This is a genomic window from Coprococcus intestinalis, assembly GCF_023656595.1.
Classification (GTDB): domain Bacteria; phylum Bacillota; class Clostridia; order Lachnospirales; family Lachnospiraceae; genus Coprococcus_A; species Coprococcus_A intestinihominis.
Genome location: NZ_JAMOKJ010000012.1, coordinates 1 through 57671, shown reverse-complemented (window position 1 = coordinate 57671; position 57671 = coordinate 1). Strand labels below are relative to the sequence as shown.

At 44.1% G+C, this 57671-nt stretch carries 50 protein-coding genes and 1 riboswitch; of the genes, 10 read left to right on the top strand and 40 right to left on the bottom strand.

The window, feature by feature from the left end; all coding sequences use genetic code 11:
• Positions 1-322: 322 nt before the first annotated feature.
• The 14 genes from NBH03_RS09980 to NBH03_RS09915 form a co-directional block, all read right to left on the bottom strand.
• On the bottom strand, positions 323-952 hold the full coding sequence (locus tag NBH03_RS09980; protein WP_250799491.1) for an MBL fold metallo-hydrolase: 630 nt from the start codon (positions 950-952) through the stop codon (positions 323-325).
• A 55-nt stretch (positions 953-1007) separates the two neighbouring features.
• The gene (gene sufU / locus NBH03_RS09975) at positions 1008-1451 is read right to left on the bottom strand and encodes a Fe-S cluster assembly sulfur transfer protein SufU (protein WP_117527514.1); all 444 of its coding nucleotides are present in this window, start codon (positions 1449-1451) and stop codon (positions 1008-1010) included.
• Positions 1441-2658: an aminotransferase class V-fold PLP-dependent enzyme gene (locus tag NBH03_RS09970; RefSeq protein ID WP_250799490.1), complete on the bottom strand. Its 1218-nt coding sequence runs from the start codon at positions 2656-2658 to the stop codon at positions 1441-1443. Before NBH03_RS09970 ends, sufU begins: the two co-directional genes overlap by 11 nt.
• Positions 2645-3712 (bottom strand): SufB/SufD family protein, encoded by a 1068-nt coding sequence (locus NBH03_RS09965; RefSeq protein WP_015515442.1) that lies wholly within the window; start codon positions 3710-3712, stop codon positions 2645-2647. The genes NBH03_RS09970 and NBH03_RS09965 overlap by 14 nt, the downstream gene beginning before the upstream one ends.
• Positions 3713-3731: 19 nt before the next feature.
• A complete protein-coding gene (sufB, locus tag NBH03_RS09960) occupies positions 3732-5138 on the bottom strand; it encodes a Fe-S cluster assembly protein SufB (RefSeq protein WP_250799489.1) in 1407 nt (468 codons plus the stop codon).
• 28 nt (positions 5139-5166) lie between these two features.
• Positions 5167-5922 carry a Fe-S cluster assembly ATPase SufC gene (gene sufC / locus NBH03_RS09955; protein WP_117527518.1) on the bottom strand — a complete coding sequence of 252 codons (756 nt, stop codon included), beginning with the start codon at positions 5920-5922 and terminating at the stop codon, positions 5167-5169.
• A gap of 78 nt (positions 5923-6000) precedes the next feature.
• Positions 6001-6417 (bottom strand): RrF2 family transcriptional regulator, encoded by a 417-nt coding sequence (locus tag NBH03_RS09950; protein ID WP_503587136.1) that lies wholly within the window; start codon positions 6415-6417, stop codon positions 6001-6003.
• Positions 6418-6721: 304 nt separating this feature from the next.
• Complete coding sequence (locus NBH03_RS09945) at positions 6722-7225, bottom strand: LURP-one-related/scramblase family protein (RefSeq protein ID WP_250799487.1); 504 nt, start codon at positions 7223-7225, stop codon at positions 6722-6724.
• Positions 7176-7718 carry a phosphodiesterase gene (gene yfcE, locus NBH03_RS09940; protein ID WP_117527570.1) on the bottom strand — a complete coding sequence of 181 codons (543 nt, stop codon included), beginning with the start codon at positions 7716-7718 and terminating at the stop codon, positions 7176-7178. Before yfcE ends, NBH03_RS09945 begins: the two co-directional genes overlap by 50 nt.
• A gap of 345 nt (positions 7719-8063) precedes the next feature.
• A complete protein-coding gene (locus tag NBH03_RS09935; protein ID WP_117527522.1) occupies positions 8064-9074 on the bottom strand; it encodes a GGGtGRT protein in 1011 nt (336 codons plus the stop codon).
• 6 nt (positions 9075-9080) lie between these two features.
• Positions 9081-9773: an iron-sulfur cluster assembly scaffold protein gene (locus NBH03_RS09930; protein ID WP_015515437.1), complete on the bottom strand. Its 693-nt coding sequence runs from the start codon at positions 9771-9773 to the stop codon at positions 9081-9083.
• Between the two features lie 201 nt (positions 9774-9974).
• Positions 9975-10892: a CPBP family intramembrane glutamic endopeptidase gene (locus tag NBH03_RS09925; protein WP_250799486.1), complete on the bottom strand. Its 918-nt coding sequence runs from the start codon at positions 10890-10892 to the stop codon at positions 9975-9977.
• A gap of 1 nt (position 10893) precedes the next feature.
• Positions 10894-11565: an acyltransferase gene (locus NBH03_RS09920; protein WP_015515435.1), complete on the bottom strand. Its 672-nt coding sequence runs from the start codon at positions 11563-11565 to the stop codon at positions 10894-10896.
• Positions 11566-11596: 31 nt separating this feature from the next.
• Positions 11597-13687: a DNA topoisomerase gene (locus NBH03_RS09915; protein ID WP_250799485.1), complete on the bottom strand. Its 2091-nt coding sequence runs from the start codon at positions 13685-13687 to the stop codon at positions 11597-11599.
• A 183-nt stretch (positions 13688-13870) separates the two neighbouring features.
• On the opposite strand from NBH03_RS09915, the gene NBH03_RS09910 reads away from it, so the two are divergent.
• The gene (locus NBH03_RS09910; RefSeq protein WP_117538572.1) at positions 13871-14506 is read left to right on the top strand and encodes a lactate utilization protein; all 636 of its coding nucleotides are present in this window, start codon (positions 13871-13873) and stop codon (positions 14504-14506) included.
• Complete coding sequence (locus NBH03_RS09905) at positions 14496-15299, top strand: HAD family hydrolase (protein WP_147322531.1); 804 nt, start codon at positions 14496-14498, stop codon at positions 15297-15299. Before NBH03_RS09910 ends, NBH03_RS09905 begins: the two co-directional genes overlap by 11 nt.
• Before the next feature lie 85 nt (positions 15300-15384).
• Here NBH03_RS09905 and glyA read toward each other — a convergent pair whose 3' ends face one another.
• From glyA to addB, 9 genes are all read right to left on the bottom strand, one after another.
• Positions 15385-16623: a serine hydroxymethyltransferase gene (gene glyA / locus NBH03_RS09900; RefSeq protein ID WP_015515432.1), complete on the bottom strand. Its 1239-nt coding sequence runs from the start codon at positions 16621-16623 to the stop codon at positions 15385-15387.
• Positions 16624-16710: 87 nt separating this feature from the next.
• Positions 16711-18510 carry an aspartate--tRNA ligase gene (aspS, locus tag NBH03_RS09895; protein ID WP_015515431.1) on the bottom strand — a complete coding sequence of 600 codons (1800 nt, stop codon included), beginning with the start codon at positions 18508-18510 and terminating at the stop codon, positions 16711-16713.
• A 35-nt stretch (positions 18511-18545) separates the two neighbouring features.
• On the bottom strand, positions 18546-19811 hold the full coding sequence (hisS, locus tag NBH03_RS09890) for a histidine--tRNA ligase (RefSeq protein WP_015515430.1): 1266 nt from the start codon (positions 19809-19811) through the stop codon (positions 18546-18548).
• A gap of 145 nt (positions 19812-19956) precedes the next feature.
• Positions 19957-20898, bottom strand: a complete 942-nt coding sequence (locus NBH03_RS09885; protein WP_250799484.1) for a DUF5688 family protein — start codon at positions 20896-20898, stop codon at positions 19957-19959.
• Positions 20899-21110: 212 nt separating this feature from the next.
• Entirely contained in the window at positions 21111-21995 is an 885-nt protein-coding gene (gene hslO, locus NBH03_RS09880) for an Hsp33 family molecular chaperone HslO (protein ID WP_117527536.1), read from the bottom strand.
• 20 nt (positions 21996-22015) lie between these two features.
• Positions 22016-22768 carry a class I SAM-dependent DNA methyltransferase gene (locus NBH03_RS09875; RefSeq protein WP_250799483.1) on the bottom strand — a complete coding sequence of 251 codons (753 nt, stop codon included), beginning with the start codon at positions 22766-22768 and terminating at the stop codon, positions 22016-22018.
• Between the two features lie 3 nt (positions 22769-22771).
• Positions 22772-22996, bottom strand: coding sequence for an alpha/beta-type small acid-soluble spore protein (locus NBH03_RS09870; RefSeq protein WP_242993792.1), 225 nt, complete (start codon positions 22994-22996; stop codon positions 22772-22774).
• A gap of 118 nt (positions 22997-23114) precedes the next feature.
• Positions 23115-26801 carry a helicase-exonuclease AddAB subunit AddA gene (gene addA, locus NBH03_RS09865; RefSeq protein WP_250799482.1) on the bottom strand — a complete coding sequence of 1229 codons (3687 nt, stop codon included), beginning with the start codon at positions 26799-26801 and terminating at the stop codon, positions 23115-23117.
• Positions 26798-30268 (bottom strand): helicase-exonuclease AddAB subunit AddB, encoded by a 3471-nt coding sequence (gene addB / locus NBH03_RS09860; RefSeq protein WP_250799481.1) that lies wholly within the window; start codon positions 30266-30268, stop codon positions 26798-26800. Before addB ends, addA begins: the two co-directional genes overlap by 4 nt.
• A gap of 70 nt (positions 30269-30338) precedes the next feature.
• Between addB and NBH03_RS09855 the strand changes: the two genes are divergently transcribed.
• Positions 30339-30767, top strand: coding sequence for a hypothetical protein (locus NBH03_RS09855; protein WP_250799480.1), 429 nt, complete (start codon positions 30339-30341; stop codon positions 30765-30767).
• Between the two features lie 11 nt (positions 30768-30778).
• On the opposite strand, the gene NBH03_RS09850 is transcribed toward NBH03_RS09855, so the two are convergent.
• The 6 genes from NBH03_RS09850 to NBH03_RS09825 all read right to left on the bottom strand — a co-directional run bounded on the left by NBH03_RS09850 (position 30779) and on the right by NBH03_RS09825 (position 38382).
• Positions 30779-32695, bottom strand: a complete 1917-nt coding sequence (locus tag NBH03_RS09850; protein WP_250799479.1) for an NAD(+) synthase — start codon at positions 32693-32695, stop codon at positions 30779-30781.
• A 31-nt stretch (positions 32696-32726) separates the two neighbouring features.
• The gene (locus NBH03_RS09845; protein WP_215691052.1) at positions 32727-34694 is read right to left on the bottom strand and encodes a fructose-1,6-bisphosphatase; all 1968 of its coding nucleotides are present in this window, start codon (positions 34692-34694) and stop codon (positions 32727-32729) included.
• 37 nt (positions 34695-34731) lie between these two features.
• Positions 34732-35487, bottom strand: a complete 756-nt coding sequence (gene dapB / locus NBH03_RS09840; protein ID WP_250799478.1) for a 4-hydroxy-tetrahydrodipicolinate reductase — start codon at positions 35485-35487, stop codon at positions 34732-34734.
• A 287-nt stretch (positions 35488-35774) separates the two neighbouring features.
• Positions 35775-36668, bottom strand: a complete 894-nt coding sequence (gene dapA / locus NBH03_RS09835; protein WP_015515420.1) for a 4-hydroxy-tetrahydrodipicolinate synthase — start codon at positions 36666-36668, stop codon at positions 35775-35777.
• 153 nt (positions 36669-36821) lie between these two features.
• Positions 36822-36996, bottom strand: a riboswitch (Lysine riboswitch).
• Positions 36997-37040: 44 nt separating this feature from the next.
• Positions 37041-37556, bottom strand: coding sequence for a cob(I)yrinic acid a,c-diamide adenosyltransferase (locus NBH03_RS09830; protein WP_117538578.1), 516 nt, complete (start codon positions 37554-37556; stop codon positions 37041-37043).
• A gap of 199 nt (positions 37557-37755) precedes the next feature.
• Positions 37756-38382: a single-stranded DNA-binding protein gene (locus NBH03_RS09825; RefSeq protein ID WP_015515418.1), complete on the bottom strand. Its 627-nt coding sequence runs from the start codon at positions 38380-38382 to the stop codon at positions 37756-37758.
• A gap of 377 nt (positions 38383-38759) precedes the next feature.
• On the opposite strand from NBH03_RS09825, the gene typA reads away from it, so the two are divergent.
• Complete coding sequence (gene typA, locus NBH03_RS09820) at positions 38760-40586, top strand: translational GTPase TypA (protein ID WP_117527554.1); 1827 nt, start codon at positions 38760-38762, stop codon at positions 40584-40586.
• Between the two features lie 246 nt (positions 40587-40832).
• Here the strand turns inward: typA and NBH03_RS09815 are convergent, their stop codons facing one another.
• A complete protein-coding gene (locus NBH03_RS09815; protein WP_250799477.1) occupies positions 40833-41369 on the bottom strand; it encodes a hypothetical protein in 537 nt (178 codons plus the stop codon).
• Between the two features lie 344 nt (positions 41370-41713).
• Between NBH03_RS09815 and NBH03_RS09810 the strand changes: the two genes are divergently transcribed.
• Positions 41714-41974, top strand: coding sequence for a hypothetical protein (locus NBH03_RS09810; RefSeq protein WP_250799476.1), 261 nt, complete (start codon positions 41714-41716; stop codon positions 41972-41974).
• Positions 41975-42060: 86 nt separating this feature from the next.
• Here NBH03_RS09810 and NBH03_RS09805 read toward each other — a convergent pair whose 3' ends face one another.
• Both NBH03_RS09805 and NBH03_RS09800 read right to left on the bottom strand, forming a co-directional pair.
• Complete coding sequence (locus tag NBH03_RS09805) at positions 42061-42771, bottom strand: metallophosphoesterase (RefSeq protein WP_227082162.1); 711 nt, start codon at positions 42769-42771, stop codon at positions 42061-42063.
• Positions 42772-42928: 157 nt separating this feature from the next.
• A complete protein-coding gene (locus NBH03_RS09800) occupies positions 42929-43975 on the bottom strand; it encodes a lactonase family protein (protein ID WP_250799475.1) in 1047 nt (348 codons plus the stop codon).
• A gap of 456 nt (positions 43976-44431) precedes the next feature.
• On the opposite strand from NBH03_RS09800, the gene NBH03_RS09795 reads away from it, so the two are divergent.
• Positions 44432-44911, top strand: coding sequence for an S-ribosylhomocysteine lyase (locus NBH03_RS09795; RefSeq protein ID WP_250799474.1), 480 nt, complete (start codon positions 44432-44434; stop codon positions 44909-44911).
• Between the two features lie 67 nt (positions 44912-44978).
• Positions 44979-45176 carry a hypothetical protein gene (locus NBH03_RS09790; protein ID WP_015515405.1) on the top strand — a complete coding sequence of 66 codons (198 nt, stop codon included), beginning with the start codon at positions 44979-44981 and terminating at the stop codon, positions 45174-45176.
• Here NBH03_RS09790 and NBH03_RS09785 read toward each other — a convergent pair.
• Both NBH03_RS09785 and NBH03_RS09780 read right to left on the bottom strand, forming a co-directional pair.
• Positions 45153-45851 (bottom strand): TraX family protein, encoded by a 699-nt coding sequence (locus tag NBH03_RS09785; RefSeq protein WP_250799473.1) that lies wholly within the window; start codon positions 45849-45851, stop codon positions 45153-45155. The two genes, NBH03_RS09790 and NBH03_RS09785, sit on opposite strands and share 24 nt — an antisense overlap.
• A complete protein-coding gene (locus NBH03_RS09780) occupies positions 45852-47663 on the bottom strand; it encodes an ABC-F family ATP-binding cassette domain-containing protein (RefSeq protein ID WP_250799472.1) in 1812 nt (603 codons plus the stop codon).
• Positions 47664-47849: 186 nt separating this feature from the next.
• Here NBH03_RS09780 and NBH03_RS09775 point away from each other — a divergent pair, with 186 nt between their 5' ends.
• A complete protein-coding gene (locus NBH03_RS09775) occupies positions 47850-49481 on the top strand; it encodes an ABC-F family ATP-binding cassette domain-containing protein (RefSeq protein ID WP_015515402.1) in 1632 nt (543 codons plus the stop codon).
• 176 nt (positions 49482-49657) lie between these two features.
• Complete coding sequence (locus tag NBH03_RS09770) at positions 49658-51091, top strand: polysaccharide deacetylase family protein (protein WP_250799471.1); 1434 nt, start codon at positions 49658-49660, stop codon at positions 51089-51091.
• A 97-nt stretch (positions 51092-51188) separates the two neighbouring features.
• Here the strand turns inward: NBH03_RS09770 and NBH03_RS09765 are convergent, their stop codons facing one another.
• A complete protein-coding gene (locus NBH03_RS09765; RefSeq protein WP_215691027.1) occupies positions 51189-51770 on the bottom strand; it encodes a zinc dependent phospholipase C family protein in 582 nt (193 codons plus the stop codon).
• 218 nt (positions 51771-51988) lie between these two features.
• On the opposite strand from NBH03_RS09765, the gene NBH03_RS09760 reads away from it, so the two are divergent.
• A complete protein-coding gene (locus NBH03_RS09760) occupies positions 51989-53296 on the top strand; it encodes an HlyC/CorC family transporter (protein ID WP_250799470.1) in 1308 nt (435 codons plus the stop codon).
• A gap of 445 nt (positions 53297-53741) precedes the next feature.
• On the opposite strand, the gene NBH03_RS09750 is transcribed toward NBH03_RS09760, so the two are convergent.
• The 5 genes from NBH03_RS09750 to mobB all read right to left on the bottom strand — a co-directional run bounded on the left by NBH03_RS09750 (position 53742) and on the right by mobB (position 57528).
• Positions 53742-54392, bottom strand: coding sequence for a 3-oxoacid CoA-transferase subunit B (locus NBH03_RS09750; protein ID WP_215691030.1), 651 nt, complete (start codon positions 54390-54392; stop codon positions 53742-53744).
• Positions 54392-55090, bottom strand: coding sequence for a CoA transferase subunit A (locus NBH03_RS09745; protein ID WP_117529083.1), 699 nt, complete (start codon positions 55088-55090; stop codon positions 54392-54394). Before NBH03_RS09745 ends, NBH03_RS09750 begins: the two co-directional genes overlap by 1 nt.
• Before the next feature lie 377 nt (positions 55091-55467).
• Positions 55468-55869 (bottom strand): NifB/NifX family molybdenum-iron cluster-binding protein, encoded by a 402-nt coding sequence (locus NBH03_RS09740; RefSeq protein ID WP_250799469.1) that lies wholly within the window; start codon positions 55867-55869, stop codon positions 55468-55470.
• A gap of 1 nt (position 55870) precedes the next feature.
• Positions 55871-56248, bottom strand: a complete 378-nt coding sequence (locus NBH03_RS09735) for a DUF134 domain-containing protein (protein WP_250799468.1) — start codon at positions 56246-56248, stop codon at positions 55871-55873.
• Between the two features lie 143 nt (positions 56249-56391).
• Positions 56392-57528, bottom strand: coding sequence for a molybdopterin-guanine dinucleotide biosynthesis protein B (gene mobB, locus NBH03_RS09730; RefSeq protein WP_250799467.1), 1137 nt, complete (start codon positions 57526-57528; stop codon positions 56392-56394).
• Positions 57529-57671 lie beyond the last annotated feature (143 nt).

Below are 57671 nucleotides of genomic sequence, written 5' to 3'. Positions count from 1 at the left end.
CTATCCTCTTGGTCTAATACTGGAATAAACTTCCTTTGTTTCTGTTAGGCATCTCCTCTTTGTTGTCTTTATAGTAACACAGTTATTTTAAAACGTCAATAGTTTTCTTTATATTAATCTTCCAATTATAAATATTCAGAATTTTCGTACTTTTTAAGTGTACTCACCTACTATATACGGCTTTCCCCCCTCTTCTCTCTTCCTGCAGAAACATTTCTATCTTCTTTCTGACTAATAAAAAAGCGAAACTGTCTGTACACAAATAAATATGCCTTCCAGTTTCGCTTTAAATCTACAAGGATTTGCAAATCTCTTATATCTATTACATTTTTAAGATGACATTGATTTTGTCTTTTAGCATATCTGCAAATATCTGACCATCTTCAGCTTTGCCTGCTACCGAACCATAATGTGTCGGTACTGCTGCTTTCGGATGAATTATTTCTGCCAGCTCAGCTGCCTCTTCTGCTGTCATTGTATACGTTCCGCCGACAGGAATCATAGCCACATCACACTGGATTTTCTTCACATCCTCATTGATATCCGTATCTCCAGCAATATAATAAGTCACCTCATTCATTGTCACAAGATAACCTACCCATTGATTCTGCTGCGGATGAAACTGTTTGCCAATATTGTAGGCAGGCACTGCCTGAATCCTGACACCATTGATCTCCAGTTCATCTCCCGGAGCTACCAATTCTGTAAACTCCTCAGAAATACCGCTGTTGCTCAATGAATCCTTCATTGACTTCGGACAGACAAGAATCGTTGCTGCATTTTTTACCTTCGCCAGATCTTCCGGTGAATAGTGATCAAAATGTTCATGGGTCACGCAAATAATATCAGCATCATGGGTTTCTTCCTCCACATGAAATGGATCAAAATAAATGATCTGATTTCCTGCTATACGAATACTGCTGTGAGTTAAAACCTGAACTTCTTCATACATTATCTGTTACCTCCTTGCTTTTTCTCTATTCTACCATATCCGGCACTCTCTGTCCTTATGAAGCTGAATTTTCTTTGGCTTTCTTGAAAGCCTCATCCAATGTATGCCAACCCAGGACTGCACACTTTACTCTGGCAGGCATATGGGCAATATCTTTCAATGCAGAAGCTTCTTCCAACTGATCGATTTCCTCATCCGTCGCTTCTCCCTGAATCATACGCAGGAACATGTCACCAAGCTTCAATGCCTCTTCCTTTGTTTTTCCAAGGATCATCCCCAGCATAATGTCTGCGGATGCCTGGGAAATGGCACATCCATCTCCTACAAAGGCACCATCTTCAATGACATCGTTTTCAACTTTCAATTTCAGAAAAATATCATCTCCGCAGTTTGGATTGACTCCTTCCAGAACAATATTGGCATCCGGAAGATCATGTTTATACTCCGGCCGCAGATTATGTTCTGTCAATATTTCATTATAAAAACTTCTACTCTCCATATCCCATTCTCCTTCTTATGCTGGCAACGCTCTTTACAAAAGCATCCACTTCATCCAATGTATTGTAAAACATAAAACTTGCTCTTGTCGAAGAATGAACGCCAAGATAGGTCAGAAGCGGCTGAGCACAGTGATGACCGGCACGAACATCAATGCCGTCTGAAGCAAGGATTTCACTGACATCGTGCGGATGAACACCCTCTATTGTAAAAGATACGATACCTGTATGGTTTGCCGGATCTTCAGAGCCCATCACATGTACATGCGGCACCTTAGCCAATCCTTCCATCGCACGCTGTGTTAAGGCCAGTTCCTGCTCCTGGATAAAATCAAAGCTTACCTGATTCAGGTAATCAATGGCAGCCGCCAACCCTGCTGCACCGGCAGCATTCACTGTTCCGGCCTCAAATTTATGCGGTAATTCCGCAAATACTGCCCCTTCTCGTGTCACGGAATCTATCATTTCACCGCCAGTGAGAAATGGCGGCATTTCTTCGAGCAATACTTTCCTGCCATATAATACACCGATTCCCATCGGCCCCATGAGTTTATGCCCTGAAAATGCCATAAAATCCACATCCAGTTTCTGCACATCCACAGGCATATGCGGTACACTCTGCGCACCATCCATTACAACCACTGCGCCTACTTCGTGTGCGCGGGCCACGATTTTCTCTATCGGATTGACACATCCGAGAACATTGGATACCTGAGCCACTGCCACCAGTTTTGTCTTCTCATTGATTACCGTCTGAATCGTTTCATCTGTCAATGTGCCGTCAGTTTCACACTCCATAAACTTTAATTCAGCACCGGTCTGACGTGCCACCATCTGCCATGGCAAAAGATTGCTGTGATGCTCCATAATAGTGACCGCAATCTCATCTCCAGCCTTCAGATGGCTGAGGCCATAGCTGTAGGCCACCAGATTCAGCCCTTCTGTTGTATTTCTTGTAAAAATAATCTCTTTCTTGGAAGTTGCATGAATAAAATCACGTACTGTCGCTCTGGCGTTCTCACAACTCTCGGTAGCCTTCAGACTGAGAGGATAAAAGCCTCTCAGCGGGTTCGCATTTTCTGTCTCATAAAAAACCTTGACTGCATCCAGTACAGCCTGCGGGCGCTGGGCTGTTGCTGCATTATCTATATAAATCGTATCCTCATTCTGTAAAAGAGGGAAATCTTTTCTGTAATCACTGGCTGTCATTGCTCATCACCTTTGTAAGCTGGTCTGCTACAATCCTTTCTGTTTCTTCATCCTGTATATGCTGGTAGAGGACTTCAAGTTTTGCTTTTGTCATAATATCCTCGGCTGTCTCCTGATCGATGCCTCTGGCCGCAAAATAGAATAATGTTTCTTCATCCAATTCACCAATGGTTGCGCCGTGGCTGCCATCTACATCCTCTTCTGCGCAAAGAATCAATGGAATCGTCTTATTCTCCACATCATCCCCAAGCAACAGTACATTCTCAGTTTCTGCACCTTTGGATCCCGATGAACCGCGTTTAAAATCAATGGAACCTCTGAAAACTTTCTTTGCCGCATCTTTTAGTGTACCATCTACCTGAATGTCACAATTTGTCTTCTTTCCCCAGTGGTTGATAACCAGATTCATATCCAATGTCTGCTGCTTCTGGCCAATATAGCCAATCTCCGTGTGTAGTTCAGACTGGTTGCCTTCCAGTTCTGTCTGAATGCCGTTATATACATCACCTCTGCCGACAAACATCTGAAGAACATCAAGCTTTGCTGTCTCGTCGCAGACAGAACCTACTGCGTTCAGTAATCTCTGTCCTTCATCCAGCATATTGATCTGTATCAGACGAATCGTGCTGTTTTTCCCAGCATAAAGTTTTGTTCTGAATGCCAGATCGCTCTGAGCCTTTTTGCCAGATGTAAACTTCTCAATCACTGTCACACGGGCATTTTCTTCCGCTGCAATATAAACAGTTCCCGCTGCATTCTCCTTATCTTCACTGCTGATATCCAGTCTGATGACTCTGTCACCGGCTTCAGCCTTTGCTGTAAACTGTAAAATCGGAAGATTCTCATCCTCAAATATCGCATCCGCCTCAGCGCCGACGCCTGTTGTCATTTCCTTTATATTCAAACCGGCTTCAGATACCTGTTCCGGCTCTTCTGCCATCACCATGCAAGGCTGCACATCCCCATTCCATTTCACTGTTGTATCATTTAAATGGAGCCAGTACCATGTTTTGGATGGCAGCGGATTAATCTTTAATGTCTCATTCTCTTTCATCTTCAAATCCTCCTTTACCCTATCCAATACTGCCTTTCATTTCAAGTCGAATCAGATTGTTCATCTCAAGTGCATACTCAAGAGGCAGCTCCTTTGATACGTTGTCCGCAAATCCACTGACGATGCACGCTCTTGCATCTTCCTCGCTCATGCCTCTGGACATCAGATAGAAAACAGCCTCGTCACTGATACTGCCGATCTGTGCTTCATGACCTACATTAGCATTCTTGGTACGGATATCCATAGCAGGGATCGTATCTGATCTGGATTCCGAATCCAGCATCAAAGACTGGCAGGAAACCGCAGATTTTGCATTTTCTGCACCTTTATTCACAACAACAGATGAACGGAATGTACTGATACCGCCATCCTTTGAAATAGATTTAGTATTAATATAAGAACTTGTATTTTCTCCAATATGAACAACTTTGGCACCTGTATCCAGATTCTGGCCTTTGCCGGCAAATGTAATGCCTGTAAATTCCATCTTGGAGTCACGGCCTTTGAGAATGCTCATCGGATACAGATAGGAAACATGTGAACCAAAGGAACCGGATACCCATTCAATGGTACCTCCTTCTTCTACCAATGCTCTCTTTGTGTTCAGATTGTACATATTCTTGGACCAGTTTTCAATCGTCGAATAACGAAGTCTTGCATTCTTGCCCACAAAAAGCTCCACACATCCGGCATGCAGATTGGCGACATTATATTTCGGTGCTGAACAGCCCTCGATGAAATGCAGATCGGCCCCCTCATCCACAATGATCAGTGTATGCTCAAACTGTCCTGCACCAGGCGCATTTAATCTGAAATAAGACTGAAGCGGAATTTCAACAGAAACCCCCTTCGGTACATACACAAATGAACCGCCGGACCAGACAGCCCCGTGAAGTGCGGCAAACTTATGATCTGTCGGTTTCACCAGCTTCATAAAATGCTTCTTCACCATATCTGCATATTCACCGGTCAATGCACTCTCCATATCGGTATAGACAACACCCTGTGCAGCGACTTCCTCACGAACATTATGATAAACCAGCTCGGAATCATACTGGGCACCGACACCGGCCAATGACTTTCTCTCTGCTTCAGGAATACCCAGACGCTCAAATGTATTCTTAATATCTTCCGGCACATCGGACCATTTGGCTTTCATCTTCGTATTCGGCCTGACATAAGTAACAATCTGATCCATATTCAAGCCTTCTATAGATGGCCCCCAATCCGGCACTGCCATCTCATTGTAAATTTGAAGAGAATGCAGACGAAAAAGTTCCATCCATGCAGGATCATGTTTCTCTTTGGACAATTTCTGCACAATTTCAGGCGTCAGTCCTGCTTTAATCCTGTATGCGTCTTTTTCATCATCTTTAAAATCATATATGCTTCTATCTATATCTTCAACTTGACTCTTTTCTTTCACCGTCAGTCACTCCTTTCCCACGCCGCTTTTACTGCTCCTGAGTTTCATAACTTCCGAATCCGTTTTCATTGATCTCTTCAACAAGGGATGCATCTCCAGTCTTGATAATCCTGCCTTCAACCATGACATGGGTATAATCCACATGCAGTGCTTCCAGAATTTTTGTACTATGTGTAATAACAATTAAACTGCCTTTGCATGTCTTCTGGTATTCTTCAATACCTGCTGAAACTGTACGTACTGCATCCACATCCAGGCCAGAGTCTGTCTCATCAAGGATGGCCAGTGAAGGTTTAAGCATCAGAAGCTGAAGGATCTCTGCCTTCTTCTTCTCACCGCCGGAAAAGCCCACATTCAGATCACGTTCCGCATAAGACGGATCCATCTGCAAAATAGCCATTGTCTTCTCAAGATCTTTCTTGAAATCCCACAGTTTGATTCTCTTGCCGGTTTTCTGTTCCAGTGCATTTCTAATAAAGGAACTCAGTGTCACGCCTGGAATCTCAAGCGGATTCTGGAAAGAAAGAAAAATACCGTCTTTGGCACGCTCATTGACTGGTTCCGCCGTAATATTCTTGCCTTTAAACCATATTTCGCCGGACTTCACAGTATAACGTGGATTGCCCATCAGTGCATAACCGAGGGTAGACTTACCTGTACCGTTCGGTCCCATCAAAACATGCGTCTCCCCTTCACCAATGGACAGATCCACGCCATGAAGGATTTCTTTATCTTCAACATCAACATATAAATCTTTTACATTCAATAACTGCTTGTTCAACATTTTTATGCCTCCTACTTGTTTCTTCTCTATTATAATTATGCTGTATTATTATGCTGTATTTTCCTGTGTTATCTGTATCTATTCATCGAAACGGCCCTTCCCAGCCACATCAGCCAGTGTCATATTATCCAGATAATCTGTAATAACATTCGACAACCCCTGCCATACCGGAAGCGTACAGCAAAGCTCTGCTCTCCCGCAAGGTTCTGCATCATCCTTGAGACAGGATACAGGTGCCAGTGTTCCTTCGGTCAATCGAAGAATGTCACCGACTTTATATGCCTCCGGCTTTCTGGTCAGATGATAACCGCCGCCTCGTCCGCTAGTTCCTTCAATATAGTGTTCCTTTGACAACATTCTGGCAATACTCTCAAGATACTTCAGAGAAATACTCTCCGCTTCCGCTATCTCTTTCAGCGGTACAAACTCCCGGTCTGCATTGACCGCCAGATACGTCATAACCCGCAGTGCATAACGCCCCTTTGAAGAAATCATTATCATCCTACATTCATTCCTTTCCTGTTTCTATGTGTATGATATACCCATTTACCTACTATGTCAATAGGCAATTAAAATAGTGCATCATCTAAACTAAAAAACACCCGCCGGATTTATTCCAGCAGATGATTTTCATTCTGTATGCCGTATTTAATTTGTAACTGTTCAGAGCCAAGCAAAATTTCAAAAAACAGGTATAAAATGCTTGCATTTTTAAGACTGTTTTTTGAAATTTTATTTAGCGGATACGCCACACCGATGAAATGCTTAGCATTTTGGAGGTTAGCTCTGAACAGTTAATTTAATTTCTTGAACACTTCTCTGCATCTATCGCCAGAACAAACATCAGCACATATAATGCATCTTCCGGATTCACGATATCCATCACGTAAGTGTCCGTCATATGAAAAAGCTCCTTCGAAATTGCAGCAATCCTCTGTCCGCCCGATCCAACAATCGTATAGTCCCATTCCATATAACCGCCCTCGATATGCCAGCCGTTAAAATCAATATCGTATTTCGGTTTCAAAAATGTCAATTCTTTCTGGATGCAGCCAATATATCTTTCTTTTTCATAGACTTCAAACTTCGGAAGCAATGTCAACACCTTCTCTTTGACTGTCCCGACTTCTTCACCGTAAACACTGAAAATCTTCAGACAATGTCCCCAATCCAACTGCCCTTTAACAACATAAACTGTCTGTTCCGTTTCATCATATATATCATAACTGTCAAACCATGAAAACAAACGCTGCTTAAACAATAACTTCGTTTCGAACACCTCCTTCAAGATCTTTCCAGACAAAATCCGATCCTTCCCAAGTCATATACCCATGATAACTGTTTTCTTTCGGGATGGATACCGAACCCGGATTCATATAAATATAGTTCTCATGCGCCACACACTTCGGAACATGAGTATGACCGTGCAAAAGAATATCACCTTTATGCAGCGGCGGCAAATTTTTCTCATTGAAAACATGCCCATGGGTTGCAAAAATCATCCGCGTACCAGCTGTCAAAATTGCATATTCTGCCATCACCGGAAATTCCAGCACCATCTGATCCACTTCCGCCTCGCAGTTTCCCCGGACACAGAGAATATCGTCTTTCATTCCATTCAAAAGCTCAATAACTCTTTTGGGCTGATATCCCTCCGGCAAATCATTGCGGGGCCCATGATATAAAAGATCACCTAACAACAGCATCCGATCTGCCTTTTCCTGTTTGTAAGCCTCAAGCAACTTTTCCAGATAAGCGGCCGAGCCGTGTATATCTGATGCAATCATCCATTTCATCTCTTCTTCTCCTTCCGACAATTCAACGCTCATTCCTTTATCTATTATTGTCAGAATAGAATGATTCGTCAAGTACTCTCTTACACATTCATGGATAAACGAAACTTTTATGGACGAAAATTCTTCAATGCATCCATCGTCTGCTGAATCAGTTCTTCCAGACTCCATTCAAGCATATCTGCCCCTCGCTGGATAACTTCTTTGGAAAATTCTATTTCTTCCATAATTTATTCTTGTAAACATAAAAAGCACGTGAGATTCTTACCTCACGTGCTTATCTTATATGTGTACAAATGCCATTTTCACAAAAAGCAACTGTATTATACTATCTTTTTAACAAAGGCCTTAGAACTTGCCAGCTCTTGCTGCTTCCTCAACGCTAACTGCAACAGCAACTGTAGCGCCGACCATTGGGTTATTGCCCATACCGATCAGACCCATCATTTCAACATGAGCCGGAACAGATGAAGAACCTGCGAACTGAGCATCAGAATGCATACGTCCCATTGTATCTGTCATACCGTAGGAAGCAGGACCTGCTGCCATGTTGTCCGGATGAAGTGTACGGCCTGTACCACCGCCGGAAGCAACTGAGAAATATTTCTTACCCTGTTCGATACATTCTTTCTTGTATGTACCTGCTACAGGATGCTGGAATCTTGTAGGGTTTGTAGAGTTACCTGTGATGGAAACACCTACGTTCTCGTGATGCATGATTGCAACACCTTCCTGAACATCATCTGCACCGTAACATTTAACAGATGCACGAAGACCTGTTGAATATGGTTTCTCATATACAACGTTCAGCTTGTTGGCTTTGTAATCAAACTGTGTCTCAACAAATGTGAAACCGTTGATACGTGAAATAATCTGAGCAGCATCTTTGCCAAGACCGTTTAAGATAACACGAAGTGGTTTCTGACGAACTTTGTTGGCTTTTTCAGCGATACCGATAGCACCTTCTGCAGCTGCAAAAGATTCATGACCTGCAAGGAAACAGAAGCATTCTGTTTCTTCTTCAAGCAGCATCTTGCCAAGATTACCATGGCCAAGACCAACCTTACGATGGTCTGCAACAGAACCCGGGATACAGAAAGCCTGAAGACCTTCACCGATTGCTGCAGCTGCATCGGAAGCCTTACGGCAACCCTTCTTGATAGCAATTGCAGCACCGACTGTATATGCCCAACATGCATTCTCGAAACAGATTGGCTGAATCTTCTTAACCTGTTCGTATACATCAAGACCTGCGTCCTTTGTGATCTTCTCTGCTTCTTCGATAGAAGCGATACCGTAGCTATTTAAAACAGAATTGATCTGATCAATTCTTCTTTCATATGATTCAAATAAAGCCATTTTAGATTACTCCTTTCTCGGGTCGATAATTTTAACTGCATCTGCTACACGGCCATACTGACCTTTTGCCTTTTCCCATGCAGTATTAGGATCATCGCCATTCTTGATAAAGTCAGTCATCTTTCCAAGGCTTACAAACTGGTAACCGATAACTTCATCATTCTCATCAAGGGCAAGGCCTGTAACATAACCTTCTGCCATCTCAAGATAACGAACACCTTTTGCCTTTGTACCATACATTGTACCAACCTGAGAACGAAGGCCCTTGCCAAGATCCTCAAGACCTGCACCAACTGCAAGACCGTCATCAGAGAACGCACTCTGTGTTCTGCCGTATACAATCTGAAGGAACAGCTCTCTCATTGCTGTGTTAATTGCATCACAAACAAGGTCTGTATTCAGAGCTTCCAGAATGGTTTTGCCCTGTAAAATTTCAGCTGCCATAGCGGCTGAATGTGTCATACCTGAACATCCGATTGTCTCGATTAAAGCTTCCTCTATAATACCTTCCTTAACATTCAGTGTCAGCTTGCAGGCACCCTGCTGTGGTGCGCACCAGCCAATACCATGTGTAAAGCCGGAAATATCTTTAATTTCTTTGGAATGAACCCATTTGCCTTCTTCAGGGATTGGAGCAGGCTCATGTTTTGCGCCTTTTGCAACAGGGCACATTAATTCTACTTCATGTGAATAAATCATTTTGTGACTCCTTTCAAATATGTATCATGCAAAATTTACATCATATCTGTTTACTATTTTCCCATCAATTCTCAATGAAGTCCAGTGTTTTTTGCTCATTTTTTTATTTTTGGCATCTTTGATAATTTTATGACAAAAACAGGATTGTTCTTGCATCAATACATCTAATATTTGTTTTCGGAATAGCAATATGTAGAAAAATCATAGAAAATCTGTATTCATATACGTTAAAATCACAGTGATTATCACAAAAATGACAATCCACCCATCGATCACTCGTCCTTTTTCACCGTCATTTTGCAGACTTCGACCATTCATCCGAAAGGTACTGTAGATCAAAATGCCATTTAAAAAGATGAAAATGGCCAGCACAACAGCCATTGTCACCAATTGCTGAATAGGCACATCGGATAATGTCTGTGATACAGATTCCGTCACTTGCTGCTGATTCACCGCCGCATCCGCTATTAGTCTCTGATTGGCCATGAAGTTCATTGTCACATTGAAACCATTCAACAGGAAATGCATCAGCATGGATGTATAAATTGAACCGGTTGCCTCAACCATCAGTGCCAAAACTATCCCCAGATAAACCGCATACAGCATTTGATTGAAATTCAGATGAAACAGCCCGAAAGCCAATGCACTAAGCCATATTCCCGTCGTCTTAGCCCGCTGTCGGTATGCGCCGTACAAGATTCCTCTGCATAAAAATTCCTCATTAAACGCTGGCATCACTGCCATTACAAACAGCATTGGAAAATACCCCATTCTCATCATATAAGGCATGACTTCCATCACCTGGTTTTTCACAAAAAACATAGAAAAACGATTCAAAATCACCACAACCGGGTACGCAGAAATAATCACGGCCACCGCCATCTTGATGTTGGCATTGGATATCGGTGTAAAAAGCATTCTTTCTGACAATTGCGGTCTGTTCTTCCGATATCGTATCAGCATCCACAATGCTCCTGGGAAAATCAGCATCACCTGTCCCATGATGACATGAAACATAACATCATGGAGAGGTATCCACTGCATCAGCCACTGATAGCCCATATACATGGCAAAAGTTATAATCAACAGCAAATGGGCCTCTGTGATCTTTCTGCGCATACTATGCCTCTTTCTTTACAATCTGATCCTGCGTTTTAAAAATATGGGCTGCTGGTACATAACCGCGAACAGAGGATGTCGGATAAACATTCACATTCGGTCCAAGCACTGTACCCGGATTCAGAACACTGTTGCATCCTACCTCTACACAGTCTCCCAGCATTGCACCGAATTTCTTGAGACCAGTCTCAATATTGCCTTCACCGGTATGAACAACCACCAGCTTCTTATCTGACTTAACATTGGAAGTAATAGAACCGGCTCCCATATGTGCCTTAAATCCAAGAATGGAATCTCCCACATAATTATAATGCGGTACCTGAACTTTGTTGAAAAGTATGACATTTTTAAGCTCAGTTGAATTACCGACAACTGCACCTTCACCCACAATCGCATTACCACGGATAAATGCACAGTGTCTGACTTCTGCACCCTTGCCGATGATCGCTGGTCCATGAATATACGCAGATGGGAATACAGTCGCATCCTTTGCAACCCACACATCTTCACCTCTGTATTCATAGTCTTCTTCAGGCAATGTTGGTCCAAGTTTCTTGATAAAATCACCAATCTTCGGAAGTGCTTCCCATGGGTAGGTGACGGATGACAATAACTCTGCTGCAATTGTTTCCGACAATGTGTACATGTTTGCAATTTTTAATCCTTCATACATTTTGAATACCTCCATTTATTCTATATAAAAGTTACTCTGTTGAAACCTTACCTGTCTGCTTCTTCGCATTGGATGAAACTTTTTTGATCGTCTTTCCTTTTGCTGACGGGCGCTGTTCTTTCTTGTAAAAAGCTGCACACCGGTCATAGTTGCCCCGCAACTGATACTGGTTATGTAAAACCATAACCCTGCCTGTACGATCAGATATAAATCGTTCCAGTTTCTCCATATAAACATCCGATGTAATACTGCCTTCTGCCACATACGTTAGTCCTTTTTCCCAACTGGCTGTTAATTCTGGATTCAGCAGTGATCGAATGGAGTTATCTACAACTTCATAGACCATCTCTCCCAGCTGTGTCGGTGTCACAATCTGTGTCTTTTTATTCAGCGCCAGATAACGGATTGTAACAAGCTTTTTGAGAATCTCTGCCCTTGTCGCACTTGTTCCGATTCCGGAACCTTTGATCTGAGCTCGCAGTTCCTCATCTTCGATCAGCTGTCCTGCATTTTCCATTGCCAGAATCAGTGAACCGGAATTGTAACGCTTCGGAGGCGACGTCTCGCCTTCTTTGATCATCAACCGTTTCACCGGCAGATGGGAACCCTTTTTCAAATCCTTCAGCATATCCAGAAAGGCTGTATCACACCCTACATCTTCTGTTTCATCGTCCTTTTGTCCCTGTGTATTCTGAGCTTTCTTCGGAATACCGGCAACTTTCAGATAACCTTCATCCGTCAAAACCTTGAAACTGGCATAAAAACTCTCTGTCCGCACCTTCAATGTCATGGATAACTTTCTGTACTGTGCCGGCGGATAAAAAATACTCAGGAAACGTCTGCAGATAGCTTCATAAACGCTTTCTGATTGTGGATGAAGACTTCTCAGAGCCCCCAGCCCCTGACCGGTTGGAATAATTGCATAATGATCTGTAATCTGTTTGTCATTGGTATATCGCGTAGATGCAATTTTCTTATAGCTCCCCATAGCCAGTACTTTATCTGCAAAAGCAGCAAAAGCCGGTACCTGTTTCAAGCCGCTGATATTTCTGTCGATTTCCTTCGCTACAGCCGTCGAAAGGACTCTGGCATCGGTTCTCGGATAAGTCACCAGTTTCTTCTCATATAACTCCTGGACTATTTTCAGTGTTTCATCCGGACTGATTTTAAACATACGCGAGCAATCATTCTGAAGTTCCGCCAAATTATATAAAAGCGGCGGATTCTTCTTCTCTGTTTTTCTCTCAATGGCTGTGACTTCCGCTTCCATCGGCTGCACACGCCCAATATATGTTATCAGCTTCTGTGCATCCTCTTTCGTCTTAAATCCATTCTCTTTATATAAAACCGGTTTCTGCCATGCCACCGATTCTTCTGTCACACGCCATTCAGCCTCCACTTCCCGTCCCAGGATATCCGCAGCAGCAAGTACCCGATAAAACGGTGTCTTGACAAAATACCGAATTTCACGTTCTCGCCGCACCACCATGCCAAGCACACATGTCATTACGCGCCCCACAGAAATAACGGTATACTTCGTACCAAGATAATTAGACATCGACTGCCCGTATTTCAGGGTCAGCAGTCGTGAAAAATTAATTCCCATCAGATAATCTTCTTTGGCTCTCAAATAAGCCGCATCTGCCAGATGATCATATTCAGACAACGGCTTAGCTTCCCGGATGCCTCTTAAGATTTCTTCTTCTGTCTGAGAATCAATCCACACCCTCCGTTTATCTTTGTCCCCAACATGTGCCATCTGATCCACCAGGCGATAAATATATTCTCCTTCTCTTCCTGAGTCGGTGCAGACATAGATGCAAGTGACATCCTCTCGATTCAGCAAACGCTCCACAATACGAAACTGCTTTTTCACATCATCAATTAATTCATATTTAAATTCTTCAGGCAGAAACGGCAATGTATCCAAAGACCATTTCTTCAACTTCGGATCATAAACTTCCGGATAACTCATCGTCACCAGATGTCCGACACACCATGTCACAACTGCATCTGCTGACTCAAGATAGCCATCCGATGCACGTCCGCCGACATTCAATACTTTGGCAAATTCTTTGGCCACACTGGGCTTTTCTGCTATATATAACGATTTACTCTGCACTCTCTATTCTCCGTAAATTTTATATTATTATCTGTCATTTTTGTTTATCACATATTTTATCACACTTGTCAAGTCATGAAAAATTTTTCCGAATCCTTTTTATTCGTGTTATAATACACTTATCTGCATTTTGGTGCAGACAAATAAAATCATATTAAATCATTTATCGTAAGGAGGTTTATAATGACACCAAAACAACAGTATTATAAAAATATTGCAGATACAATGATCTCAAATCTTAAAAAACGCGGTTTTGAAGCTGATTATGTTCCTGACAGACAGGCCGCACTCAGGGCTATCGCACCTTATCTGACCAAAGGAAACACTGTATCCTGCGGCGGTTCTATAACCCTTACCGAAATTGGCTTCAATACAGCCGTCAAAGAAGCTGACTGCATCTTTCTTGACCGTACAATCGCCAAGACCCAGGAAGAAAAAGATGCTGTCTATTCCAAAGTTGCAGTCTGCGATTATTACTTCATGAGTACCAATGCCATCACAACAGATGGCCTTCTGGTCAATATTGACGGCACGGGCAATCGTGTTGCTTCTCTTATTCATGGCCCTAAAAATGTCATCATTATCGCAGGCATGAACAAAGTCTGTCCTGATCTTGATTCCGCCTACAAACGTGTCAAACTGTCAGCAGCACCTCCGAATACTGTCCGCCTGAACCGCAAGACGCCTTGCGCTGTCACCGGTCAATGTGCAGACTGTCTGAGTCCGGACTGCATATGTACCCACACAGTGATCACCCGCCGTTCCAATATTCCGGGCAGAATCAAAATTCTCCTTGTAGGTGAAGAGCTTGGCTACTAAGATGCAGCATCAGTTATTATTCTTCGATATTGATGGGACATTATTATCCAATGCCACCCATCAGATTCCGGAAAGTGCTCTTTCAGCCATCGCTGCTGCTCAGAAAAATGGGCATCTGGTTTTCATCAATACCGGACGAACCATCCGTACCATGCCGTCTTTTCTCAAAACCCTTGGGTTTGATGGCTATCTCTGCGGATGCGGAACACGCATTGTCTATCATGATGAAATTCTGCTGGCTCATTCTTTTACCGAAGAAGAAGGGCAGCTTCTTATTGATCTGATGGACAAATGGCACATTGAAGCCTTTCTTGAAGGCTCCGAAGATGTCTACTGCAAACGCGGCACTTATCGCCAGAGAATTATGAATCAGGTACGAAAATCCTTCAATGATGAAGGGCTTGGGCTCTCCTGCTTTATCGAAGACCGTAATTTCATCTATGACAAATTCGTCCTTGTCTCTGATAATCAAGCCGATTCTGATGCTTTCATTCATGAAATCGAATCGTTCATTGATGTCATCGACCGTGGAAAGGGCATGTATGAATGCGTTCCCAAGGGATTCTCCAAAGCTTCTGCTATGCATCTACTGGCCGAACATCTGGATATCTCCATGGACAACACATGGGCCTTCGGTGACAGCAGCAACGATCTGCCGATGTTCGAAGCTGCAGCACACGGTATCGCTATGGGTGAACATTCACCGGTTCTTGAACCATTCTCTGAGATGATCACAGATACCGTTGACAATCATGGCATCGCCAAGGCACTTTTACATTTTGGACTCATCTAAAATCCGTGGTTTTCCCGCGCATAAAGGGCTGACGCAGATATATCTATCCGCATCAGCCCCTTTTTGACAATTTCAACATCAAATATTATTCATAAAGCGGATGTTTATCTGTCAGTGATTTTACAATAGCTGTTGCTTTCTCTTTATTTCCTTCGAAGTCTTTCAATGTCAATGTAATGGCTTCTGCAATCTGATCCATATCGTCTGCATCAAAACCTCTTGTTGTTGCAGCCGGTGTACCAAGTCTTAAGCCACTTGTAACAAATGGAGACTGTGGGTCATTCGGAATTGTATTCTTATTGCATGTGATATGCACCTCATCAAGCATCTTCTCAGCCTGCTTGCCTGTCAGCCCAAGATTCTGAAGATCTACCAGCATCAAATGATTGTCTGTACCACCGGATACAATCGTAATACCTCTCTTCATAAGGCCTGCAGCAAGTGCCTGAGCATTCACAAGAATCTGTTTCTGATAATCCTTGAAGTCATCACTGAGTGCTTCCTTCAATGCAACAGCCTTTGCTGCGATCACATGCATCAGAGGGCCGCCTTGAGTACCCGGGAAAATAGCCGAATTCAGTTTCTTTGCATATTCTTCTGTACCGCAGAGAATCATACCGCCTCTTGGTCCGCGAAGTGTCTTATGGGTTGTTGTTGTAACAACATGTGCATAAGGGATCGGGCTTGGATGCAGACCTGTTGCCACAAGACCGGCAATATGGGCAATATCAACCATCAGAATAGCATTAACCTTGTCTGCGATTTCTCTAAATCTCTTGAAATCAATTGTTCTGCAGTATGCGCTGGCACCAGCAACAATCAACTTCGGCTGACATTCAAGAGCAATTCTTTCTACTTCATCATAGTCAATAAAACCTTGTTCATTAACACCATAAGGTACACAATGGAAATACTTGCCTGAGAAATTGGCTGAGCTTCCGTGTGACAGATGTCCGCCCTGATCCAGAGCCATACCCATAAAAGTATCACCCGGTTTCAGGAATGCCTGAAATACTGCCATATTAGCCTGAGCACCTGAATGTGGCTGAACATTGACATAAGCAGCGCCAAACAGCTTCTTGGCACGCTCAATAGCAAGATTTTCAACAATATCTACATACTGGCATCCGCCATAATATCTCTTGCCCGGATAACCTTCTGCATACTTGTTCGTCAATGGACTGCCCATTGCAGCCATAACAGCTTTACTTACAAAGTTCTCTGATGCGATCAACTCAATATTCTGGTTCTGTCTTCCTTTTTCTAACTGGATAGCTTCTGCAATTTCACTGTCTACAGCCTGAATTTCATCAAATGTGTACATTTATGCACGACCTCCTTTGTTGTCTACAGAGCACCTTTGGGAACTCTGCTTTTCATGTATAACATTTCAATTGAACTTGAATACCAATTATTCTTCTGTCTGTTCAGCTTCATTCACACGGATACCAAGTTCTTCAAGCTGCTTCTCATCAACTGTATCCGGTGCATTGGTCAAAAGACAGGATGCATCTTTTACCTTAGGGAATGCAATAACATCTCTGATACTGTCTACTTTGGCCATCAGCATAATCAGACGGTCAAGACCATAGGCCAGTCCTGCGTGAGGCGGAACACCGTACTTGAAAGCATCCAAGAGGAAACCAAACTGTTCGTGTGCTCTTTCCTTGGTAAAACCAAGTGCTTCAAACATCTTCTCCTGAATATCATCCTGGTGAATACGGACACTGCCGCCGCCAATTTCTGTACCGTTAAGGACAATATCATATGCCTTTGCACGTACACGGCCTGGATCTGTATCAATATACTGAAGATCTTCTTCCATAGGCATTGTAAATGGATGATGCATTGCCTGGAATCTGTTCTCTTCATCAGACCACTCTAATAATGGGAATTCTGTTACCCAGAGGAAGTTATACTGGTTCTTATCGAGCAGTCCCATCTTGTCTGCCAGTTCAAGTCTCAGTGCACCTAAAGACGCATATACAATCTTGTTCTTATCTGCCGCAAACAGGAGAAGGTCTCCAGGCTCACCCTGCATAGCTGCAATTAATGCCTGCATTTCTTCATCCTTCATGAATTTGGCGAATGAAGACTTGATCGAACCATCCGGCTGGATGGCAATATAAGCCAGACCCTTTGCGCCGTAATCCTTCACAAAAGCAACCAGTGCATCAATCTTCTTACGAGGCATTGTGCCCTGTCCCTTTGCATTGATACCTCTTACAGAGCCACCATCTGCGATTGCATTCTTAAATACTGCGAACTCGCAGTCTCTGACAACATCTGTGACATCATTCAGTTCCATACCGAAACGTGTATCAGGCTTATCTGAGCCAAAACGATCCATTGCTTCCTGCCATGTCATTCTCTGAATTGGCAGCGGTACATCCACACCAATGATCTCCTTGAAAAGACGTGCCAGAAGACGTTCATTTACATCAATAACATCATCAACATCTACAAATGAAAGTTCCATATCCACCTGTGTGAATTCAGGCTGTCTGTCAGCACGAAGGTCCTCATCGCGGAAACATCTTGCCAGCTGGAAATAGCGATCATAGCCTGATACCATCAGAAGCTGCTTGAACAGCTGCGGTGACTGAGGCAGTGCATAGAAAGATCCCGGATGGACACGGCTTGGAACAAGATAATCTCTTGCACCTTCCGGTGTACTCTTTGTCAGCATCGGTGTCTCAATCTCAAGAAAGCCCTCTTCTGTCAGAAAATTCCTGATAACAGCACAAGCTCTGCTTCTCATCATAATATTCTTCTGGATATCCGGTCTTCTCAGATCAAGATAGCGATATTTCAAACGAAGTTCTTCCTTTGTCTTACTGTTCTCTTCAATATGAAATGGCGGTGTCTCGGATTCAGATAAAATTCTCAGCTGCTCTGCAATAACCTCGATCTCGCCTGTTGCAAGATTCTTATTCACAGCACCGGCACGTTCACATACCTGACCTGTAACAGCGATAACGAACTCACTTCTGAGCTTGCCTGCCTTTTCAAAGATCTCAGTACCACACTTATTCTCTTCAAAAATAATCTGCAAAATACCTGATCTGTCTCTTAAATCGACAAATACAACGCCGCCTTTATTTCTGCTCTTTTGTACCCAGCCCATCACTGTGACAGTCTGTCCAACCTGAGCTTTACTTAATTCTGCACAACGATGGGTACGTTTCATACCACTCATTGATTCAGCCATATTAAGACTCCTCTCTCTGCTCTTTTGTATAAATATTAATCATTATAAACTTTTTCAAATTCTTTGAAGCCTTCTGCTTCGAGCTTCTCAATCTGCTGCTTCATATTCTTGCGCATCGGCTGAATCGTAACAGTTGTTCCTTCTGCACGAAGTGCCTTTGCACGCTTAAAGATCTCGAGCTTTCTGTCAAGGGGCACATTCTTGCCGATAAGAATTGCCAGATTCTTCTCCGAAACAGGTGTCACTGTCTCCAACTTGTCTTTCAGGATCGTGATAATACGCTCAAAACCGATGGAAAAGCCGCATGCACTGACATCCTGCCCGCAGAACTTGCCGATCATCTTGTCATAACGACCGCCGCCTGCAATGGAGAAATTATATCCGTCAATGCTGATCTCAAAAATTGTGCCTGTATAATAACCCATACCACGCACAAGTGTCGGATCAAATGTAATCTTCACATGCTCATTGATCATAGCCTTTGCACAGGAAATAATATCATCTACGCCCTCAACAACCTTTCTGTCAAGGTAGTTCTCTGCAATATCACTGCAGAAATCACCGCATGTCACATCACCCTGAAGGGATTCGTAAATTGCAAGATAACGTGTTACAACATCTTCTGCATAACCATTCTCAATCAGTTCCCTGCGAATGCCCTCAAGGCCAATCTTGTCGTACTTATCCAGTGAAATAAGCACAGAACCAATAGCCTCTTCTTCAAAACCTGCCTGCAATGCAGCCGCACGGAGAATCTGTCTGTCGTTGATATGGATCGTAAAATCTGTAATGCCCACTTCACTGAAAATCTGTGACAGCATATCAGATGTTGCAGCTATAAGCTCAATCTCTGCCAGATTCGTATCATCACCGAGAATATCTATATCACACTGTGTAAACTGACGAAAACGTCCCTTCTGAGGATTATCTGCACGCCATACATTACCAATCTGAAGGGCCTTAAACGGTGTCGGCAGCTTCTCTTTGTTATTCGCATAATATCTCGCCAGCGGAACTGTCAGATCATATCGGAGACCATTGTCTGCAAACTCCTGCTTACCTGCCTCGATTGCTCTTGTCAGATCAGCACCTCTCTTCATCACCTTGAAGATCAATTTCTCATTGTCACCGCCCTGCTTGGATGTCAGGTTCTCTATATGTTCCATAACTGGAGTTTCAATCTGCATAAAACCATAGGATGCATAGCTGGTCTTGATCATCTGCAGAATATGTTCTCTGAGACGCATATCTGCAGGAAGCATATCGCACATGCCCTTTACAGGTGTTTTAATGAACTTCATTCTATCGTATACACTCCTTTTAATTATTCGATCCTAACGTTTCTCACGATTTTTGAAAAAACGCCTGTATACATTCTAGCCTATATTGTCCCGAACCGCAAGGTCTGATTTTAGAAAGTTACAATAATAAATTCTATAAAAAGCCTTATGCGGCAATAATCAGCTTATTGCACTTATGTAAATATCGATAAACATGGTCTGACAGCACTTCTTCATCCGATACCACCTGATGATTCATCGTCCCCACGATCTGTCTCAGATCCCAGGCACTCATCTCGTCCATAACCGGCAGTAAAAGAACTTCATGAATACTGCTGGGCAGCACAAAGAAATCCCTCCCAATGTCGGACGCAAAGCGCTTCAGACAATCTGTATAAAACAAAACCGAAGCTCCGTTCAGCCGGATCTCATTCGTCAATACATAAAGTGGCATCGTTCCTGTCTCCGACCTCTCCTCAAGAAATGCATCATAAGCTTCAGCCATCGGCCCCTCTGCCATCTCATGAACCATATCCTGTATCGGCTCCAATACATCCTTCCACAGTCTCTGCATATTCGCTGCCGCTGTCTTGTAAAGATCCGTCTCTGACACATGCCACCACTTCATCATCTCATTGCTGACCAAAACTGTGCCGATTCGACTCTGCTCTTCTTCAACTAATACCCGAAATGTCACTGCAAGATCTAACGCCTTGATAAAAGGACAGTCTGTGAGCTGACGACTGTTTCTCTCATAATTCACTGCCTTCAGGATAATATGCTCCCTGACATTCTCAAAATGCTCAAACCAAGCGCCATTCACCGACAAACTGTCTGCCTCCTGCTGCCGACAGATGCTGACCATCTGCTCTGCCAGGTCATCCGGTGAAATTCCTCGAAGATACTGCTCATAAATATCTCTCATGTAAAAAACCGGTGCAAAGTTCTCTCTCTCCTGCCGGATCGTCATAATCTCCGACATCACGCCATTATTCTTCTCAACCTCCGTTAAAACAACCTCCGCTTCTCTGTCCTCGTTCAAAACGGCCTCTACATTCTCCCGAATATATGTCACAAACTCCCCGTATGTTAAAATTGACTGATGCATGATCTTCCTCCCCATATCATTAACTTTGTTCCGGCCGTGAACTTTTGTTTGTATTTATATTATAGCGGCGACATTTCCCTTCATCAATGATGATTCATCGACAACGCCATAAGTCATCCGACATCAGTCAAAACCATTCGTCAACACTCTCCTGCCATGCACCCCTTCTAATGATAAAAAAACCGGCACAGTTTCCTGCACCGGCCCACATATTATGCTCTTACAGCCTTCTTTAATAAATGCTTCAGATCATCCACACTAAATTCGTAGTGTCTGCCGCAAAAATGACAATTCACTTCAATCGGTTTCTGATCATCGATCATATCCTGGATTTCCTTCTTACCGATACTGATAATGGCTCTCTCAACACGTTCCTTGGAACAGTCACAAACATAACCCGTTGGTGTCTCCTCGTAAAATTCCACATCAAAGCCATCCAGAACACGGCGGATCATGCCCTCCGGTGTCTCGCCTTCCTCGAGCATCGTTGTTACAGAAGGGAGCTTCTTCACGTTCTCTTCCAGTTTATCAATCACTGCGTCTTCTGTAAACGGCATCAGCTGAAGAATAAAACCGCCTGCCTGTTTCACTGTATTATTCTTCTCCATCAAAACACCCAGAGCCACACTTGAATTGATCTGTTCGCTGGTCGCATAATAATAGGTGAGATCTTCCGCGATCTCTCCGGATACAAGCTGCGTCTGCCCAACATATGGCTCTTTCATACCCATATCCTTGATTACACTCAAAACACCGAGATCCAGGGCCCCGCCTACATCCAGCTTGCCTTTGCTGTTCGGAGGCAACATAACATCCGGGTTATTCACATATCCCTTGACAGTGCCATCGGACTTTGCAGTCACCGTCAGACCTCCGATTGGCCCGCTGCACTGAATCTGCAGTGTCAGAAGATCCTTCTCTCCCTTCATCATGCTGCCCATCATGGCACCTGCAGTCAGAAGACGTCCCAGAGCAGCTGTCGCCACCGGGCTCGTGTTATGTATCTCTCTGGCCTTCTCTACTAAATCTCTTGTGGATGCCGCAAAAATTCTGACCTGGTTGCCGGCTCCCGAAGCATGTACAATATAATCTGACATTTTCTATTCCTCCATCCGTTTTAAACGGTCTTTTTCCCGTGCTCTCTTGCTACAAAATAAACCCTTTCACTATCAGGCTTCGGTTTATTATACGTAAAAGCATCATAAATTGCAAGTACCTCCATACCTGCTTTTTCAATCAATGCTCTGACTGTCTCCAGTGAATAAGCTCTCTGATAATGGGTTTCGCAGTAACGTCTGAACAAATCGCCCTCTTCCTGAACAAAAACTGTCAGGTCATATTCATTGATCATTTCTTCTTCATCATAAAAATTATCCCATATAAAGCTGCATTCCTCGCGGTCTTCCGCAATGGTCTGCTCTCCAAGGATTTCCTGGTACTTGTAAACAGTATTCAGGTCAAATATAAAAATACCGCCCGGATCCAGATAATTATTCACCAGGGAAAAAACCCGTAAAAGGTCATCCTCCTCAAGAATATAATTCATACTGTCACAAATACTGACGGCTGCCCGCATCGTACCATAAAGTTCGAATTCCCGCATATCCTGCAGAAGATACAAAATATCCGGTGATGATTTTTCCTTTGCAATGGTCAGCATCTCCTCCGAAACATCAATGCCTGTCATATCATAGCCATGGGCATCAAGATAACGGGTCATGGCTCCGGTTCCGCATCCCATATCCAGAACCAGGCCGTCCTCCACACCATATTTTTTCAGCAGGGAAACAAGATATTCTCCCCATTCATCATATGGTACATTATCCATGAATGTATCATATACCTGCGCAAATCCTGTATAAGCTTCCATACTTCATTCCTTTTTCTTATTTTGTGTATTTCTTTTTCTGATCATGCCTCCGATCCTTCCTGATTCACTGGCAGTCAATGCTCCCCAGCCGCTTTTCTCAATTTTTTCAAAAAGTCCAAGTTCATCGGCAATCTCGTATTTTAATTGTTCCTGCAGTTTAAGTGTCCGAATTGGCACCTTTTCACCATTTTTCTTTGTTATCTTTCTATTCAGAATATCTCTTTCCACGATTCGGTTCATCTCCTGTTCAACAAAGAGTCTCCCCGCTTTCGCAGATATTATTCCCGATTCATTTTATCTCATAGACCGCAATATATCCGGCAATCGGCTGTTTATGGCTGATTCTCTAAATTTCAATCCAACACTTTAATGCAAATGAGTAAATCAATTTCTGACGGACTTTTTTCTGAAGCATCTGCTCCAGTGCCTGCTGATAATCATCCAGCTGCCGCTTGTAACGTTTTTTCAAAATATCTGCACCGTCTTGTTTTGAGACATGGTCGGTCTTGTAATCCAACAGAATCAGTTCCCCATTTTCTTCAAAATAAGCATCTATGATTCCCTGTATCAAAACATTTTCTTCACTGTCCACTTCCGGATACAGTGCGGATACCGGCACACCCATAACAAACTGCGCTTCACGATATAATTCATGACGTCTGTCCGCCTCTGCCATTCGAAGCCCCAGATTTGAAAACACCATATCAGCGATATCCCGAATCCTGATACTTTGCCTCTGCTCTTCGGATAAACGCCCTGCGGATGTCATCGCATTTAGCTGACTGCGCAGCCATGCTTCATCTCTTTCATCGGGACGCCCCGCAAAATCGATTAGTTCCAGTGCCCTGTGATAAGCTGTACCACGAAAAGCCCCGACATTCGAAACTTCGTGTGTTTCATCCACTTCCTTATCCTTCATAAAATCAGGCAACGCCTCTTCTGTTTCTGATTGCTTTTCAGCCAGGGCCATCCCCGGTGCCGGTGCCGCTTCCATGATTGCTTCCATGGCATATTTTTTTAATTCTGAAACAGAATATTTGCCTTTGACTGATAATAATGCTTTCTGAGGATACTGCCATCCTTCTTCCCCGAAAAGTCGTTTAGAAACGTCCGTCTCCGACACATCGGACAAAGTATGCTTTCGCTGAAGCAGTTCTTCTTTCTGCCATTTTTTATCTATAACGCGCCCCACTTCACGGCCGACAAGGGCACAGATATCCACCATTCTGAGCGTCACAACGTTCTCGGCTTCTCCGTTCATTACAGCCGGCATGATCCAGTCCAGATAAGACCTGGCGGATGTCAGCATCCAGTCAGGAAAAACTTCACCCAAAATTCCACTGTTTCTCTGCCAGATTTCAAGCTTTTTGTCGGTATTTTTCAGGCTCTCCATGCCGGTCATAATCAATTTTTCCTTGGCTCTGGTCATAGCCACATATAAAATCCTCTGCTCCTCTGCCAGCGTTTCCAGATTCAGTCGGGCTGCAATAAATTTCTTATAGGCAGATGTCATCTTTTTGCGGGTCTGAAGATTGACCGCATCCAGCCCGATGCCGCTCTTTGCATGCATAACCAACTTGCTGATGCTGTCCTGAAAATTAAATTTTTTGCCCAGTCCGGCCAGAATAACAATGGGATATTCCAGCCCTTTACTCTTATGGATACTCATGATCCGTACACGGCCTTTGTCATTTTCAGGCATCACCGCCTCACCGAAATCAATCTGGTTCTTTTTGAGCTGTTCAATATATCGCATAAAGTCAAACAAACTGCTGTAACTGCCGGCCGCATAAGCCACTGCCCGCTCACGCAGCAGATCAAGATTGGCCTTTCGCCTTTCGCCCCCCGGCAAAGCCTGAACATAATCATAATAGCCTGTCCGATCATAGATATAGCGGATCAGCTCATGCAGTTCCAGGTAAACAGAAGCTCGCCGGATATCATGAAACATCGCAAGAAACTTTTTAAGCTTTGCTGCTCCCGGTGTCTCTTCACTGCATGCCATACATGCGCCAAACAGACTGCCTTCTGAATGTTTGGAACGGATCAGAGCCATCTCTTCCGAAGAAATACCGGCGATCGGCGAACACAAAACCGCTGCCAGCGGGATGTCCTGCCCCGGATTATCGACAATTGCCAGGAACTGAAGCATTGTCCGTATCTCCAGCGTGTCAAAAAATCCGGCGGACATTTCAGCCGTGGAAGGAATATTCTCTGAAGCCAGCACATCCACAAACTTCTCAGCCCATCCTGTCACCGTCCGAAGAAGTATGACAATATCTTTGTACCCAGCTTTCCTGTAATCTCCAAGCGCACCGTCATAAATATCCATTCCATGCTCCGGATCTGTCAATTCCCGGATCCTGACTGCCGCCAGCTTCGCCTCAAGCTCCACAGAATCCAGGCTCTCATCATCTGGATCCGTCGTCTCACCGTCTCCCTTCAGAAACAGAAGTTCCGTATTGTCCGCAATATTTTTGCCTTTTGCCTCCGGAAATGCCATTCCCGGATAAAGAGCTGCCTGATCATCATAGTCAATCCCACCGAGACTCTTCTTCATGATCTTACGGAAAATATAATTCACGCCAGAAAGTACACTTTCCCTGCTTCGGAAATTCTGTGAAAGATCAATACGCTGCCTTGTTTTCTGACTTTCTCCAAGAGCATAATGGTGATATTTTTCCATAAAAATAGCTGCATCTGCCAGTCTAAAACGATAAATGCTCTGTTTCACATCTCCCACCATAAAACGATTATACTGATCTTTGCGTTCTCTGGACAAAAGGCTGAGGATCAATTCCTGTACCTGATTGCTGTCCTGATATTCATCGCAGACAACCTCTTCATAAAATTCACTGAGTTCATCTGCAGCAGATGTCGGTTTCACCTGCATCTGCCCCTGTTCATCTTCTGAAAAATCAGCCAGAAGCTGCAGCATATAATGTTCCAGGTCTGAAAAATCCAACATATTCCGGTCATTCTTTACCGCCATAAACTGCTGTCCGAAAACTTCTGTCAATTCGATCAGCATCCTGACCGACGGGCGGATATAAGTCAGCTCCGCCTTCAGTTCTTCAAATGTGTGTACAAAATAGCCATCCCTAAGCCCTTCTATCTCTGATTTGAAATCCGCATGAATCTCCTTCACTTTCTCTTTAATCTTCGGGTCAACGGACGCCGCCGTTCTCGGCAGACGTTTCCAGACGATCTTGTGCAAAATTTCTCTGCTGCCGTCATAATCTTCCGACTCACCAAGCATCTGAAACCACTTTTTATCATCCTCGATCACCGGAAGATAAGCTTCCACACCATTGGGCTCAAGACAGAATGCCCGGGCTTCCTCAAAAAGCGGCAGATATTTGGTCAGAACATTATTCAGCTGCATCATGGCAAATTCTTTCACCTGATCGGCTCCATTATGCTCTTCATCTGTCGAATAAGCTGCCAGACAATGCTTCAGCCAATATTCCGGCCACGGAAATCCTCTTGAATAATCATACAGCGCAATGATCATTTCTGCAATTCCCTGGTCGGTCTTGCCGTTGGCATAGCGATCCACAAAAGCTCTGAAGGCCCTGTCTTCTGATGCATAATAAGTCTCCATCACATCCTCTGCCACATCGGATTTCAAAAGCTTCAGTTCAGCTTCATCTCCCAGTCTGAAGGACGGATCCAGATCCAGTACTTCAAAATGTTCACGGATTGTCTTCAGGCAGAGACTGTGAATGGTTGAGATCTGGGCACAGGGCAATAAAAGCTTCTGCCGGATCCATGCTGTGTGATCCGGTTCTTCAAGCAATTTCTGATCCAACCCTCTGCCAATACGTTCACGCATTTCCGCTGCAGCCGCATTGGTAAATGTCACCACAAGCAAGCGCTCAATATCCACCGGATGCTTTTCATCCGTCAGTAATCGGATCAATCTTTCCACAAGGACTGCGGTTTTGCCTGAACCGGCTGCCGCTGATACAAGCACAGAACAGCCCCTTGCATCAATGACCGCCTGCTGTTTTTCACTCCACTGAATACTCATTCTCCCGCCTCCTTTCTGATTGCTTCCCAGATCTCGTCTTTATTCATTTTTTTCAGGCGCTTCCAGTCAAATCCATCAAAGGCCGGATCAAAACCGCATACCGACTTAAAGCTGCAGTAATCACAGGCCTTTTGTGTTCCGTACCGATAAGGATGTACGGAAATATCACCTGAAAAAATCTTTTCCCCTAATCGCTTTGTTGTCCGCTTCACATGCCATGAAAGCACTTCAAAATTCTCCGGTGCTGCTGCACTGGATAATGCAGACAATGTCCCGTCTTTTTTTATCTTGACCGGAAGAACTTTCGGTGGTTCCTCCGGGTGATGATCCATATGTCGAACAGCATCGTCATCATCCAGCACAAGACCATCCACCGCCAGCTGTTCAAGAATTGAAAGCACATCCTCTGCAGCACCGGACGAATCCGAATAATCTTCATTCTGCTCATCTGAACCGACAGGCTGGTTGCCCGCAAAATCCCGAAAATTGTCTGATGTCACAAAAGGATCATCAATGTGATAATACAGAATTCCAGCCGGAATAACGATGCATTGCTTCTTTTTCTGCTGCTGTTCCTCACGTGCCGCATTCATATAGACCATCAGCTGCAGCTGCAGACCATGAAAGACAGATGCCAGATCGAACTTTGTACGTCCGGACTTGTAATCTATAATCTTCAGATAAACTTTGTCATCTTCCTCACACAGGTCCATTCGGTCAATCTTACCATTTAAAGACATGACGCCCCGATCCCCGTAAGACAAATGCATCTGCTGATTCTCTAGTTCCGTCGTAAAACGGACTTCATATCCGACCGGCTCAAAATCCCCCTTCTTCAATTGCTGCTGCAGTGCCCAGATGGTTCGTTTGGTCATGCGCATGATTTTCTCAGTCAGATAATTGGCGCGCATACTGTCCTGCATCACAGAATGATTATATTCCAGTACAACGCTGCTGACACATTCTTCCACCAGATGATCCCTGATCTCATCCGGAATTGTCCGCCACTGATAGCCGCTCCGTCCGATTCTCAGTGAAAAACGTTCGATTGCCTGATGAAAGATCATGCCAATATCCGGCGCCTGTACCTGATAAATTTTTCTTTCTTTTAAATGGAGTCCATAAGAAAGAAAATGGGCATAGGCACAGGCTGCATATTTCTCCAGCATCGTCACACCGCCCGTCAGCTGCCCGCCGTAAACGGCCCTGACAGCCGCCTGAGACAACTGCTCATCCCAATGCCTGTAAAATGCTGCTTCCACCAGCTGTCTGGTCTTCTCTGCATACTCCGGCCTTGACATAAACCAGTCATAGACATCCAGCCAGTCTTCGGGAATCTGTCCATTCTCACTGATCTCACGAAGCCCTCTGATCATATACTGATAACTGTGGATCAAATCTCCTTTTTCCGTATCCGTCTGGTGTACCCGTTCCAGTACCAGCTTCGGAAAAACCGCTTTGATCCTGTCAAAAATAGAGGACGGCCGCTTCTCTTTCCCTGCTGCATCCTGCTCAGAACAGGTCAGTATCAGCTTTTCAGAAGGTTTTGTCATATTCATATAAAGATAATACTGCTCTGTACATGTATTTTCCTTTGCCGTTGGTGCCAAATGAATGTGATGCAATGCCAGACGGTCTCTCTCAATTTCTGTCAGCAGACCGCCGCCGTTTTCCATAAGCGGTACCAATCCATCATTCATGCCGACAAAAAACAGGACTTTAATGTTCTCCAGCCTTGTTCGGCGTATATCACCAAAAGTTACCTGATCCACTCCCGGCGGAATAATGCCAATCCGCACATCATTGACGCCGGCATCCAGCACATCGGAAAAGACCTGAATAGAAAGTAGCTCCTGACCGAGAATCAAGTACATTCTCTCCAGCAATTCGATCATCACATCGTAAATCTGCTCATATTCCTTGGCTCTTGAAAGATCCCCGTTTTTCTCAAAGAACGCAGTCCATGCCTCCAGCTGTCCTCGAATGCCCAGCTGCTGCATATACAAATAAAGTCTCCGCATAAAATCGACGGTCCGGCTTTCCTTATTCCGGCTTACTTCATAAAGTGCTTCCAAGGGCAGGATCAGCCGTTCCCGGATGCCATTGATCCTGTCCAGCTCTTCATCGGTCATTCCCTGCATTTTGGCCGTCCACACCTTTGTCCACTTACTATGGCCGCGGATGCCCAGCGCCAGCACATAATCCTCCAGACAGTCCGTCTCCTCCTCTGAAATACCCGTAAGGCCGCTTCTGAGATACCGCAGCATAGACGCATAACTGTATTTTTGAAGGAAAACACTGCAGAGTGACCGCAGCCATTCAACCAGCATATTTCCCGAAATGTTGCGTCTGCCGTCAAAGAAACAAGGAATCTGATACTTATCAAACCAATAATCAGCACTGCTGCGGTACAGATTCATGTCACTGGCTACAACAGCCATATCCCTGTATCTGTAATGCTTCCTAGCTGCATATTCATGAATCTTCATCGCCACAAAACCCATCTCATCATTCGGTGATGTCAGACTGAAAGCCATCAGATCCTCCGGCTTTTCTGCCCGGGCCGCAGCCCTTTTTCTGAATAGATTCTTCTCCATGGCAGCCAGTTCCGGATGTTCGGCAAACCGCCCATTTTCATTGCCTTCAAGATGTATGTCCGCTTCTCTGGACACCTGATGCTCACGGCAGATCCGCTCCAGCTGAAAAATCGTATCCTTCGGCAGGTAAAAAAGGTGCTCCATGGAAACGGTCTGATACGGATTCTCCGAAACATCCACATTCAGCGTCATCACTACCCTCGGTGCCAACTGCAGAATGCGGGTCATCAGACGGTACTGAATGGGTGTAAAACCGGTAAAATCATCCAGAAATACGTGCACACGGCGAATCATATCGGATTGTTCGATCACATCGCATAACCGATCCGGCACTTCCTCCGTTGTCATATATTTTTCATGGATTCTGTCAAGAAAAGCCTCATAAATCACTGTTATATCCTGCAATTTGGCATATAAAACAGACTCAGTCCCCATTTCCATGCTTCGCTTTCTGAGAATATCCGGCGTCACGCCGTACTGTAAAAGCTCCGACAGCATAGACTTCACTTCGTCCACAAAACCCTTTTTGCGTATATTGCCTCTGAAGGCAGAAAGTTCTTCTTCATGCTCCGTCAAAATTCTTCGGATAATCATACTCTTGCCGGTATCTTCGAGAATTTCCTTCTGATTCAGCCCCAGCTCCTCAAAGATTCTATAGGCCAGACGTTCAAAACTCAGTACATCTACATTCATCACACCATGCCGCGGATGATGCATAACAATATTCTTCTGTGCCTGCATGGTCTTCTGTTCCGGCACGATCAACAGCGTCTTTTCATCAGAAAACTGTACCGATCTTTCGACAATCATCTGATACAGTCTGGTGGATTTGCCCGTTCCGCTGCCTCCCAGGATCAATTGTAGTGACATTCTGTTCTCCTCTCATATTTAACATCAGTTTTTCATATACATATATTAACATTTTTACGGAGGGATTTCCATGCAAAGTGATACCCGCATTTTTGTTTTCAGGCTCCGACAGCTTTTAACATTTCTTCTCGTCCTCATTATTCTTATTGCAGCCGCTGTTTTTATTCTTTTCGTCATCGGCTCAAGCAAAAAAGATGTGCAAACATCCCCGGCTTCTGCTTATACCGCAGGTGTTTACACATCTTCAATTACACTGAACAATCAATCGGTTGATATCCAGGTTATCGTTGACAAAGATCACATCAAATCCGCTTCCATTGTCAATCTGGATGAATCTGTTGCGGCCATGTATCCGCTGCTGACAACCAGTATGGATGCCATCTCCGCGCAGCTGGCCGCCGGCGTCTCCATCGATGATATCCGTTACGAATCGTCCAGCCGCTATACTTCACAGGTACTTCTCAGTGCCATCGCCCAGGCGATCGACAAGGCTCGCTGACCGTTTGCCATCTACTCGACAATCTCATCCAGTTCCTGCATCCAGAGTGTCACGCAGGCATCACTCGGCATACGCAGATCCCCTCTTGGAGAAACCGCAACAGAACCCACCTTCGGACCATCCGGCAGGCATGAGCGCTTAAACTGCTGTGCAAAGAACCGGCGATAAAAAGTCTTCAGCCATCTGAGAATCGTGGCGGCATCATAAACGTCTTCAAAAGCTTTCAGGGCCAGGCGATATACCTTGGCCGGATGCCGTCCGAAACGAAGAATATGATACAGGAAGAAATCGTGCAGTTCATACGGTCCCACCAGATCTTCAGTTTTCTGTGAAATCTGACCGTCCTCCGGAGGAATCAATTCCGGGCTCACCGGTGTATCCAGAATATCCAGCAATGTTTCCCTTAATGTCTGACTGTCCGCTGTGTCCGCACAATATCTGACAAGATGACGCACCAAAGTCTTTGGTACCGATGCATTGACGCCATACATAGACATGTGATCACCGTTATAGGTCGCCCATCCCAGCGCCAGCTCCGACATATCTCCCGTACCAATGACCATACCACCGAGACGATTGGCAATGTCCATCAGTACCTGGGTTCTCTCTCTGGCCTGGCCATTCTCATAGGTCACGTCATGATTGGCCGGATCCTGTCCGATATCTGAAAAGTGCAGCGTCACTGCTTCTTTGATATCCACTTCCTCAAGGGTTGCTCCAAGTCTTCGAACCAGTTCACAGGCATTGTGATACGTTCTGTCTGTCGTACCGAAACACGGCATTGTCACAGCCATGATCTGACTTCTGTCCATATCCAGCATGTCAAAGGCACGTACAGTCACAAGCAGCGCCAATGTGGAATCCAGACCGCCTGAAATGCCTACAACCGCATGTCTGCAGTGTGTATGTGCCAGACGCTTCTTCAATCCCATCGCCTGAATTGTCAGAATCTCTTCACATCGTCTCGTTCTGTCCATGGCATCATCCGGCACAAACGGATGTGGATCAATGAAACGTCTTAAATCCACTTCATGCAGTTCAAGATCAAAATCAATCACACGGTAACCATTGTCAAACTTCGGCTGCCATGTGGTCATTCTGCGTCGTTCGCTGATCAGCTTGGATATATCCATATCTGCCATGATCATCTGATTGCTGAAACGTTCAGATTCTGCCAGAATGCTGCCGTTTTCGCAGATCAGATTGTGCGCGCCAAACACAAGGTCTGTTGAAGATTCACCCTCACCGGCATCTGCATAAATATAGCCGCAGACAAGTCGTGCAGACTGTCCGCTTACAAGGGATCTGCGATAGATATCCTTGCCTGTTGTCTCATCACTGGCTGACAGATTGGCGATCACCGTCGCCCCTGCCAGTGCATGGCTGATGCTTGGCGGCTGTGCAACCCAAAGATCCTCGCAGATCTCTATACCAAGAGTAAAAGCCGGCATCTGACGGCATCTGAACAAAAGTCTGGTACCAAATGGATACGTTCTTCCATTAAATAAAACATCCGCCTCAATATCCGCACCGCTGTGATAATGGCGTCCTTCATAAAATTCTGAGTACGTAGGCAGATAAGACTTCGGTACAAATCCAAGTATATCGCCATCATGAAGCACTGCAGCGACATTGTAAAGGACCCCATTCACCGTCAGCGGCAGACCGGCTAATACAACCATATTCTTGTCTCTTGTAGCCTCTGTCAGTGTAAGCAGTGCCTTTCCTGCACCATCCAACAGGCTTTCCTGCAGGAAAAGATCACTGCATGTATATCCTGTCAGGCATAATTCAGGCAGTACAAGCAGACTGACGCCCTGCTCATAGGCCTCGGACACAAGTGCTGCCGCAGATGCGCCGTTAAAATTGCAGTCCGCCACCCGGATATCCGGAGTGGCCGCTGCAACGCGTAAAAATCCGTCAAACATACGAATGTTGCCTCCAAATTTATCGTTATAGTCAGCGTTTTTCTCTGAGAAGGCCTCTTCGATAAGCATCCAGCAGCTGTTCCAGATCAACGATGTCTTTGCGGATCTGCTTGCCGACATCGGTATCTGCAACCAGCCGGCGTTCATTGACCAGCTGAACAACTGTAATATTGGAATGGATATCGGTCTCTTCGATAATCGCCTTTTCAAGACTTTCAAATGGTTCATGGGTAACCAGTCGAAGTCCGTAGGAATTGTAGATCAGCGTATAGCCTGCAATACCCGTTGTCTTCTGATAAGCCTTTGAAAATCCTCCGTCAATGATCAGCAACTTGCCGTTGCCCTTGATCGGGCTTTCCCCCTTCTTGAACTTCACCGGCATATGACCATTGACAATATGACACCGCTTCGGATCCATACCGAATTCCCTGAGAATCATATCACAGATATCTTCTCTCTCGATCAGTTTATAATAATAATCCTTACGTTCTTCCTTCAATGATGGTTCATTGATAAAATATCGCTCAAATGTGGCCATTTTCTCCTTGCCGAAAACAGGTGAATCCTCATTGGACCAGATGAACCACATAATATCCTGACCGTACAGCCTCTCTTCCGGATCACTGCTCATATAATAGCCCTTTCTTGCGCAGCTCTCAAGAAAATCATATAAAGCTTTACCGGAATACTTCTTGCCCTTCAATGTTACATCTCTGAATGTGCCGTCTTCATTGAACGGAACACAGCCATGATAATACAGATTGTCATTGTAGCAAAGATAAAGGCTGCCCTGCTTGAAGAAGAACTGGATATGCTTCTGAAGCTTCTCACACCCCTTAAAGGCATTCACAAGACGGTTCATAATATCTTCTTCTTCCGGTGAAAGCGCATACGGATCCTTCGGATCAATGGTCGGGAAGTTATGATCAAGCAGATCATATTCCTTGCCGTCTATGGTTATACTGCCCTTTTCATAGTTAATCTTATCCAGTAAAAGTCTGTCCGCCATATGGAATTCCGGTCGGCGCATCATCAGCTGCCCTTCCAGTTTGAACTGGATGATTGCAATGGCCTTATGCATCTTAACTTCCACTTCTTCTTCCACCTGACTGATGCTGTAATCCTCCCTCTCCACATGCTTAATCGCAAACAGTGAACAAGGATCATCTCCATAAACCGTATTGGCAAAATTCGCCAGAGGCATCAGATTGATACCGTAATCATCTTCCAATGTATTCAGATTGCCGTAACGGGCACTGATACGGATAACATTGGCGATGCAGGCCGGATGTCCGCTGGCTGCACCCATCCAGAGCACATCATGGTTGCCCCATTGAATATCCACAGAATGGTAGGACATCAGTCTGTCCATGATGGCAGCTGCCCCCGGACCTCTGTCAAAAACATCCCCCACGATATGCAGATGATCCACAACAAGACGCTGGATCAGATTGCACATAGCCACAATGAATTCCTTAGCACGATTAATGCGGATGATCGTATTGATGATCTCATTGTAGTATGCCTCTTTATTCAGGATATCTTCTCTTTCGTAAAGAAGTTCTTCTATGATATAGGCGAAGTCTTTCGGCAGTGCCTTTCTGACTTTTGACCGTGTATACTTAGACTGTGAACGCTTGCAGACGCGGATCAGGCGATGAAAGGTCATTCTGTAAAAATCCTCAATATCGTCCTCTTCCTTCTCTATAAGCTCCAGCTTCTTCTCCGGGTAATAGATCAATGTTGCAAGCTGCTTCTTGTCCTTCATACTGATGCTGTTGCCGAACTCTTCATCGATCTTGGCTCTGACTGCCCCTGAACCATTCTTCAACACATGGAAAAACTGATCGGCTTCTCCATGAATATCACTGAGAGCATGCTCCGTTCCTTTCGGCAGGTTCATAATGGCAGACAGGTTGATAATCTCCGTTGATGCCGACGCAATGGTCGGATACTTCTCAGATAAAAGTTTCAGATAACGCTTCTGTAAATCGTCCATCTGTTCCATAGCGGCTCCTTTCCGTTTTTCTATTCTGCTAACCAATGACATCGCTCATCTGATACATGCCCGGCTTCTTTCCCTTCAAAAACTGTGCAGCCTGAATCGCACCCTTGCCGAAAATAGCCTTTGAATAAGCCGTATGCTTAATCTCGATCACTTCATCCGGACCACAGAAAAGGACTTCATGCTCGCCGACAATTGTACCGCCTCTGACAGCCTGGATACCGATCTCATTGGCCTCTCTTCTGGCACGTTCTGCTGAACGATCCAGTTTGTATGTATAGCGATCATCCATAGCCTCATTGATCGCATCTGCAATCGCCAGTGCTGTTCCGGACGGTGCATCCATCTTCTTGTTGTGATGCTTCTCAACAATCTCAATGTCATAACCGACTTCACCGAGAATCTTTGCAGCTGCCGCTGCCAGCTTGAAAACTGTATTCACACCCAGTGACATATTGGCAGAACGCAGGATCGGGATCTGTGCTGAAGCAGTCTTCACATCCTCCAGCTGTTTCTCACTCAGACCTGTTGTACAAAGAACCAGCGGCATCTTTCGCTTCAATGCATAAGCCAGAACCCCATCTACAGCCTGTGCAACAGAGAAGTCAACAATCACATCCGCTTCCACATCACATGCATCACAAGATGTAAATGCCGGATATGGATTCTCTCTGTTATCCACACGGTCAATACCTGCCGTGATCTCTGCATCCTTGTCTTCCGCTGCCAGCTTTGTGATCACCTGACCCATGGCGCCGTTGCAGCCATGCATAATTATCTTTACCATCTCTGTATCCTCCATTTGATTGATTCTATTCATATATAAATATTCATTGGTAACTGTTCATTGCCCGATTGTCTTCTCTTTTACAGTCTTCTGACAATGCACTACTTTCATTTTACCCTACATCGGGCCATAACGCAATTATAGTTAAAGTATTGACATTCTCATAACCTGCTTTTTGAAATTTTGCTTGGCTCTGAACAGTTACAAGTTTTTAATAAACAAAGAAAGACTCTCCCGGATACACAATACGCTGTGCATCCGAAAAAGTCTCCAGAAAAATCTATTTCTTATTCTGCCAGTTTCAGACCATAAGCCTTCATGGCTGCAGCAAGACGTGCCTTATGTTCAGGCTCAATCTCGGATAAAGGCATTCTGAGCGGTCCGACATTCATGCCAAGCAGATTCATTGCCGCTTTAACAGGGATCGGATTCACTTCGTTGAATAATTCATGCATCAAAGGCAGTGCCTTTAACTGCATTTCAAGACTTCCCTTCACATCCCCTGCCAGATACTTGGCAACAATATCATGAGAATCTCTCGGGCAAATATTCGAAAATACGGAAATCACGCCGATACCGCCAAGGGACAGAATCGGAACAACTTCATCATCATTACCTGAATATAAATCAATACATCCGTCTGCCAGCTGCATCAGTGTAGCAATCTGGGAAATATTGCCGCTGGCTTCCTTGATGCCAACAATATTGTCACATGTCTTTGCCAGTGTCACAGCTGTCTCAGGGGCGATATTCACACCTGTACGGCTCTGTACATTATACAGAATGATCGGCATATCTGTATGCTTTGCAATCTCTGTGTAATGTGCCACAAGGCCTTTCTGTGTTGCTTTATTATAATAAGGTGTCACAACCAGTGCACCGTCTGCGCCTGCCTCTTCAGCCTCTTTCGTCAGATAGATGGCTGTCTCTGTACTGTTGGAACCTGTACCTGCAATAACAGGAATTCTGCCTGCTGTACGGCTGATAGCTGTACGGATACATTCAATATGTTCTTCCTCTGACAATGTGGAAGACTCACCGGTTGTACCGCAGATAACAATACTGTCTGTGCCATTCTCAATCTGATAATCAATGGTCTCTTCAAGTTTCTCAAAATTAACTGAACCGTCTGCATGCATTGGTGTAACGATTGCAACACCTGCACCTTTAAAAATTGCCATATCTCTTTCCTCCAATTTTATTACTGCCATAAAGGGGACATGTACTTCCGCTCTTTTTTGTGCAAGGCTCAGAGCCTTCCAATGAAACAGACCATGGCATAAAAAAGAGCCGACGCAATGCCGACTCATAAGAATAATCTCAACTATGAAAATTCTTCAAGCAGCACTCCATCAAAATGATGACAGTCATACAGCTCTTAACTGTATGCCCAGCAATATATCTTCCAGGAAATATAAAGCTTCGGCATATCATCCTTTCCAACCCATTCATCTGCACCTGACTGCATCCTGAGTTCTACTTATATAAATATGCGCCTCTACTTAATTACTGTTTCATAGTATCACCAAATACCCCTCATGTCAACAGAAAAGCTACATACATGACGGTTTTTCAGAGCAGGCACCTTTCACAATGTCCAGCCTTGAAATATAATCCGCATACGGAATCAGTTCTTCCGGAAGGTGACGGCCTGTCATGATCAATTCCACAGACTCATCTTTCATGTCGATCAGACGGATCACATCTTCACAGGTAATAATCCCAAGATCAACAAGTCCCAGAATCTCATCCAGGATCAATACATCACATTCCCCAATGGATAATACTTTCTTTGCAAAATTATAGCCATTGAGAATATTGACCTTCTCCTCCTGCTTCTCCTCATCACTCAGATCTTCATAAAAAGCTTCTTCTCTTTCGAACCTGAAAACCTTGATCTCCGGCTCCAGTCTCTTCAGGTAATCCAAACTGCCGGTCATCTTACCCTTCAGAAACTGTATAACAAAAACTTCTTTCTCCTCGCCTGCGCAGACAAGTGCACGCCCCATCGAAGAGGTGGATTTGCCTTTGCCTTCACCAAAGTAAATCTTTACTAAACCTTTTTCCACAACATTTACCTCTGATTCTTATAATGAATCTCTCTATCCTCTCACATCGTGAATTATAAAACAATATATAACTGTTCAGAGCCAAATAAAATTTAGGTTGGCTCTGAACAGTTACAACAATATATAGTAAATATCACATTCCTGGGAAAACGTCAAGCAAAAACTACCGTTCTGATGCCTTTAGTCTGCATATTGACCTTTATTCTACACATTCAATTTTGCTGACGGAAATCTCATAGGCCGTCCGCTTTTCCACTACATCGTTATCCAGCCGTTTCTGATATGTACGGCTCTGAATCCTTCCCCAGAGATGGATATGTGTTCCCACTTCAAATTTGCCGGCAAACCGTGCATTTCTTCCCCAGCAGATACACGGCAGATAATCCGACTTGCCATACGGCCTGTTGACAGCCATCAAAAGGTCTGCGATCTCACGTCCAAGAGGTGTCATCCGATATACCGGCGGTTTGCAGATATAGCCATCCAGATAAATGCTGTTCGGCTTTGTCAGCGTTCCTTCTTCCCCCACAAATGCAAACTCCCGGACAAATACCGAAAGAATCAGACGATTTCTGCTTTCTTCATGCTTATTATAAGAACGGAACTGTCCGTGTACTTCCACGATCTTCCCCCTGTAGCTCTCCTTCACATCCACAAGCCGCTCAGAAACCATCAAAGGAATCCGATCCTCCATATGACTCAGACGGTTGACAACCACCTCCAGCATATAAAAGCCTTCTCCAAAAACTTCATGGCTGTATGTGAATTCCGAATCAACCGTTCCAACGATTGTCACCTGATTGTTATCCATTGCTTTATCTGCCATCTTTTAATCCCCTTTCACCACTCCGGTAAATATAAGTTTTTTAATATGTATTTATATGTATTCTGTCCACATCCGATTTATGCTATCTCTTTTTCATGAACGGATATGCTCTCATCACGCCTCTTTTGTCTGAATCAAACTGTCATGTGACAATTACAAATCTACCATGATTTACCATGAAAAGAAATTCTCATTCATCGACAGATTCTTCCATTTAATGGCATTTGCAGGGGGCCATCGGTCATTTTTCGGCCTTTTGAATGCATTTATTCCGTTTTATTATAGATTTCCGCAATAAAAAACTTGAAAAACCTTTTCGTAATTGATATGATAAATAGCGTTGTTAAGCAGATTCTTTTTCAGAAAGAAGGATTTATATGAATATAAAGAGAGAAGATACAAGAAATATTGCCATCATCGCTCACGTTGACCATGGTAAAACAACTCTGGTAGACGAACTTTTGAAACAGAGCGGTGTTTTCAGAAGCAATCAGGTTGTACAGGAAAGAGTTATGGACTCCAATGATATCGAACGTGAACGTGGTATCACCATTCTTTCCAAGAATACAGCAGTTTTTTATAAGGATGTCAAGATCAACATCATCGATACACCGGGACATGCCGATTTCGGCGGCGAGGTAGAACGTGTCCTTAAAATGGTAGACGGCGTTGTCCTCGTTGTAGATGCTTTCGAAGGCCCAATGCCTCAGACAAAGTTTGTTCTGAAGAAAGCCCTTGAACTGAACCTGGCTGTTATCGTATGTATCAACAAGATCGACCGTCCTGAAGCAAGACCGGACGAAGTTATTGACGAAGTTCTGGAACTGCTCATCGATCTTGATGCCAGTGAAGAACAGTTAGACTGCCCATTTGTGTACGCTTCTGCCAAGGAAGGTGTGGCTATGCTTGAGATTGGTGATGACAGCAACAGCATGCAGCCATTATTTGAGACGATCATCAACCACATTCCTGCTCCGGAAGGTGATCCTGACAAGGGCACACAGGTACTGATCAGTACCATTGATTATAATGAATATGTTGGCCGTATCGGTGTCGGCAAGGTCAGCAACGGTTCTATCCGTGTGAATGAAGATGCTATCATCGTCAATGCCCACGACCCTGAAAAGCGTCGCAAAGTGAAAGTCAGCAAGCTCTATGAGTTTGACGGTCTGAACAAAGTGGAAGTTGAGAAAGCAGGCGTCGGTTCCATCGTCGCTATTTCCGGTATTTCCGATATTCATATCGGTGATACACTCTGCTCCCCTGATTTTGTAGAGCCAATCCCATTCCAGAAGATTTCCGAGCCTACAATTTCCATGAACTTCCTTGTCAACGACAGTCCATTAGCCGGCCGCGAAGGCAAGTTCGTAACATCCAGACACCTTCGTGAACGTCTCTACAAAGAACTGAATACCGATGTCAGCCTCCGTGTTGAAGATACAGAGAACACAGACTGCTTCAAAGTTTCCGGCCGTGGTGAACTGCATCTTTCCGTTCTCATCGAGAATATGCGTCGTGAAGGCTATGAATTTGCAGTCAGCAAGGCAGAAGTTATTTACCACAAGGATGAGAAAGGTCATCTTCTTGAGCCAATGGAACAGGCTGTCATCGATGTACCAGATGAATTCTCCGGTATTGTTATCGAGAAGCTGAGCTTCCGTAAAGGCGAACTGCAGGGTATGTCCCGTTCCAACGGCGGTTACACTCGTCTTGAGTTCCTGATCCCATCCCGTGGCCTCATTGGTTATCGTGGTGAATTCATGACAGATACAAAGGGTAATGGTATCCTGAATACTATTTTTGACAGCTATGGCCCATACAAGGGTGACATTGCTTACCGTCAGACAGGTTCCCTGATCGCATTTGAAGCCGGTGAAACCATCACTTACGGTCTGTTCAATGCACAGGAACGTGGTACACTGTTCCTCGGACCTGGCGAACAGGTTTACCAGGGTATGGTCGTTGGTGAAAACCCTAAAGGCGGCGATATCGAGCTGAATGTCTGCAAACGTAAACAGATGACCAACACCCGTGCTTCAGGTTCCGATGAAGCCTTAAAGCTTGTACCACATAAGGTACTGAGCCTTGAGCAAGCCCTTGACTTCATCGAAAATGATGAACTTGTTGAAGTTACACCGAAGAATATTCGTATCCGTAAGAAGATTCTGGATCCGAAACAGCGTATGCGTGCGAACAAAAAGTAATTTTTGACGCGTGGCCTGTCATTTCTAAATAAAGATATAAAAAGCGTCTATTCAACACAAGCCGCTCTCGCTGCCAATGCTAGCAGCGGTACATAAGGCAGTAAAATACACTGCCTAAGTACCGGCGAGCATTGAAGCACTTGTGTCTAAATAGACGCTTTTTATATCTTTTTCGGGAATTTTGAGGCCACGCTGCACCCTAATTCGTTTTGACTAGTGAATGCTGCTTCTGATTAATCCGTAATTTTAGTCTGTTGTTATTTTTATGGTCAGAGCAGAGGCTTTCCAGGTGGAGTTGTCGGACTGCATTTTCACGTATCCTGTTGCGGTGCCGACTGGCTGTTTATCATCGGAGGTGACTAATTGTGTGCTGAAGTCGTAAGCATTATCTTCTCCTGATTTTGCTGTCAACTGTATATCCTGCGCAATGATATCTTTATCCAGCTTTTGTGCCAGTTTCATCGGAGCTATCATTGAACGGTCTGCCAACAAATCTGCGATGCAATCAGCTGTCATTATCTCTCCAAATTGTTTCTGAAAATAATCTTCCATTCCGTCTATCGATACCATTCCGGTCTCATCGCCGGTCTCGGCAGATGCTATCTCTGCATACTGGCTGTCAAATTCATCGGCATCCTGCACCGTACCGCTTAAAAATTGATTAAGCACAGCGTTGGCGCTTTCTTCAGAACTGTTACCACTCTTCTGGCAACCTGCCGCCAACAGCATAGCCATCAATACTGCCATGCATGCGAAAATTCTTCCAAGACATTTTAACTTCATCCTATCATCTCCTCCTGTTCTTAAATCGCGTGAATCTTTGTACTTTTTAGAAATATTTTCTAATTACAAGTTATCATACGTGAATTATTCTGTCAATGCAAATCAGCCTATAAAAAACCATGAATTGTGTGCCTGTAAAGAGACATCTCTTTACCCTATATTAAATCGTCTTCTTGAGAAAGACCTAGTTTCAACATCTAATGTTGTAACTGAAAAAAGAAAATTCGTGTTTACTACCATCTTTCCGAAACAGGCAAAGAATATTACGAAGACATGAAGAAAAATTATGCTGCTTATATTACCACTGTCAATAACTTTTTAAATTTAAAATTGGAGGTCTGAAAATGGAAGTACCATCATCCATCACAGATAAAGAAATTCATAATGATCTTTCAAAAATTAAACAGCAGCTCACTTTTACACACTCTCCAAAAGAGACAGCTTCTATTATGCAAATGATAGAAAGCAGTATCGATGACTTTCTCAGTGAACATCCTTCTGCCACAGCTAAAGCAACTGCCAATTTTTATGTTGGTTCACGTATAGAAAAAACAATTAACAAATCTGTCACCTTAACTTGCAGCGCCAAAGGTACTTTTTCTTAATCTATTTTATAGCCTTTAACACAAAAATGAAGGAATATCCTGTATCCTACAGTCTTCCTTCATTTTTGTTTTTTACTATCCTAATTTTATTTTACGCCACTGCATTCCCATGTTTCTGTATCCAGCAGCAGAAATTCTTCTGTTCCAATGGGCTTGCCGTCACGGTAAGTTGAAAAGACATCACAGGAAATCAAGTTTCCTTCTTTTGTAATCATATCCATCGGTGTATGGCCCACTATCTGCAATAGTTTCCGCGGCTTATACAACCGCATATTGGAATGCTGGGGTCTGAGCCAGATAGGCGAGGCATCGTTCCACATTTCGTTTGGACCGAGTTCGTTAATGGCCGCCACCACTGCCTCCACGTCATGATATTTTGCTTTCGGTACAACGCTCTCTGCAAAATAATCCAATACCCCCGCATGGGAAAATAACACGTTATCTATTTTCTGGACATAGCGAATCGGATTGCTCTCCGGGAGTGCATCCCGCAAATCCAATAATTTTCTCTGCACAGTGTAAGCTGCCATTGAACTGTAGCCACTTTCTATGCGATGCCAGAGATAGCTCAGGTCATGATTGCCATAACACCAGGCTGTCTCCGGAAATTCTTTGGCAAAATCAATAGCTGCATCATAGGTTTGTTCATACAGTGCAATATCATACTCTTTCCCCCAGTCATCCGGAATATCCATCAGACACACTGCACGGTCCGCCTTTTTTGCACGCATAAGCACTGCTGCCTGTTCAAACATCCACGGTTTCAAATGCACATCCGGTATTACTAAAACTTTCATCGAATCACCCTTTCTTCTCATCTGTTATCATTATAAACTCTACCAAATAAAAACTTGTCCCCTGCTAACAAAAAAGACATATAAAGTCTAACTTTTTGGCGACACCTCAGTTCACTTTATATGTCTCTTTGAAATTGTCATTTTCCTCAATCACCGATTATTCAAAAATCTGTTTCAACTGAATAGATGTCGGTGACGGCATCTTCAATGGCGCACCGCTCATCATAATATAGCCTTTGTCGTAGTTGACTTTGAAGGATGTCATGGAATTGCCTTCCTGATTGACAGACACAAACATCTGATCTCCCGGCATAATCGCCAGGTCTCTTGGATATTCACCACTGACCGGAAGAATACATAATGTCTTCATCATCTGATCTTCTTCATTAATCTCATAGATTGCTACAGAATTGTTGCCGGAGTTGGTAACAAAAAGATATCTGTCGTCCGGAGTCAATTTCAATGTAATGGCACTGTTGTAGTTATCATACTTCTCAGGCAGTGTAGAAATTGTCTGAAGCTTTGTAAAATGAGCAGTCTCAGCATCATAGGCATACTTCGTCACGCAGCATTTATTCTCATGGGTCAGATAAGCATAACGACCATCCGATGTAAAGATCATATGCTTCGGTCCGGATTCCAATTCGCATCTCAGAATATCATGGAGCTTGATCTTGCCTGTTTCATGATCAAACTCATACACCTTTACCTGATCCATACCAAGGTCAACGGCCATAATGAAACGTTCATCCGGTGAGAAAATCGCACAATTCACATGGCAGCGATAATTCCTTCCGGCAATACTGCCAAGACCTTTCATAAAGACTTCATCCGTCACGCCCTGAATCGTACCATCCTCATTTAATCTTAAAACAGTCAACTTGCCATCATGATAGCCTGCTGTCAACAGATAGCGGTTGGCTCTGTCCACAGACAGATAACAAGGCCTCAGACCATTCACAGAAGCTTTGTTCATCAATTCAAGACCGCCGTCCGGCAAAATCTTAAAAGAAGCCACGCCCTCATCACAATTGCTGTACAAGTACTGTTCGTCATGGGCTAATCTCAGAAATGAAGGATTGTTGATCTTAAATGAGTCCCTTACCTTAAAGTATGCATACTCCACATTCGCATCCAGAATATAAATACCGTCACTCTCGCCTCTTGTATAAGAACCCACATATGCTACATATTTATCTGCCATTCTAAAAACTCCTCTCAAAGTCATCTGCCATTCAAAGCTGAACCCCTTTATTTTTCAAAGAAGAAATTCAATTATCAATTCAAAACAGGCACACTTACCGCTATTTTCTAAACGTAAGTGTACCATATTCCATCCCAGATGTCCACAATAACCCAAGTTAAAACATTGACGTCCGTCCCTATTTGTAGTAATCTCATACTGATGTTATTCATCAACCACATTATCTTATTTTTAGAATTATACTCAACGCGAAATGCTCTGTATTCTTAGATAGTTGCCAATCATTCATCATTCAAAAGCAGGTGCTTCTGATGTGGCCGGTACTTAGGCACTGTCCTTTAGTGCCTTATGTACCGCTGCCAACATCAGGCCGTGCGAACGTGCCTGCTTTGAATGATGAATGATTGGCAACTTCAAAAAAACATCTGCGTTTCGCCCATTAAGGAGGATTTTACTATGGAGAAAATTGCCAGTTTCACAATTGACCATTTAAAACTTGTTCCCGGTGTTTATGTTTCCCGTAAGGATACCATTGGCAAAGAAGTCATCACAACTTTTGACCTGCGCATGACCAGTCCTAATGATGAACCTGTAATGAACACGGCCGAAGTACACACCATTGAACATCTGGCTGCTACTTTTTTACGCAACCATCCGGTTTACGGTGATAAAACCATTTACTTTGGACCAATGGGCTGCCGCACAGGTTTTTACCTGCTGCTGGCCGGTGACCTGACTTCCAAAGAGATTGTGCCGCTGATGATTGAGATGTTTGAATTCATCAGAGACTTCAAAGACGAAGTGCCAGGCGCAAGTCCGAAGGACTGCGGCAATTATCTGGATATGAACCTGCCAATGGCCAATTATCTGGCCAAACGCTATCTTGACAATGTACTGTACAATATTGATGACAACAGACTGGTTTATCCGGAATAAAAATCGACATAAAAACAAAAATCTGCGGCATACTATCACAAAAACCACTCATAAAAGGAGGTTTCCTATGATAGAACCGCAGATTTCTTTTCATCCGGATCACTATTTTCAAAAAGCCGAATCCCTTACGATGCCGCAGCCTGACATCACCAACAGTACCGACGGTTCAGACCGGATGACCGTCCGTGATGACCATCTTCCGCCCTACATCGGCGATTTTCCGCCGAAATCTTCTTCACCCTCACAGGATGAAAAGATGGTATAAAGCCGCAATTAAAAGCAGATGGGCCGGATAAAAGATATAAAAACCATACTGCATCACTTTCGTCTGCCGGCCCCTCTGCCCATTATAAAGCAGGATCGGGATCAGGGCCAGCACCGCATAAACTTCAACACCGCCCACAGCAGCCAGAAGAATCGCCGCAATGGAATATTTTAACTGAGGCTGCCCCCGCAGATAATAAAAAATACAGATAACCGCAATCCCAGTAAAACCATAATCCGTATTGAAAAATTCAGCGATCAGCCCCGCTGCAATAATAACAAGCAATTTATAGAGTACATCCGGAATGTCCAGCTGCTCAATGGGGTGCTCAAGGAACCAGATAGCCAGAAGTCCCAGTCCCAGGGTAAAAAATACATTCTGATGACCCGTATATACCAACCGGTGATAAAAAGCCAGGTCAAAAGGAACCTCCGAAATCAATGCAAAAATACCCATACGCAGAATATATTTCTTCATGTTACGGGTATGCACAGCCCCTTCCACAAGCAAAAAACAGTAGATTGGAAAAGCTAATCGTCCGATAATGCGAAATCCCATCATCCCGCTGAAACAAACCGCTCCCAGATGATCAATGAACATAGACAGACAGGCGATCAATTTCAATACTGTGCCGTCCAGTCGCTGATACCGGGATATATTGACCGAAGGATTCATTTATTTTCCTCCCTGTTTCTGAGCTTCAATCCGCTCTGCCAGATCATTGAGATACACCCAGCGATCCATCTTCTCTTCAAGGGCTGACTCATTCGCATCCTTTTCCTTCATCAGGTCATTGAGTTTTCCGGAATCCGTGGCAAACTTCATCATATCCGCATCAATCTGTTCAATCTTCGCTTCAAGGGCTGCAATGTCATCATCAATGGTATCAAATTCCTTCTGCTCGCTGAATGTAAACTTTAATTTCACCGGTCTGTTCTGCTTCCAGTCTTTGGAATTGTTCTTCTTTTCCCCGCTGTCAGCTTTTGTCTTATTGGTCAGACTCATATCCGGTGCTGTGCCAAAACGCTTCTCATGGGCTTCCAGATAATCGGTATAACCGCCCTCATACTGTCGAATGTGGCCCTGTCCGTCAAATTCCAGAATACGATCCGCCACATTATCAAGGAAATAGCGGTCATGGGAAACAGCCACGACAATGCCTACAAATGAATTCAAATAATCCTCCAGGATTGTCATGGTCGGAATATCCAGATTGTTGGAGGCCTCATCTAACAGAAGGACATTGATATTCTGACATAAAACACCAAGCAGATACAGACGGCGCTTCTCACCGCCGGATAATTTGCCGATTGGCGCATACTGCATTTCCGGTGTAAAAAGAAATCGCTCCAACATCTGGGATGCACTGATCCTGCCGTCGCGGGTAATAATATATTCTCCGATGTCTTTGACATAATCAATAACCCGCTGGCGGTCATCCATTTCCTTCTCATCCTGGGCAAAATAGCCCATACGGATGGTCTCCCCAATCTCAATGACACCGGAATCCGGTTCTACCTGTCCCACCAGCATCTTCATCAGTGTGGATTTGCCGCAGCCGTTCGGACCAATGATGCCTACCTTTTGATTTCTCAGGAAAATATAACTGTAATCATCCAGAATGACTTTATCACCATAACGCTTGCTCAGATGCTGCAGTTCAATGGTCTTTTTACCCATACGTGTCTCAATGGAATCCATCTCCACAACCTGTGCCTGCTCCGGTGCCGTTCCGTTCTTCAGCGCCTCTAACCGTTCCAGTCTGGCACGCTGTTTGGTGGTTCTGGCACGGCATCCTCTCTTGGCCCATTCCAGTTCCATTCTAAGGACACTCTGGCGCTTGCGCTCCGTTGCCAATTCCATCTCTTCTCTGGCTGCCTTTAATTCAAGGAAACCGGAATAGTTGGATTCATAGCTGTAGATCTTGCCCTGGCTGATCTCCAGGATCTTGTTCGTCACCTGGTCAAGGAAATATCGATCATGGGTCACCATCAGAATCGTTCCCCTGAAATTCTTCAGGTAATCTTCCAGCCACCGGATCATGGCACTGTCCAAATGGTTAGTGGGCTCATCCAAAAGCAGCACATCAAAATCCTGTGCCAGCACCTTAGCCAGAGCCACTTTTCGCTTCTGGCCACCGGAGAGCTGATCAATGGGCATACTATAATCCATAATCCCCAACTGACTTAAGTTGCTCTGAACCTTCCATCCTGTCTCGTCATCGCCTGCATAAGAAAGAATCGTCGCATTCTCCGGGAACTTCGGCTCCTGAGGCAGCCATGCCAGTTTCAGCTGATTCTGCCGGATAATATTGCCGGAATCCGGCACTTCATCGCCTGCGATCATTCGAAGCAGCGTGGATTTGCCGGTGCCATTGATGCCCACAATACCGATCTTGTCACCTTCCTGAATACCGATGGACGCATCATCGAAAATCGTCTTCTCACCAAAAATTTTGCTTATATGTTCAATATTCATTATATTCATAAAAAAATACCTCTATCTATTTTATCTTTAATAATGATAAATGAAATTTACATAACCGTCAATTGTATTTTCCATTGAAAAGGCTTGCAAATTAGCTAAAATACGGTACAATAGGGATTGCAGTCTAAATTATTAAAAATTGGCGTAACTGCTGAATGATATGTACACAAACAGAAAGGTTTATCTATGATTAGTGCAAATAATGTTACTCTGCGCATTGGCAAACGCGCACTCTTTGAAGATGTGAATATTAAGTTTACCGAAGGCAATTGCTATGGTCTGATTGGCGCCAACGGTGCCGGAAAGTCTACTTTCCTGAAGATTCTCTCCGGTGTCATCGAACCGAGCAAGGGCGACATCGCAATCACACCTGGCCAGCGTTTATCCGTACTGGAACAGGACCATTATAAATATGATGATTATCAGGTATTAGATACCGTTATCTTGGGCAATAAGCGCCTCTATGAGATTATGAAAGAAAAAGACGCTATTTATGCCAAAGAAGATTTTACAGATGAAGACGGTGTTCGTGCCAGCGAACTCGAAGGTGAATTTGCCGACTTAAACGGCTGGGAAGCTGAAAGTGATGCTGCGACGCTGTTAAATGGTCTCGGTATCGACACAGATCTTCACTATGCTTATATGCGTGAACTGGACGGCGGTCAGAAGGTCAAGGTTCTTCTTGCCAAAGCCCTGTTTGGCAATCCGGACATTCTGCTCTTAGACGAGCCGACCAACCACTTGGATCTGGATGCCATCGCATGGCTTGAAGAGTTCCTGATCAACTTTAACAATACCGTTATCGTTGTCTCCCATGACCGTTATTTCCTGAACAAAGTCTGTACCCATATCGCTGATATTGATTATGCCAAAATCCAGCTTTACTCCGGCAACTACGATTTCTGGTATGAATCCAGTCAGCTGATGATCAAACAGATGAAGGAAGCCAACAAAAAGAAGGAAGAAAAGATCAAGGAACTGCAGGAATTCATCCAGCGTTTCTCCGCCAACGCTTCCAAATCCAAGCAGGCAACGTCCAGAAAACGTGCCCTTGAGAAAATCCAGCTGGATGAGATCCGTCCATCCAGCCGTAAGTATCCATATATCGACTTCAAGCCAAACCGTGAAATTGGCAACGAAGTACTTCACGTCGAAGGCATTTCCAAGACCATTGACGGTGTGAAGCTCCTTGACAATATCTCTTTCACCCTGGGCCATGATGATAAAGTAGCTTTTGTCGGCCCGAACGTCAACGCCACAACCGCGCTTTTCAAGATTCTAGCCGGTGAAATGGAACCGGATGAGGGTTCTTATAAGTGGGGCGTTACCACAACACAGACTTACTTCCCGAAGGATAACACTGCTGAATTTACAAGCGAAGACAGTATCGTTGACTGGCTGATGCAGTACTCCCCTGAAAAGGATGTGACATTTGTCCGCGGTTTCCTTGGCCGTATGCTCTTCTCAGGCGATGACGGTCTGAAGAAAGTCAATGTTCTCTCCGGTGGTGAACGTGTCCGCTGTATGCTGTCCAAGATGATGATGTCCGGCGCCAACACCATGCTGATGGACGAACCAACAAACCATTTGGACATGGAATCCATCACAGCCCTGAACAACAGCCTGATCAAATATCCGGGTGTTCTGTTATTCACTTCCCAGGACCACCAGTTTGTACAGACCGTTGCCAACCGTATTATGGAACTGACACCTGGCGGTCTCATTGACAAACAGTGTACGTATGATGAATATCTTGAAAATGATGAGATGGCAAGAAAACGCCAGATTCTCAATATGGAAGCAGAAGCTGACGATTAATTTACAGACAATTTAGTATTCAGACAGGCACTTGTCAGCAATTCTTAAGGATTTTTTAAAGCCTTTATCCGGCTTATGTGCTATGCTAAGAGCAGCAGAGAAATGATGGATCCATGATTTCTTTGCTGCTCTTTTGCTGTTAATGTACTTAATTATCGGAGGCTTAAAAATTACTTATGATAAAAAACAAACGACTTTTATTGATCATACTGACTATTTTTATTCTGGCTGCTGCCGGAAGTTTTTTCATTCTTTTTGTCGATCAATGGCATATAGAAATCAATGATGGCTCTGAAAATAATGTCAAAATCGAATACGGCGATACCTATGATGACGGCACCGTCACTGCCGCATTAAAAGGCCGGTATCTGTTAAAGAAGGGATTCCCTGTTACTGTCACCTCAGAGGGTTCTGTCAATACCTCCAAACTCGGCAGTTACACCATCAACTACCATGCTTCTTTCCTTTTCTGGAAAGGTGCGGACAGTAAAACGGTGACTGTTGAAGACACAGTTCCGCCTGAAATTAAGCTGACAACCAATCCGGATCATTATACCCTTCCCGGCCATCCTTATGAAGAAGAAGGCTATACGGCATCCGACAATGTGGACGGTGATCTGACGGATAAAGTAACCCATGAAGAGAAAGACGGAACAGTGATTTATAAAGTTTCCGACAACTCCGGCAATGAGACAACCGTCACCCGCACCATTGTCTATGACGACCCGGTCCCGCCGGTCCTGGCCTTAAAGGGTGACAGTGAAATAACCATACAGTCCGGTTCTGATTATACCGATCCGGGATATACCGCCGAAGATAATGTGGACGGTGATCTGACAGATAAAGTTTCCGTGGATGGTTCTGTCAATACCTACAGCGCAGGTACTTACTCGCTTACTTATAAAGTTCAGGATAATTACGGCAATGAAGCAGCGGTCACCCGAACAGTCACAGTTGAGCCGGTCCGCCAGGCAGACACTGTCAACCCTTCCGGCAAAATTGTCTATCTGACCTTTGATGATGGTCCCGGTGAATACACTTCCAAGCTTTTGGACATTCTGTCCAAATACAATGTCAAAGCCACCTTCTTTACCGTTGGTTCCGGTCACCCGGATTTGTTAAAAGCCGAAGCGGACGCCGGTCATTCCATTGGCATTCACAGTGCTACACACGATTATTCCAAAATCTATGCCAGCGAGGATGCCTTTTTTGCCGATCTACGCAAACAGCAGGATACCATTGAAAATGCCACCGGTATCCGGACAACCCTTGTCCGTTTTCCCGGCGGAAGCTCCAATACCGTCAGCAAAAGCTACTGCTCCGGTATTATGACCAAACTGACCAAAGACCTCACGGATATGGGATATCAGTATTTTGACTGGAATGTCACCAGCGGTGATGCCGGCGAAACAACCAATACATCCGTTGTCGTACAAAATGTCATCTCCGGGATTCAGCAGCATGATGTCTCCATTGTCCTGCAGCATGATATCAAAGGCTTCAGTGTCAATGCCGTGGAACAGATCATCCAGTGGGGACTTGCACATGGGTATACATTTCTGCCCCTGACCGCTGAAAGCCCGACGGCGCACCATGGTGTCAACAACTAATAACCATCGCATGACTCCACGATATAAAAAAGAGGCTGTGAAAAATGAGTAAATTCATTTTTCACAGTCTCTTTTAAATGATTTTTCAACCATATCTTTACATATAACATCCCAGAGGCATGCTGTTCTGCTGCAGCAGATGCAGGATAGAGCCTACAACCTGTGCACAAATCTGCAGAATATATCTGCAATCATTCTCCACAGACTTCACTGCATGCAGATATTCTGTATGACATTTCTTAATAAAGGCACAAATCTCATCCGCCGACCGCATGTTCACTTCCTGGAAATGTGCATGTGTCTCTTTCATTTTTCTCACAAACTCCCTGAAATCCACTTTCAGCTGTGCTTCATAATGAATATGTTCTGTCATAGTTCCCGGATATTCAATATTATGCGGGAATGTAAAATAATCCGCAATATAATGGGTAATGACACCGAGATCCTTGGACAGACCGATGGTCATGCCTTTATTCTTGTCATATTCATCAATGACTTTATTAATCTTCTTTTCAAGCTTATGGAATGTCAGATCAATTCTGTGTTTAGTTGTTATAAAGCTGGGCACAAGGTCTGGTTCCAGACTTCCGAATCTGAAAGCCAGAGGATGGTCGATCATGTCTGCATCCACAATATCTACAATGTATCCTGCTAATGATAAATGAGACTTTTTTCTCAATATGAAACCCTCCACACATATATAACTGCGGCATCAGCCACTTTTTCTGTCTTTTACTTACATCTCCACTATTGTACACCCTTCCTAATCAAGAATCAATATCATTTACAAAAAATTCACATTCCATTTACACAGGAAGCGTTCATTCACCTTGACATTGCCATTCACATCATATAAAATTAATGTAATTATACGATTTTACAGAGGAGATGATTTTTTTGGATTCCAGTGACGCGATGCAGCTTATTGTTCTGATTGTTTTGTTGGCTTTATCTGCCTTTTTTTCATCAGCCGAAACTGCATTAACCTGTGTCAGCAAAATTCGTATCCGCAGCCTTGCTGAGGAGGGCAATAAACGCGCCTGTCTTGTTAAGGAACTGACGGATAATCCATCCAAGATGCTGAGTGCTATTCTGATTGGCAACAATATTGTCAATCTGAGTGCTTCCTCATTATCTACCATGCTGGCCACTAAGATGGCCACACAACTCGGAGCCGGTGCCAACGCAGCGACCTTTGTTGGACTTGCAACCGGTATCCTGACTATTCTGATTTTGATCTTCGGTGAGATCACACCTAAGTCAGCAGCCACCATCAATGCCGAGAAGATGGCCCTTGGTGATGTGGTTATTGTCTACTGGCTGACCCGTATCCTGACACCTGTCATATTTGTTATCAATCACCTTTCCTATGGTGTGATGCGCCTGATGGGCATTAATCCGAATGCACAGGCCAAGACCATGACAGAGAATGAGCTTCTGACAGTCATCGATGTCAGTCATGAAGACGGTGTTATTGAATCCGAAGAGAAGGAAATGATCACCAACGTGGTGGACTTCGGCGATTCTGTTGCCAGTGAAGTGATGGTACCGCGTATTGATATAGAATTTATGGATGTAGAGAGCAGCTATGAGGATGTACTCGCTGTTTTCAGGCGTGACAAGTATTCCCGTGTACCGGTTTATGAAGGTAACAAAGATCACGTCATCGGTGTCTTGAATCTGAAGGATGTTTTCTGTTACAGCGATCTTCCCTCGAATTTCTCTATCCGCAAGATTCTTCGCCGCCCATACTTCACTTACGAGTTTAAGCGAATTTCAGACCTGATGGTAGATATGCAGAAGAATTCCATCAGTATGGCCATGGTGTTAGATGAATACGGTGCCGTTGCCGGACTCATCACCTTGGAGGATTTGTTGGAAGAAATCGTGGGTGAGATCCGCGATGAGTACGATGAAGAAGAGAAAGACGATATCCGTAAGGTCAATGAACATGAATATACCGTAGATGGCACCACCAAGCTGGAAGATATTGACAAGCTGCTTGATCTGCACCTTGAATCTGAAGATTATGATTCAATCGCCGGACATATGATCCATGAGCTTGGTCATATTCCGACAGAAGGCGAATATATCGATATTAACGGTATCCGTTTTACTGTTATGAAGATGGACAAGCATCGTGTGGCCGATATTGATATTCGTCTGCCAGATACTGAAACTGAACAGAGCCCATCTGAGCACTGATCTTCGGTGTCATCATCGGTGGTGCATTCAGCACAATCGTATCTTCACTGGTGAATGATATTCATCAACAAGCTGAAGAAGCCTGCACCTGTTGCTGCGCCGACCACAAAGGTCTGTCCGTACTGCAAGTCAGAGATACATATTGATGCCGTTAAATGCCCACACTGTGCATCAGACCTTGAGGACACAGAACAGTAGTTTTTCCGGTTGTTCATCCCATTCAATTTATGCTTATAAAAGAAGCTTCATAAGATGGATTATTTTCTCACACCACAGCCATCTTACAAAGCTTCTTTTTTTCCGTTCTATTCCGTTTCCCAATACATTTGATGCAGTCTTATTCGGTACTTCCCTTTACCAGTTATATCTGCTCCCATTTGTTCAGCCCATACGGATAGATATCTTCCTTTTTATCTATCTGTATATTACTGTCTCTGTCTCCTGACTAAACAGCCATTTCCTTTAAATCATCCGCAATAATCAGTTCTGCTTCCGTTGCAGCCTGGATTTCTTCGATCGTATATTCCGGATTGTATTCAACCAATGCCAAACCTTCAGGTGTGACTTTCATTACACCCATCTCTGTTACAATGAGATTCACCTGACCTTTTGCAGTCAGAGGCAATGTACACTCCTTGAGAATCTTATGCTTGCCTTTATTTGTATGCTCCATGGCAACAATCACTTTTCTGGCACCTACCACCAGATCCATGGCGCCTCCCATACCAGGCAGCATTTTTCCCGGAATTTTGTAATTGGCGATATTGCCTTTTTCATCTACCTGAAGAGAGCCGAGGACTGTTACATCCACATGGCCGCCGCGAATAATGGCAAATGAGTCTGCACTTGAGAAAAATGCACCATCATCCGCAATACCGGCCATCACACCGCCTGCATTCACCACATGCGGGCTTTCTTTTCCTTCCTCAAGCGGCACCAGCCCGACAAAACCATTCTCAGACTGAAGAGTCAGATCGACACCTTCCGGAAGGTGGTTCGGCACCAATGTCGGCAGTCCGATACCAAGATTCACAACATCTCCGTCCTTTAATTCTTTTGCCACACGGGCTGCAATAAAATTCTTAATATCTCCCATTATTCTGCACCTCCTACAAGATAATCCACAAAAATTCCAGGTGTTTCAACATAATCCGCACCAATCTGACCCGCTTCCACAATTTCGGATACACCAGCCACAACCGTATCCGCTGCCATTGCCATCATCGGATTGAAGTTGCGTTCTGAGCCGATATAACGTAAGTTGCCGGATGCATCTGCCTTATGGCCGCCGATCAATGCAATGTCTGCATGTAACGGCAACTCCAGAATATAATCTACACCATCAATTGTCTTTATTTCTTTTCCTTCAGCGACTTCTGTACCAACGCCCGTCGGTGTGTAAAAACCGCCAAGTCCCGATCCACCGCATCTGATTCTTTCTGCCAGGGTTCCCTGCGGAACAAGTTCAAGATCAATCTCACCTTCAAAATATTTTGCACCGAATTCAGGATTCAATCCAACATGCGAAGCGATCAGTTTCTTTACCTGTCCATTTTCCACAAGCTTGCCGACACCTCTTGCTTTTCCTTTCCATTCTCCGGTTTCTTTGTCTTTCTTTCTGCCAAAACCTGCATCATTACAGATAATTGTCAAATCCTTTACATTACTTTTTACAAGCTCATCAATAATCGGCTCCGGTGTACCATTGGCCATGAATCCACCAACCATCACTGTCATACCGTCTTTTACCAGAGATGCAGCCTCTGCTGCTGTTGTAATCTGAGTCTTAGCCATTTTACTCACTTCCTCCTTAAGTTATATGAAGTATTTTTTTATCCTGCCTATATAATGAGCAATTACCATGCCAATTGTTTCCTGTGTGATTTATTTTTCTCCGAAACAGTTGCTTTAAGCCAAATAATTGTTTTAGCCAAAATACATCTATAACTGTAAAATAACGTTTTTTTTTCGATTATGTCTATTTTTTGTACATTTATTGTTAAACTATCCAATTTAAACAGAATTTGCTTCCTGTATTTATGCGTTTTTAACCTATACGTCTAAAAAGCGTACACATTTATTGATGTGTACGCTTTTTAGACATGTTTTATTCTGTAATTGTTATCTTACTTTTAACCGCTGAATAATGGCTCGATAATGGCTGAATACAATTAATGGCATGAATGACTGCCGCATCCGTGATTGCCGCACTGGTGACCACCCTCACCATGTTCATGATCATGATGGCTGCATTTCACATCTGCATCATAATTCAACTGACCTTCCAGAAGTGCTTCAACGGCCTGATCTGCATTGCCGCTGCATCCGCCAAACAACTTGATACCTGCCTGAGCCAGGGCATTCTGAGCTCCGCCTCCGATACCGCCGCAGATCAGTACCTGTACCTGATGTTCTGCCAGGAATCCTGCCAAAGCACCATGGCCGCTGCCGTTTGTTCCTACAACTTCTGAAGCAACAACCTTTCCATTCTCTATATCATACAGCTTAAACTGTTCTGTATGACCAAAATGCTGAAAAATCTCTCCATTATTGTATGTTACTGCAATCTTCATTTTAATGATCCCCCTTATCCTTGTTCCATACCTGAGCTCGGCATCGATGTTTCGGACATCCGCCGCACCCGCAAGTTGTTTCTGCGCCATCACATAATCGATAGTCTCCGCCTTCAATCCTGAGCATCTTGCCGTCTACGACAACTTCCGCCAGCTTCTTTCTGGCACTGTCATAAATCTGCTGCACCGTTGTTCTGGCAATATGCATATATTTTCCGCACTCTTCCTGTGAAAAATTCTCTTTATCTATGAGACGGATCGTCTCATATTCATCCACCGTCATCACAACGCATGCCTCATCTGACGCCCCTCCGGAAGGCATAAATTCGGATACCTTCGGAAGACAGCATACTTTTCTGCACTTTCTTGGTCTCGGCATCTCTTCATCCTCTTTCTTAAATCAACGGCAATACGGATGCGCGCAATCCCTATTGCCATTTCATGTTCATCAACTGTTCGATATAAATGGCATATGTCATTTATATCACAGTTATCGGCATATGTCAATAACTCATCTTTTTATCAGTACCTCAATTCGCCTTGAAGCAAATAGTTCAAACAACGGCTGCAATCCTCTAATGGCCATTTTTCTATTCCGTCAAAATCCGCTTCACAATCTGTCACAACAGCAATCAAGTTCTTCCCGCAGCAGGATAATGTACGGGATATTTTCTCTCTGACGATTTCTATCTTCGGCAATTCACTCTGCTTCATACCTTCCACAAGAATAACATCTACATCTGAAAATCCGTTGATCAGCTGCTGCAAATCGATTTCTTCATCTGCATTGATCATATATCTGTTCTTCGAAAAAATCGCTGTCGCCGCAGCGCCGGCTTGGTGATATCGGTAGGTATCTGTTCCCGGTCTGTCCCCTTCAAAATCGTGACCGTCATGTTTGATCACTGCCGCACTTTTGCCATGGGATTTTATTTCTTTGAGCAGTTTTTCAATATAGGTGGTCTTGCCGGAATTTTTGATACCGCAGATGCATAATATTTTCTGTTCTTTCGGCATGTTCAAAGATGTATTTTTCCACCGTTCATACGCTTCCGGCGTATTGATATTGACAAAACATGTATCTGGGATCCCCATCTCTGCCGATGACACAATCAAACAGCGGCTTCGAATCAGCAAATGCATCATTTTATAATCTTTATACCGCAGCATTTGCTGAATTACCGGCAAAAGCGACGGTCGATACAGACCACATAAAGGGTGGATTCGTCCACGACTGTCCTGATAGACCATACAGTCATATCCCTGTTCATACGCATCCGCAGACATCTGAATCAGGCTGCCGACCATACTTTCTGTCAATTCCGGGACATCGCAGGCTGTCACAAAAATCCATTCATCTTCATCCTTTAACTGCTGCAAGACCGTGTATAGGCCGCCTAAGGGGCCGCAGTCTTTGACAACGTCTATAAGCCCATAACAATCCTTATCTTTGTATACATTTTGAATAAGCGCCAACTGCGCCGCATCGGCTGCTGACAGATAAATCCTATCTGCTTTCTCCAATGCCTTGATCTGCCTTTTCAGATAAGATTGGCCTTTTCCATCCTTCAGCAGAAACTTTGGCTGTCCGCCCATTCTCGATGAATGACCGCCCAAAAGAATCGCCGCTTTATGACATTTTAAAGACTGATGTGTCATTATTTTTCACTCCCAAATGATAATCGAGTAGGAGAAAATTCCTCTTGATGAGGAATTTTCGACCTCTCACACCACCGTGCGTACCGTTCGGTACACGGCGGTTCAATCAACTTAACATGTAACACACCTTTCAGTGTAATAAT

Excerpts from the sequence above, each read along its gene's own strand:
- NBH03_RS09980 (WP_250799491.1), bottom strand. The coding sequence starts at position 952 with ATGTATGAAGAAGTTCAGGTTTTAACTCACAGCAGTATTCGTATAGCA.
- sufU (WP_117527514.1), bottom strand. The coding sequence starts at position 1,451 with ATGGAGAGTAGAAGTTTTTATAATGAAATATTGACAGAACATAATCTG.
- NBH03_RS09970 (WP_250799490.1), bottom strand. The coding sequence starts at position 2,658 with ATGACAGCCAGTGATTACAGAAAAGATTTCCCTCTTTTACAGAATGAG.
- NBH03_RS09965 (WP_015515442.1), bottom strand. The coding sequence starts at position 3,712 with ATGAAAGAGAATGAGACATTAAAGATTAATCCGCTGCCATCCAAAACA.
- sufC (WP_117527518.1), bottom strand. The coding sequence starts at position 5,922 with ATGTTGAACAAGCAGTTATTGAATGTAAAAGATTTATATGTTGATGTT.
- NBH03_RS09950 (WP_503587136.1), bottom strand. The coding sequence starts at position 6,417 with ATGATTTCTTCAAAGGGGCGTTATGCACTGCGGGTTATGACGTATCTG.
- yfcE (WP_117527570.1), bottom strand. The coding sequence starts at position 7,718 with ATGAAATGGATGATTGCATCAGATATACACGGCTCGGCCGCTTATCTG.
- NBH03_RS09935 (WP_117527522.1), bottom strand. The coding sequence starts at position 9,074 with ATGGCTTTATTTGAATCATATGAAAGAAGAATTGATCAGATCAATTCT.
- NBH03_RS09930 (WP_015515437.1), bottom strand. The coding sequence starts at position 9,773 with ATGATTTATTCACATGAAGTAGAATTAATGTGCCCTGTTGCAAAAGGC.
- NBH03_RS09925 (WP_250799486.1), bottom strand. The coding sequence starts at position 10,892 with ATGCGCAGAAAGATCACAGAGGCCCATTTGCTGTTGATTATAACTTTT.
- NBH03_RS09920 (WP_015515435.1), bottom strand. The coding sequence starts at position 11,565 with ATGTATGAAGGATTAAAAATTGCAAACATGTACACATTGTCGGAAACA.
- NBH03_RS09910 (WP_117538572.1), top strand. The coding sequence starts at position 13,871 with ATGACACCAAAACAACAGTATTATAAAAATATTGCAGATACAATGATC.
- glyA (WP_015515432.1), bottom strand. The coding sequence starts at position 16,623 with ATGTACACATTTGATGAAATTCAGGCTGTAGACAGTGAAATTGCAGAA.
- aspS (WP_015515431.1), bottom strand. The coding sequence starts at position 18,510 with ATGGCTGAATCAATGAGTGGTATGAAACGTACCCATCGTTGTGCAGAA.
- hisS (WP_015515430.1), bottom strand. The coding sequence starts at position 19,811 with ATGAAGTTCATTAAAACACCTGTAAAGGGCATGTGCGATATGCTTCCT.
- NBH03_RS09885 (WP_250799484.1), bottom strand. The coding sequence starts at position 20,898 with ATGCATCAGTCAATTTTAACATACGGGGAGTTTGTGACATATATTCGG.
- hslO (WP_117527536.1), bottom strand. The coding sequence starts at position 21,995 with ATGTCAGATTATATTGTACATGCTTCGGGAGCCGGCAACCAGGTCAGA.
- NBH03_RS09875 (WP_250799483.1), bottom strand. The coding sequence starts at position 22,768 with ATGGAAGCTTATACAGGATTTGCGCAGGTATATGATACATTCATGGAT.
- addA (WP_250799482.1), bottom strand. The coding sequence starts at position 26,801 with ATGAGTATTCAGTGGAGTGAAAAACAGCAGGCGGTCATTGATGCAAGG.
- addB (WP_250799481.1), bottom strand. The coding sequence starts at position 30,268 with ATGTCACTACAATTGATCCTGGGAGGCAGCGGAACGGGCAAATCCACC.
- NBH03_RS09855 (WP_250799480.1), top strand. The coding sequence starts at position 30,339 with ATGCAAAGTGATACCCGCATTTTTGTTTTCAGGCTCCGACAGCTTTTA.
- NBH03_RS09850 (WP_250799479.1), bottom strand. The coding sequence starts at position 32,695 with ATGTTTGACGGATTTTTACGCGTTGCAGCGGCCACTCCGGATATCCGG.
- NBH03_RS09845 (WP_215691052.1), bottom strand. The coding sequence starts at position 34,694 with ATGGACGATTTACAGAAGCGTTATCTGAAACTTTTATCTGAGAAGTAT.
- dapB (WP_250799478.1), bottom strand. The coding sequence starts at position 35,487 with ATGGTAAAGATAATTATGCATGGCTGCAACGGCGCCATGGGTCAGGTG.
- dapA (WP_015515420.1), bottom strand. The coding sequence starts at position 36,668 with ATGGCAATTTTTAAAGGTGCAGGTGTTGCAATCGTTACACCAATGCAT.
- NBH03_RS09825 (WP_015515418.1), bottom strand. The coding sequence starts at position 38,382 with ATGGCAGATAAAGCAATGGATAACAATCAGGTGACAATCGTTGGAACG.
- typA (WP_117527554.1), top strand. The coding sequence starts at position 38,760 with ATGAATATAAAGAGAGAAGATACAAGAAATATTGCCATCATCGCTCAC.
- NBH03_RS09815 (WP_250799477.1), bottom strand. The coding sequence starts at position 41,369 with ATGAAGTTAAAATGTCTTGGAAGAATTTTCGCATGCATGGCAGTATTG.
- NBH03_RS09810 (WP_250799476.1), top strand. The coding sequence starts at position 41,714 with ATGGAAGTACCATCATCCATCACAGATAAAGAAATTCATAATGATCTT.
- NBH03_RS09805 (WP_227082162.1), bottom strand. The coding sequence starts at position 42,771 with ATGAAAGTTTTAGTAATACCGGATGTGCATTTGAAACCGTGGATGTTT.
- NBH03_RS09800 (WP_250799475.1), bottom strand. The coding sequence starts at position 43,975 with ATGGCAGATAAATATGTAGCATATGTGGGTTCTTATACAAGAGGCGAG.
- NBH03_RS09795 (WP_250799474.1), top strand. The coding sequence starts at position 44,432 with ATGGAGAAAATTGCCAGTTTCACAATTGACCATTTAAAACTTGTTCCC.
- NBH03_RS09790 (WP_015515405.1), top strand. The coding sequence starts at position 44,979 with ATGATAGAACCGCAGATTTCTTTTCATCCGGATCACTATTTTCAAAAA.
- NBH03_RS09785 (WP_250799473.1), bottom strand. The coding sequence starts at position 45,851 with ATGAATCCTTCGGTCAATATATCCCGGTATCAGCGACTGGACGGCACA.
- NBH03_RS09780 (WP_250799472.1), bottom strand. The coding sequence starts at position 47,663 with ATGAATATAATGAATATTGAACATATAAGCAAAATTTTTGGTGAGAAG.
- NBH03_RS09775 (WP_015515402.1), top strand. The coding sequence starts at position 47,850 with ATGATTAGTGCAAATAATGTTACTCTGCGCATTGGCAAACGCGCACTC.
- NBH03_RS09770 (WP_250799471.1), top strand. The coding sequence starts at position 49,658 with ATGATAAAAAACAAACGACTTTTATTGATCATACTGACTATTTTTATT.
- NBH03_RS09750 (WP_215691030.1), bottom strand. The coding sequence starts at position 54,392 with ATGGGAGATATTAAGAATTTTATTGCAGCCCGTGTGGCAAAAGAATTA.
- NBH03_RS09745 (WP_117529083.1), bottom strand. The coding sequence starts at position 55,090 with ATGGCTAAGACTCAGATTACAACAGCAGCAGAGGCTGCATCTCTGGTA.
- NBH03_RS09740 (WP_250799469.1), bottom strand. The coding sequence starts at position 55,869 with ATGAAGATTGCAGTAACATACAATAATGGAGAGATTTTTCAGCATTTT.
- NBH03_RS09735 (WP_250799468.1), bottom strand. The coding sequence starts at position 56,248 with ATGCCGAGACCAAGAAAGTGCAGAAAAGTATGCTGTCTTCCGAAGGTA.
- mobB (WP_250799467.1), bottom strand. The coding sequence starts at position 57,528 with ATGACACATCAGTCTTTAAAATGTCATAAAGCGGCGATTCTTTTGGGC.